Annotated in this window: 38 protein-coding genes; 14 read left to right on the top strand and 24 right to left on the bottom strand. The window is 33.0% G+C overall.

Features of this window, described 5'->3' with window-relative positions:
* Together AB671_RS22780 and AB671_RS13120 are read right to left on the bottom strand one after the other, a co-directional pair.
* On the bottom strand, positions 1 to 226 hold a 226-nt coding region (locus AB671_RS22780), incomplete at its 3' end, for a hypothetical protein (protein WP_228391041.1).
* A 4-nt stretch (positions 227 to 230) separates the two neighbouring features.
* Positions 231 to 1355, bottom strand: a complete 1125-nt coding sequence (locus AB671_RS13120; RefSeq protein ID WP_066679646.1) for a DegT/DnrJ/EryC1/StrS family aminotransferase — start codon at positions 1353 to 1355, stop codon at positions 231 to 233.
* A 156-nt stretch (positions 1356 to 1511) separates the two neighbouring features.
* Here AB671_RS13120 and AB671_RS13115 point away from each other — a divergent pair, with 156 nt between their 5' ends.
* Positions 1512 to 3113, top strand: coding sequence for a S8 family serine peptidase (locus tag AB671_RS13115; RefSeq protein ID WP_066679645.1), 1602 nt, complete (start codon positions 1512 to 1514; stop codon positions 3111 to 3113).
* A 5-nt stretch (positions 3114 to 3118) separates the two neighbouring features.
* Here AB671_RS13115 and AB671_RS22005 read toward each other — a convergent pair whose 3' ends face one another.
* The 4 genes from AB671_RS22005 to AB671_RS13095 all read right to left on the bottom strand — a co-directional run bounded on the left by AB671_RS22005 (position 3119) and on the right by AB671_RS13095 (position 7282).
* Positions 3119 to 4765, bottom strand: a complete 1647-nt coding sequence (locus AB671_RS22005; protein WP_082987308.1) for an alpha/beta fold hydrolase — start codon at positions 4763 to 4765, stop codon at positions 3119 to 3121.
* A gap of 126 nt (positions 4766 to 4891) precedes the next feature.
* A complete protein-coding gene (locus tag AB671_RS13105) occupies positions 4892 to 6022 on the bottom strand; it encodes a hypothetical protein (protein WP_066679644.1) in 1131 nt (376 codons plus the stop codon).
* Between the two features lie 38 nt (positions 6023 to 6060).
* On the bottom strand, positions 6061 to 6525 hold the full coding sequence (locus tag AB671_RS13100; protein WP_066679643.1) for a DUF1761 domain-containing protein: 465 nt from the start codon (positions 6523 to 6525) through the stop codon (positions 6061 to 6063).
* 130 nt (positions 6526 to 6655) lie between these two features.
* Entirely contained in the window at positions 6656 to 7282 is a 627-nt protein-coding gene (locus tag AB671_RS13095) for a hypothetical protein (RefSeq protein WP_066679642.1), read from the bottom strand.
* A 68-nt stretch (positions 7283 to 7350) separates the two neighbouring features.
* On the opposite strand from AB671_RS13095, the gene AB671_RS13090 reads away from it, so the two are divergent.
* Positions 7351 to 9249, top strand: coding sequence for an ABC-F family ATP-binding cassette domain-containing protein (locus AB671_RS13090; protein ID WP_066679641.1), 1899 nt, complete (start codon positions 7351 to 7353; stop codon positions 9247 to 9249).
* Positions 9250 to 9522: 273 nt separating this feature from the next.
* On the opposite strand, the gene AB671_RS13085 is transcribed toward AB671_RS13090, so the two are convergent.
* Positions 9523 to 10578, bottom strand: a complete 1056-nt coding sequence (locus AB671_RS13085; RefSeq protein ID WP_066679667.1) for a Gfo/Idh/MocA family oxidoreductase — start codon at positions 10576 to 10578, stop codon at positions 9523 to 9525.
* Between the two features lie 159 nt (positions 10579 to 10737).
* Here AB671_RS13085 and AB671_RS13080 point away from each other — a divergent pair, with 159 nt between their 5' ends.
* Positions 10738 to 12948 carry a TonB-dependent siderophore receptor gene (locus tag AB671_RS13080; RefSeq protein WP_066679640.1) on the top strand — a complete coding sequence of 737 codons (2211 nt, stop codon included), beginning with the start codon at positions 10738 to 10740 and terminating at the stop codon, positions 12946 to 12948.
* A 321-nt stretch (positions 12949 to 13269) separates the two neighbouring features.
* Entirely contained in the window at positions 13270 to 13860 is a 591-nt protein-coding gene (locus AB671_RS13075; RefSeq protein WP_066679639.1) for a hypothetical protein, read from the top strand.
* 105 nt (positions 13861 to 13965) lie between these two features.
* Here AB671_RS13075 and AB671_RS13070 read toward each other — a convergent pair whose 3' ends face one another.
* Positions 13966 to 14601 carry a peroxiredoxin gene (locus AB671_RS13070; RefSeq protein WP_066679638.1) on the bottom strand — a complete coding sequence of 212 codons (636 nt, stop codon included), beginning with the start codon at positions 14599 to 14601 and terminating at the stop codon, positions 13966 to 13968.
* A gap of 93 nt (positions 14602 to 14694) precedes the next feature.
* On the opposite strand from AB671_RS13070, the gene AB671_RS13065 reads away from it, so the two are divergent.
* Positions 14695 to 15582 carry a mechanosensitive ion channel family protein gene (locus AB671_RS13065; protein ID WP_066679637.1) on the top strand — a complete coding sequence of 296 codons (888 nt, stop codon included), beginning with the start codon at positions 14695 to 14697 and terminating at the stop codon, positions 15580 to 15582.
* 69 nt (positions 15583 to 15651) lie between these two features.
* Here the strand turns inward: AB671_RS13065 and AB671_RS13060 are convergent, their stop codons facing one another.
* Positions 15652 to 18186, bottom strand: coding sequence for a phosphoenolpyruvate carboxylase (locus AB671_RS13060; protein ID WP_066679636.1), 2535 nt, complete (start codon positions 18184 to 18186; stop codon positions 15652 to 15654).
* A gap of 124 nt (positions 18187 to 18310) precedes the next feature.
* Here AB671_RS13060 and AB671_RS13055 point away from each other — a divergent pair, with 124 nt between their 5' ends.
* From AB671_RS13055 to AB671_RS13020, 8 genes are all read left to right on the top strand, one after another.
* Positions 18311 to 18760, top strand: coding sequence for an SLATT domain-containing protein (locus AB671_RS13055; protein WP_066679635.1), 450 nt, complete (start codon positions 18311 to 18313; stop codon positions 18758 to 18760).
* A gap of 172 nt (positions 18761 to 18932) precedes the next feature.
* A complete protein-coding gene (locus AB671_RS13050; protein ID WP_066679634.1) occupies positions 18933 to 19337 on the top strand; it encodes a hypothetical protein in 405 nt (134 codons plus the stop codon).
* Between the two features lie 189 nt (positions 19338 to 19526).
* On the top strand, positions 19527 to 19940 hold the full coding sequence (locus tag AB671_RS13045; RefSeq protein WP_066679633.1) for a hypothetical protein: 414 nt from the start codon (positions 19527 to 19529) through the stop codon (positions 19938 to 19940).
* A 4-nt stretch (positions 19941 to 19944) separates the two neighbouring features.
* Positions 19945 to 20199: a hypothetical protein gene (locus tag AB671_RS13040; RefSeq protein ID WP_066679632.1), complete on the top strand. Its 255-nt coding sequence runs from the start codon at positions 19945 to 19947 to the stop codon at positions 20197 to 20199.
* A gap of 242 nt (positions 20200 to 20441) precedes the next feature.
* A complete protein-coding gene (locus AB671_RS13035; protein ID WP_066679631.1) occupies positions 20442 to 21605 on the top strand; it encodes an iron-containing alcohol dehydrogenase in 1164 nt (387 codons plus the stop codon).
* A gap of 216 nt (positions 21606 to 21821) precedes the next feature.
* A complete protein-coding gene (locus AB671_RS13030; protein ID WP_066679630.1) occupies positions 21822 to 22280 on the top strand; it encodes a lipocalin family protein in 459 nt (152 codons plus the stop codon).
* A 78-nt stretch (positions 22281 to 22358) separates the two neighbouring features.
* Positions 22359 to 23015, top strand: coding sequence for a GDSL-type esterase/lipase family protein (locus AB671_RS13025; RefSeq protein ID WP_066679629.1), 657 nt, complete (start codon positions 22359 to 22361; stop codon positions 23013 to 23015).
* 134 nt (positions 23016 to 23149) lie between these two features.
* Complete coding sequence (locus tag AB671_RS13020) at positions 23150 to 23614, top strand: lipocalin family protein (RefSeq protein ID WP_066679628.1); 465 nt, start codon at positions 23150 to 23152, stop codon at positions 23612 to 23614.
* Between the two features lie 87 nt (positions 23615 to 23701).
* On the opposite strand, the gene AB671_RS13015 is transcribed toward AB671_RS13020, so the two are convergent.
* The 5 genes from AB671_RS13015 to pheA form a co-directional block, all read right to left on the bottom strand.
* Positions 23702 to 25054, bottom strand: a complete 1353-nt coding sequence (locus AB671_RS13015) for a DEAD/DEAH box helicase (protein WP_066679627.1) — start codon at positions 25052 to 25054, stop codon at positions 23702 to 23704.
* A gap of 273 nt (positions 25055 to 25327) precedes the next feature.
* Positions 25328 to 26971, bottom strand: a complete 1644-nt coding sequence (locus tag AB671_RS13005; RefSeq protein ID WP_066679625.1) for an ABC1 kinase family protein — start codon at positions 26969 to 26971, stop codon at positions 25328 to 25330.
* Between the two features lie 69 nt (positions 26972 to 27040).
* A complete protein-coding gene (locus AB671_RS13000) occupies positions 27041 to 27388 on the bottom strand; it encodes a hypothetical protein (RefSeq protein ID WP_066679624.1) in 348 nt (115 codons plus the stop codon).
* Between the two features lie 6 nt (positions 27389 to 27394).
* Positions 27395 to 28096, bottom strand: coding sequence for a hypothetical protein (locus AB671_RS12995; protein WP_066679623.1), 702 nt, complete (start codon positions 28094 to 28096; stop codon positions 27395 to 27397).
* Between the two features lie 222 nt (positions 28097 to 28318).
* The gene (pheA, locus tag AB671_RS12990) at positions 28319 to 29155 is read right to left on the bottom strand and encodes a prephenate dehydratase (RefSeq protein ID WP_066679622.1); all 837 of its coding nucleotides are present in this window, start codon (positions 29153 to 29155) and stop codon (positions 28319 to 28321) included.
* A 224-nt stretch (positions 29156 to 29379) separates the two neighbouring features.
* Between pheA and AB671_RS12985 the strand changes: the two genes are divergently transcribed.
* Positions 29380 to 30249: a DMT family transporter gene (locus AB671_RS12985; protein WP_066679621.1), complete on the top strand. Its 870-nt coding sequence runs from the start codon at positions 29380 to 29382 to the stop codon at positions 30247 to 30249.
* A gap of 76 nt (positions 30250 to 30325) precedes the next feature.
* Here AB671_RS12985 and guaA read toward each other — a convergent pair whose 3' ends face one another.
* The 10 genes from guaA to AB671_RS12935 all read right to left on the bottom strand — a co-directional run bounded on the left by guaA (position 30326) and on the right by AB671_RS12935 (position 41406).
* Positions 30326 to 31855, bottom strand: coding sequence for a glutamine-hydrolyzing GMP synthase (guaA, locus tag AB671_RS12980; protein WP_066679620.1), 1530 nt, complete (start codon positions 31853 to 31855; stop codon positions 30326 to 30328).
* 157 nt (positions 31856 to 32012) lie between these two features.
* Positions 32013 to 33251, bottom strand: coding sequence for a phosphoribosylamine--glycine ligase (gene purD, locus AB671_RS12975; protein ID WP_066679619.1), 1239 nt, complete (start codon positions 33249 to 33251; stop codon positions 32013 to 32015).
* Positions 33252 to 33339: 88 nt separating this feature from the next.
* Positions 33340 to 34854 (bottom strand): bifunctional phosphoribosylaminoimidazolecarboxamide formyltransferase/IMP cyclohydrolase, encoded by a 1515-nt coding sequence (gene purH / locus AB671_RS12970; protein ID WP_066679618.1) that lies wholly within the window; start codon positions 34852 to 34854, stop codon positions 33340 to 33342.
* A 264-nt stretch (positions 34855 to 35118) separates the two neighbouring features.
* On the bottom strand, positions 35119 to 35691 hold the full coding sequence (gene purN / locus AB671_RS12965; protein ID WP_066679666.1) for a phosphoribosylglycinamide formyltransferase: 573 nt from the start codon (positions 35689 to 35691) through the stop codon (positions 35119 to 35121).
* A 149-nt stretch (positions 35692 to 35840) separates the two neighbouring features.
* Complete coding sequence (gene purM / locus AB671_RS12960; RefSeq protein WP_066679617.1) at positions 35841 to 36833, bottom strand: phosphoribosylformylglycinamidine cyclo-ligase; 993 nt, start codon at positions 36831 to 36833, stop codon at positions 35841 to 35843.
* Positions 36834 to 37112: 279 nt separating this feature from the next.
* A complete protein-coding gene (locus AB671_RS12955) occupies positions 37113 to 37664 on the bottom strand; it encodes an NADPH-dependent FMN reductase (protein WP_066679616.1) in 552 nt (183 codons plus the stop codon).
* A gap of 133 nt (positions 37665 to 37797) precedes the next feature.
* Positions 37798 to 38526, bottom strand: coding sequence for a pirin family protein (locus AB671_RS12950; protein WP_066679615.1), 729 nt, complete (start codon positions 38524 to 38526; stop codon positions 37798 to 37800).
* Positions 38527 to 38794: 268 nt separating this feature from the next.
* Entirely contained in the window at positions 38795 to 39325 is a 531-nt protein-coding gene (locus tag AB671_RS12945) for a nuclear transport factor 2 family protein (protein WP_082987307.1), read from the bottom strand.
* Positions 39326 to 39342: 17 nt separating this feature from the next.
* Entirely contained in the window at positions 39343 to 40392 is a 1050-nt protein-coding gene (locus AB671_RS12940) for a succinylglutamate desuccinylase/aspartoacylase family protein (RefSeq protein WP_066679614.1), read from the bottom strand.
* Positions 40393 to 40410: 18 nt separating this feature from the next.
* Positions 40411 to 41406 (bottom strand): bile acid:sodium symporter, encoded by a 996-nt coding sequence (locus tag AB671_RS12935; RefSeq protein ID WP_066679613.1) that lies wholly within the window; start codon positions 41404 to 41406, stop codon positions 40411 to 40413.
* Positions 41407 to 41625 lie beyond the last annotated feature (219 nt).

The raw sequence follows: 41625 nt of genomic DNA, 5'->3' as shown, positions 1-41625 counted from the left end.
TTGATTCTTTAAAAATATTTATAAATGTCACTATTAATAATATAAATACAATAAAATTAAGAAAATATGCAAAAGATCTGAATTTTATATATTTTTCAGCTAATCTGTAACCTCTAAGTAAAATATTGATAGCAAATACACTATAGTAAATAATCCAGCCAAGAAGAAAAACTATTGTAAAAAAATATGCAAACTTATTTTTTAATATTCTTTCGTCGTGAAGCATATTTTTAATTCATAAATTCCAAAACAGCATCCGTAATATACTTCAACTGCTCTTCATCCAATTCTGTGTGCATCGGAAGAGAAATTACCTGATCCAAAAGCTTATCTGTATTTACAAAATCAGCATCATTGCTTTCCTGATAATAGGCTTTTTGTTTTCTTAAAGCAACAGGATAATAAATCATCGCCGGAATTTCCTTTTCAGTAAGGAATTTTTGTAATTCGTTACGTTTTCCGTTTAAAATTCTCAAAGTATACTGATGAAAAACGTGAGTTGAATTTTCAGACCTTTTCGGAGTTAAGATATTTTCATTTCCTGTAAAAGCTTCGTCATAGTAATCAGCCGCTTTTCTTCTTGCATCGTTGTAAGAATCAAGATTTGGGAGTTTTTTTCTCAAGATCGCAGCCTGAATACTGTCTAATCTTGAGTTTACTCCTACTTCGTCATGGTAATATCTTTCGTACATTCCATGGTTTACAATTCCTCTTAAACGGTGAGCAAGTTCATCATTATTCGTAAAAATTGCTCCACCATCGCCATAACAACCTAAATTTTTAGATGGAAAAAAAGAAGTCGTTCCAACGGTAGACATTGTTCCTGCGTGTCTTACGCTTCCGTCTGAAAAAGTATATTGAGCACCGATTGCCTGTGCATTGTCTTCGATAACAAATAGATTGTGTTCTTCAGCAATTTTTAAGATCTCCTCCATATTAGCACATTGTCCGAAAATATGAACCGGAATAATTGCTTTTGTTTTTGGAGTAATTGCTTTTTTAATCGCTTCTGTAGAGATGGTAAAAGTATCGTAATCTACATCTACTAACACAGATTTTAATTTTAATAAATGAATCACTTCAACCGTGGCAGCAAAAGTAAAATCAGCAGTGATCACTTCGTCTCCTTCATGTAAATCTAAGCCCATCAAAGCAATCTGTAATGCATCTGTTCCGTTGGCACAAGGAATTACATGTTTTACATCAAGGTAAGTTTCCATTTCGTTCTGGAAAGATTTCACTTCAGGTCCATTGATAAAAGCAGCAGAATCCATCACATTTAAAACCGCATTGTCTACATCATTTTTAATTTTGTAATACTGACTTTGCAAGTCAACCATCTGTATCTTTTTCATACGTAAATTTTATTTTTAAGTTTTATTCAATCGTTTTACTCTTTAAATTCATTTTTATAAAACGATTTTTAAACGAATATTTTCGTAAAAATAAGGATTTTAAAGTGCTATCAAAAATTTTATTGATTTTGTTTTATCTTTATACAAAATTATTAGATGAAAAAATTTTTACTGTTTTGTTTTTTAACAGGTTACTCTACAACATTTGCTCAGACTGAGCTTGTTTTTGTTTATTTTACGGGTAAACCCAACAAAGCTGCATTTTATGCCAATCCACTTTCAGAGCTTAGTCAAAAGTCGCTTAATAGGCGTACTGCTTTAGGAATTGCACTCAATGATCAGGATGCTCCAATCGAACAAAGCTACATTCAAAACTTACAAAATTTAGGATTTACCATCACCGATTATTCAAAATGGCTGAACGGTGTTGCTGTAAATGTTAATCAGGCACAAGCAAATATCATCAAAGCACAGCCTTTTGTGCAATCTGTAGAAAGTTTTGCTAAAAATTCTTCTTTAGTTTTAAAAACTCAAAACACCAATAAATGGTCAGATTTTGAATCGACTCAGAAAAACCAAACTGTATTCGATTATGGTTCTGGTTCCGCGCAAATCGATCAGATCAATTTAAGACCACTCCATCTTGCCGGATTTACCGGAACTGGAGTGACAATCGCTGTTATTGATTCCGGATTTCCGACCGTAAATACTGGTTCGGCATTTTCCAGATTATGGACCAATAACAAAATAAAAGGCGGTTATGATTTTGTTTCAAAAGGTACGGACATCTATAATCCTTCGCTAAATGGCCACGGAACGGTAGTTTTAGGAGCAATTGGTGGTTATATTGCTGATACTTTTGTGGGTTCTGCTCCCGATGCAGATTTTTATCTTTACCGCAGTGAAAATGCAGCAGTGGAAGTTCCTGAAGAAGAATTATATTGGATTGAAGCTGCAGAAGAAGCCGACAGAAAGGGCGTTGATATTATCACAACCTCTTTAGGCTACAATAATTTTGATGACCCAAAATACAGCTACACTTACAATGATATGAACGGTACAAAATCTTTCATTGGAAGAGCGAGTGAAATTGCGGTCAACAAAGGAATCTTTGTTTTAATTGCAGCAGGAAACTCAGGTGAAGTTCCTTGGCATTATATCACAACTCCGGCAGACAATGTTAAAGTTTTCAGTATTGGTTCGGTAGATGCAGCAGGAAACGCTTCTGCATTTTCATCTTACGGCCCCAACTCTTTAGGAATGATAAAACCGGATGCGAGTACGAGAGGAAGTTCTTCTACTACGGTTGATAATAATACGACTATTTCGGTTTCAGGAACATCCATTGCGACTCCGATTGCTGCTGGTGGAGTTGCTTGTTTAATTCAAGCTTTTCCGGGAATGAACAGAGATATGATGCGAACAAATTTAAGACAAACTGCCTCATTATTTCCTGCACATAATGACCAAATAGGTTATGGAATTCTGAATTTCGGAAGTTTTTATAATTCCACGTTAAATACCTCAGAACTGGTTAAAAAGAACACAATCGCAATCTTCCCAAATCCCGTAAAAAACATTTTGAATATTGCGACCGAAGCGCAAATTATTTCAACTGAAGTTTATGATAATCTGGGAAGAATGATTTTAAAATCTGCTCAAAGATCTATCAAAGTAGAAGATTTTGCAAAAGGAACTTATTATTTAAAAATTCAAACCAAGGATAAAGTTTATTATGAAAAGTTTTTGAAACAATAATCAGATTATTGTTTCAAAAACTCTAAAATATCCTGATTAAGCTGATCTGCATTTTCAAAAGGAATCATGTGAGTGGCATCTTTATAGATTTTCAGTTCTGAGTTGGGCATTTGTTTAGCCAAAAACTCGGTGTGAGCTTGTGTGATAACATCTTTTTCGCCTGCAATCACCAATACCTTATTCTGAATTTTATTTAATTGTTTCTCGCTGATATTTGGTTCTTTCAACATTAGTTTCAACAGTCTTCTTTCATTCAGTTTTTCAGGATTATTTTGTAATTGTAAAACTTTATATTTAATATTAAAATTATTGAGTAATTCCTGATCTACGCCCTCGGGAAAAGCATTTGCGCCTATTGTGATTAATCGATTTAAATTTTGAGGATATTTTAAAGCAAATTCCAATCCTGTATTTCCGCCATCACTCCATCCTGCAATATTGATCTTTTGTAATCCCAAATAATCAGCCAAGGCTTTTACATCTTCTGCAAAGATTTTGTAATTAAGATCGTTTTTAGTTTTATCAATGCTTTTTCCCTGCCCTCTTGTATCCATCACAATCACTTTATATTGTTTTGAAAGCACAGGGATCTGCTGGTAAAAATCTTTTATGCTTCCTGAATTTCCGTGAAGTAGAAACAGAGGCTCACCTTCCCCGTAAACTTCATAATATAGATCTGCATTTTTAAGATTCAACATTTTTCCAACTTCCTGATTTTTCCCGTAAACACTTTCTTCCGCTGCAGCTTGATAACTGCTTACGTCCGGAAAAAGATAAGCAACACCAGCATCGTTAATTTCGTCCTGCTGATTTTCGTTTTTAGCATTTTTATCCACTTTTACATCAATATTTATAGCCGGAGCGGCAATGGTCATTTTCTTCCATTCGTCATAAAATTTTCTTATATATCCTGTTCTGAAAAGCGCAGCACTGATATTTACCCTACCTTCAAACTCTTTTAAAAACTGAATTCCAACGAAAAATTTACCTTGAACCCAAATATTTTTATCATTTACATCTAAAGTAAAAGTTCCATCAACGATTTTATCTTTCGTTAATTCCACCGTAATCTCTTCATCTAATATGCTTTCATTGGGTAAGCCATTCTTTTCATTATAGATTGTATACCGCATAATTACAGGTCGGTCAGCAGTGATACTCGCAATATTAAGATTGATATTCTTGATTTTAGATTTTTTATTCGTCTTAAACTCCAATGCTGTTTCTCCTAAAAAATCTTCTTTTCGGAATGCCGGATTTACCGAATACATCACACTTTTAGTCTTCGTATTCACTCCCCAATTTTTATCGACTAATTTTTTAGTTTTTAAAACAACCTCCTGAATATTTTTCACTTTTTCTTTCATATAGATCTTCTGTTGATCTTGCTTCACAAAATTGGCAACAGTTTCAGTAAATGGTTCATATCCCGCAACTTCGACTTTAATTTTATTGGACGTGTTTGCTTTAGAAAGGTCAATCGTAAAATTCCCGTTTTCATCAGTAATGACCCCAATATTTTCTTTATCTACACCAATTTTAGCATAAGAAACCGGTTGATTTTCATTTTTAGAAATTACAGTTCCCGAGATGGTTTGTGAATAATAAAAACCTGCGGTAAAAAGAAATAACGTAAAGTTGAGCTTTTTCATGATAATAATTTTGAAGCAAAAATCTCAAATTCGCCTATCAATCACTCACAAGATCTTATTAAATTTGAGCTTTGTTTAGTTAAAAATAATATAAATAATCACATTAAAGTGAACAGAATTCTTAATTTATTTAAAAGGTTTTCTCTGAATCCACTCTACTTTTGGATTTAATGATGTGAAAATCTTTTTCATAAAAGAATTAATCGCTTTGTTGTTATGTTTAATTAAACCAAAAATCTCTACAGGTTCGGCGCCAATTGTTGATTTTATTTCGAGCGCTGTTCTGCCAAAAACAATTCGTTTAAACTGATTTGAAATTCCAAATTCGGTCATATCAAAAAGCATATTCAGGTAGATTTGTTTTTCTTTCTGAATCGCTTTATCATAGCCTAAAAAATACGTATCAATATCGTTGTTATTAAGAATTAAAGTATAAAAGCCAATCAGCTTATCATTCATAAAATATCCGAAGACCTTGAAATTCTCTTTCAGATTATGTTTCATACTTTCAAAATGATTTTCTGTGAGAAAAAAGGTATTAAAAGCCGCGTTTTCTGCAACATTTTGATACAGAATATTCATTTCATTCTGATACTTTTTGATCGACTGAATATCTAATTCTAATTTTTGAATTCCATCATTTTTTTTCTTTGCAGATCTCAATCTTGTTCGATATTTTTTAGATAGATCATTGCTGTAATCTTCAAAACAAATCCAATCCGGTTTTATATTTAAGATCATATTGGGCTGAACTGAAAATCTGTAAAATGATTTAAATTTTTCTGTTTTAAAGTTTTTTAAAAACAATTTCTGATAATCTTTATAAATAATCAATGATGTTTTTCCTAATATTGCTTGAATATTTTGTGAAGCTTCATTCAACAAAGTAATCGCTTTTTCAGTTGGAATTTTTGAAGTATCGAAATAAAAACCGTTTTGACCGGTCAACATATTATTTCCCAAGATCATCACATCTTTACTCAACTGTCTGGTCAGAAAATTTCTTATGCTGCACAAAACCTCCCCTTTCTGAAAACTTTTATGCTCAATAAAACTTAAGTATTGAAATAATGCGCCACCAATCAAATTTTCATCAGAAAAAAAACCGACAAAACAATATTTCATGTTGAGTGGTTTAGATTCTTCCAAAACACGAAAATATTCTTCAGACAACATGATATTTTGCTGCCCGATGACGATATCCCAATTAATTGGAAGCTCAATAGTTGAATTAAAAATTTTAAAAGTATAAGACATAAAAAAGGCCACAAATGTAGCCTTGAAATTTATATTAATTATTTTTGAGTCACCCAATTGAATCCGTCTGTTGCGTACCATCCACAGATAATTCCGCCCATTAAAGTAATGGTAATCGTCCAGAATCCGGTGTTGATAAAAACATATTTCCAAGATTTTCTTTCAAACATTGCATTGATGGCAATTAAAGGAAAAACAAAGAAAATTCCTGTCATAAAAGAATGCAAAGCGCCGTGACCAAATGAGCGGTACGCTTTACCGTAATCATGCATAAAAGCAGTGTAAGAAGGTTTTGCTAAAGTTTCGTCACCACCAATCATTCCCAAAGCTCCAAATTGATGAATCGTTACAAACTGAAGAAACATTCCGATTAAAAAAGATAAGATAATCGACAAGATAAAGACGACGCCCATGTTGGCGCCTTTCATTTTCTCTTCAGTCAATCCACATTCTCTCATCCATGCTTTCCCGAAAAGTTTAGGGTTATACCAAATAAATCCCATCACCAAAGGAATCGTGCGGCAAGAAGTATTGCCAGAAAGTTAATTTGTATCATAGTTTTTAGATATAGTTTAGTTTCTCAAATCTACATTAAAAATGATTACAAAAAGCTTAGGATCAAAAATATCCAGTCTATGGAAAAAGACGTTGGATAAGCTTAAAACTTTCAGAAATTCTTTCAGGATTCGCTATATAATAATAAAGAGCATAAGGAATACCCGGTAAAATCTCTAAAATTATCGCAAATAAAGGAAGCAGTAAATAAAGAAATACAGGAAATTTTCTTTTCATCGAAAACTTTTTAATTATTGCATTCCAAATGATTTTTATTCTGTCTTTATCATTCCATAAAATTAAAAAACATAAAATAAAGTAATATGCAAAACGCCTTGCAAAAGCCTGTCCCATTCCTTCATTCATAAAACTTACATCCATTAAAACAATATTTGCGGCAATGGGAATGAAAAATACAACCCCCAAGATCGCAGTAGATTCAAATAATAATAAAATCCCAGTAATAATTTGGAGTATTCCGACCGTTGTTTTTAAAGGTTCGTGGTCAAATAAAAACCACATGACTTTAAACAAAGGCAAATCTTTCAATGGAACGAGCAAATCATTGGAAGAAACGCCAAACTGACCATCTACAAGTTTACTATAGCCATAATTTATAAAAGTAAAAGCCAGTAAAAATCTTGCTGTTAAAATAAAATAATCCCAATATCTTTTTTTAGGAATCAAACGTAATTTGGCAATCATATTTTTAAGGTTTAATTTTCGTATTTTTGCGGCTCAATCGAAATTTCAAATAAAACTTTCACTCTATAATGAATTACGTTTCAGTCGAAAATCTTACCAAATCATATGGCATCAAAACTTTGTTTAAAAATGTCTCATTTCACGTTAATGAAGGTGACAAAATTGCCATAGTTGCCAAAAACGGCAGCGGAAAATCTACCCTTCTTAAAATTTTGATGGGAAAAGAGATTGCAGACAGCGGTTCTGTAGTCATTAATAAAGATATTCAGGTGGTTTTGTTTGATCAGGAAATCGATTTTGAGTCTGATCTTACCATTGAAGAGTTTATGATGACTTTAGATTCTGCGCCTATTTTAGCTTTAAAAAAATACCATCATGCTTTGCTTTCGGGTAATCCTGATGAAATGGAAACAGCACTTGCTGAAATGGAAATTCACAAAGCATGGGATTTGGAAAATGAAATGAGCCAAATTCTTTCTCAGTTGAAAATTACAGATTTAACAGCCAAAATGGGAATGCTTTCGGGTGGACAAATCAAGCGTGTTGCTTTGGCAAAACTTTTAACAGAAACCAGAGCAGAGCACCGTCACACTCTTTTGATTATGGATGAGCCCACCAACCACCTTGATGTAGAAATGGTAGAATGGCTTGAAAATTATTTGAACAAAGCAAAAATCACTTTAATTCTTGTTACGCACGACCGTTATTTCCTTGATGCGGTTTGTGGGATTATCTGGGAAATGGAAGATCAGAATATGTACTTCCATAATGGTTCGTATGCGACTTATCTTGAAAATAAAATGATTCGTGAGGATAATATGAACGCAACCATCGATAAAGCACAAAACCTTTATAGAAAGGAATTGGAATGGATGCGAAGACAGCCAAAAGCAAGAACTACAAAATCAAAATCAAGGCAAGATGACTTTTACGAAACCGAAAAAGTAGCTAAAACTGATACTCGAAAAGAATCTTTGGAACTTGATTTTGAAATGAAAAGATTGGGTAATAAAATCCTAGAACTTAAAGATATTTCTAAAAGTTATGGCGATAAATTATTACTGAAAGATTTCAGTTATTCTTTCCAAAGAGGAGAAAAAGTAGGAATTGTAGGAAAAAACGGAGCCGGAAAATCTACTTTATTGAATATTATTCAAGGTTTTGAACCAAAAGACTCGGGAGAAATTGAAACGGGAGAAACCATTAAGTTCGGCTATTTTTCTCAAAAAGGACTTCAATATAAAGAAGAAGAAAGAGTAATTGATTTCATCAAAGAGATTTCTGAAAACTTCCCTTTAGCTAATGGAAGAACGATTACAGCGTCGCAGTTTTTGAGATTATTCTTATTTGATGATCAAACGCAGTATTCACCGATTTCTAAACTTTCGGGAGGTGAAAAAAGAAGATTGCATTTGATGTATATTCTATATCAAAATCCTAACTTTTTGATCTTTGATGAGCCTACGAATGATCTTGACCTTCCTACTTTGACGGTTTTGGAAAACTTCCTTTTAAATTTCCAAGGCAGTTTAATCATCGTTTCTCACGACAGATATTTTATGGATCGTATTGTTGATCATATTTTAGCGTTTGAAGGGGAAGGAAAAATCAAAGATTTCATCGGAAACTTTTCTGAGTACAGAGAAAATAAAAAACTTGAGGACGGAAGCCAGAAGAACGAAGATAAAAAAGCAAAAACTGTAGCTGAAAAGGTGGTTGAAAAACCAGTTGTTACAGATGTTCCGAAAGCTCAAGCTCCAAAAAAGAAGCTTTCTTTCAAAGAACAGCGTGAGCTGGAAACCATTGAAAAAGAAATTCCGGAATTTGAAGGTAAAAGAGCCACAATTTTGGAACAACTGAATAATGAAACTGATTACGAAAAAATATCAAAACTTTCTGCAGAACTGGAAAGTCTTGCCGAAAAGTTGGAAAACCACGAGATGAGATGGCTTGAGCTTCAGGACTAAATAAAACTAAAAAAAATAGCTGTTCAGTGATTGAACAGCTATTTTTTTTATGATTTAACAAATTACTTTTTTTTAATCAGTGTAAAAATACTGTAAAAAAGAAATGCGGTTCCCACAATAAGAAACCCATATTTTAGATATATATTATCTTGGACTAAAGTCATTGCAATCCCTACAAACAACAAACCGATAACGGTAAAACTTGAACTTCTTTTTTGCATAATTTACTTTATAAATAGGTGTGTTACTGGCTAAATTTGTTACAAAGATCTATTATAATTCAACCACTTTTCCTTTTTTAGAACTTTCAAGAGCGGCTTTAATAATTTTCATATTTTGAACGACTTCATTTCCTAAAGACGGCAAAGCATATCCAAAAACAATATGTTCGTAGATTTGCTGATAATAATTCATGTAATTTCCGAATTCACTTGAAGTTAAAATTCTTTCAGTTTCTGAATTTTCATTTAAATAAGTAAGAATTCCATCAGATTCTTTCAAAGGCTGCATCCACTCTTTTCCATACGTTGGAATCGCTCCCGCAACCAATTCATTTTCCTGATTATCGGTACGTTCTTGTAAGAAACTTCCTTTATCCCCATGAATTTTATAGGCATAATGGTCTTCTTTGGTAAAAACAGAAGATTTTAATCTCACACGCAAATCATTTTTGTAATACAAAAGAATTTCAAAATAATCATTAGCATATGCTTCTCCTTTCATGGAAAAAATATCCGCAAAAACTCTTTCTGGAAAACCAAAAAATTGAGTTGCCTGATCTACTAAATGCGAACCTAGGTCGTGCACAGATCCGGAACCGTTTTGTTCAGGGTTCTCTTTATGTTCTTTTCCGCTCGGCTCTGTTCTGAATCTGTCAAAACGAATCTCAACTTCTCTTACATTTCCCAATTTTCCTTCCGCTAAAACTTTTTGCACCTGAAGGTAATCTCGGTCGAATCTTCTATTTTGATAAACACTTAAAAAAAGATTTCTGTTTTCAGCTAAATTCACCAATTCTTCAGCTTCTGAAACCGTAACGGTAAATGGTTTTTCTACGATAACATTTTTTCCGGCTTCCAAAGCCATTTTTACATATTCAAAATGAGTCTGAACCGGAGTATTCACCACAACCACCTCGATATCTGCATTTTTCAGCATCTCCTCTACCGAACGGTAAATTTCTGCATTGGGATATTTTTCTTTAGAATCTTCTTTTGACCTTTCAACTATAGCAGACATAAAAAAACCGTGATGTTCTTTTAAAAACGGAGCGTGAAAAACTTTACCACTCATTCCGAAGGCGCAAAGACCTACTTTTACCAATTGCATAGATTTATTTTTAACAAAGATATTTAAAATTAAAAACATCAGATTTGGGAAAATAATTCACAAAAAAATAATATGATAAAAATCAGAAAATAATTTTTAATTATTCTAAACAAGAATCCTACATTTGCGCATTATTTAAAACCTCTCTAAATAATCTAAATGAAAAAACAAATTATCTCTTTAAGCTTACTGGTTATTTCTATTACAGTTAGTGCGCAACTAAAAAATACAGAAGCAGATACGATCAGGATCGGAACCATCGAAGATGTGAATATCCGTAAGACAGGAAACCCTAATAAGGCAACTCCAATGTCTACAAAATCGAACCTTACCGTAATGGAAACTCCGCAACCTATTGCTATTATTACTCATGCTATTATTGAGCAACAACAAGCAAAACAGCTTAGTGATGTGTTACAGAACGTGAACGGAATGTATATTACATCATCGAGAGGAAATTCTCAGGATAGTTTTGGAGGCCGTGGTTTCGCATTAGGTAATGACAACATTTTTAAGAACGGAAGCAGAGTTAACAGTGGTGTTTTCCCGGAAGTAAGCGGATTGGAGAGAGTTGAGGTTTTAAAAGGAGCCAATGCAATGCTTTATGGAAATACTGCTGCAGGAGGCGTTATCAACATGATTACTAAAAAACCCAGGTTTGATTTTGGTGGAAGCGTTGGTTTAAACGCAGGAAGCTGGAATTCTTACAAACCTACTGTTGATATTTATGGTCCGCTAACAAAAAATATTGCATTCAGAGTAAACGGAGCTTATGAATATGCTGAAAGTTTTAGAGATGTGGTACAGTCGGAGAAATACTATTTCAACCCTTCATTCTTATTTAATTTAAGCCCAAAATCTCAATTAATCGTTGAGGCTGATTATCTTAAAAATGATTTCACTCCGGATTTTGGAATTGGAGGTATCACGGCTAACGACGGTAGTTATTCTTTAAATACTAACACTGATAGAAGTACTTTTTTTGGTACTAAATGGCAATATCAAAATATAGAACAGGTTTCTACAAACGTTACTTTTAATCATCAAATAAATGATAAATGGTCGCTAAATGCTACTACATCATATCAAAACTACACTAAAGATTACTTCTCAACAGAAAGAGTAGCGTGGACGTATGCAAAAACAAGTCCTACAAGACTTTCTTGGACGGTTCCTTACATCAAAACAAATGGTGAACAAAATTACGGTTCTGCACAAGTAAACTTAAATGGTGAATTTAATACAGGAAGTATTGGTCACAAAGTATTAATTGGTGCTGATGCAGATTACGGACAAACAGATGCTTATACTTATACTTTAACCAATTCTCCGTCTAAAGTTGTTTATTTAGATGACCCTTCAACTTGGGACAGCACAGATCTTGCAATGCCAGATTCTAAACTTAATATTAATAATAGAACAAGAACAAGAAGAGTTGGAGTTTATGCACAAGATTTTATTAGTTTAACAAAAGAATTTAAAGTAATTGCTGGTTTACGTTGGTCTTATATTGAAAATATGGCAACAATCAAGACCGATTTCAATACGGGCATCAAAACCTTAACCCCTAATTCATCATCATCAGATCAAGCTTTATCTCCAAAACTTGGTTTAGTGTATATGCCAAATGATAATTTATCTGTTTTTGCAACATATACCAATTCATTCTCTACAAATACTGGAAGAGATATTAACGAAAATGCCCTAAATCCAACTACAATAGACCAATATGAAGTTGGCATGAAGAAAAACCTCTTTGGAAATGCATTATCTTTCAATGTTTCATTATACCAAATATTATATAATAAATATTATGGAACTGCGCAGTTCGATAGAAATGGAGTTGCCAATAACGATACCACTATTAAAGAATATATCGGTAAAATGAGCAGTAGAGGTTTTGAAGTAGATATTACAGGAAATCCTACAAAATATTTATCAATTATTGGAGGTTTCTCTTATAATCATTCGGTTTATAAAGACACTCCAGATTTGCCCTCTTCATACGTGGAAGATCAGAGATTGGTAAGAACTCCTGCTACTACAGCAAATTTATCTGTTTTTTATAAATTTAGTGAAAAACTTCAAGGTCTAAAAGTAGGCGCAGGTGTTTACTATGTAGGAAGTAGATTTGCTGGCTGGAACGATACAAAAGCTACATTAGCATCAAGAAATAATGTAACAAGAATGTTTGAAGTAGATCCTTTTACTACGGCATCATTTAGCGTAGGTTATGATTGGAAAAAATTCTCAATACAAGGAAAACTTAATAATATTTTTGATACTAAAAGTTACAATGTCCACGAAAATTATTCTGTAAACCCTATTACCCCAAGAAATTTTTATTTTACGCTTACATACAAGCTTTAATAATATAATCATTTACTATATAAAGTGGAAGTTACAGTTTTGTAGCTTCCACTTTTTTATTTTAAATAAAATTGCTGAAAACTCCTCTTACAAAGCATTTCCTTTATTTTATTAAATCTCCTGCAACAATTTTTAATAACAAATCAAGTACTTTGTATTATTCTATTCTTAATTAAAAATTCCAAATTACTGCCAATTTTACCTCAATTTTATTGTTAAAAAAAAATTAAAAAATAAAAAAAAAGTCTCTACTATTAACTTATTGGCACATTAATTGAATTTTACGTTTTATCAAAGTAATAAACATTAAATAATAAAAATATGAAAAAGTTAATTTTTACAGGAATTTTAGCTATCGCAGGTTTAGCTACAACTGCAAACGCACAAATCCAAAAAGGTAATTGGATGGTAGGAAGTAGTTTACTTTCAAGTAACTTCGGATTAAATACAAATGCAGGATACAATATTTCAATACAACCTAGAGCGGCGTACTTTGTAAAAGATAATGTTGCGGTTGGTGGTTATGTTACTTTAGGAACTTCTAAATTAACCAAAGATTCTGGGACAAAATTCACATACGCAGTAGGTGGTTTAGGGCGTTATTACCTTTCTCCAGGAGAACAAGGTGTTGACAATTTATTAAATCACGGAAGATGGTTTTTTGAAGGTAATGTTGGTGTGGGAGGACAAAATACGAAAGGTGGGACTAATACCACAGGTTTAGATTTCGGTGTTGGTCCTGGTTATTCTTACTTTATTACGCCAAACATAGGTGTTGAGGGATTGGTTAAGTACAATGGTATAACTGGATTTGGTAATGAAGGACTAACTTCTAACATTACATTTAATGTTGGTTTCAGTATTTACTTACCGACTTCAAAAGCTAAATCTATAGTAAACGATGTAAAATAATAAAAAACACAGTTTTATCATAACAAACGAAAGCGGCTTGGAAATTTCCAAGCCGCTTTCTTCAAATTAAAACTAAACTATATATAATAAATAAAAAATCTAAGCCTATTTATTTGGTTGAGGGGTGTATCGTAAATATGGTTTTATTTCGGTTACCCCTTTAGGGAAAATATTTTTTGCATCTTCCGTAGAAATTGATGGTGGAATGATCACATCATCGCCGTCATTCCAGTTAACAGGCGTTGCAATTTTATGAGAATCTACCAATTGAAGCGAATCTAAAACTCTGTTGATCTCATTAAAATTTCTTCCTGTAGAAGCTGGGTATGTAATAATCAATCTCACTTTTTTTTCTGGGTCAATAATCAAAAGAGAACGAACTGTTGCCGTTACTGAAGCATTCGGATGAATAAAATCATATTGCTCAGAAACTTTTCTGTCTTTGTCTGCGATAATCGGAAACCTTACTTCGGTATTTTGAGTTTCATTAATATCATCAATCCATTTTTTGTGATCTTCTACTCCATCTATACTTAAGGCAATCACTTTTGTATTTTTTTTCTCAAAATCGGTCTGCAGTTTTGAAGTAAAACCTAATTCTGTCGTACAAACCGGAGTAAAATCTGCAGGATGCGAAAACAAAATTCCCCAAGAATTTCCTAGGTATTCATAAAAATCAATATTCCCTAATGATGAGTCTGCCTGAAAGTTGGGTGCTGTATCTCCTAGTTTGATCGACATAATATTTCGTTTTATTAGTCTACAAATTTAATAGACTTTTTGTAACTGGCAAAATTTTTGCTTAAAAAATATTTTAAAATTTAAAAGATTATTATGGAATATGGCTTAAGCTACGTAGATACTGTGTATAACGTTTTAGAAAATTGGTATATCGCATTTGCGCAACTCACCCCAAAACTCGTTGTGGGAATCTTAGTATTTTTATTTTTTCTTTTTAGCAGTAAATATCTAAGTAAGCTTGCCGTAAAAATCATGCACAAGGTTTTTCCTCAAAGTAAAAATGAAGGATCTGTAATTACGATCATCGGTATTTTTAGATTTATTATCATGATGATGGGGTCCTTTATTGCTCTTGAAATCATGGGATTCAGTGGCTTTTTATGGAAATTCATCGGTAGTTTAGGAGTTGCCGGGGTAATTGCCGGGGTTGCTTTAAAAGATTTGGTTTCAAGTATATTCTCAGGAATGCTGATTGGGATTGATAAAGCCTTCAAAGTAGGAGATTATATCACGATAGGAAATCACTCAGGAACCGTACAGGACATTGGTTTTCTAACCACAAAAATGATTACAGACGACGGAAAAAAGGCATATATTCCGAATCAGGTAATTTTTAATGCTCCATTTTATAATATCACAGCATCACCACAGAGAAGAATTATTTTAGATTTTGAAATTCCTGCCGATGAAGATGTAAGCAAAGCACAGCAAGGTATTTTGGATGTTATAAAAAATTTAGGGAATATAGATCGACTCGAAACTGCTGAGGTCAATTTCACCAGCTTAAAACAGGGTATTTTTAATCTTCAGGCAAAATTCTGGATTGTATCAGGATCCAATATGGTGCATATAAAAAGTGAAGCGTTAGAAAAAATAAAAAAGCGTCTGGATTCAGATAATATTCCTTTAGTAACACCAACCAGTATAAGCTTAGTTAATCAGGTAAATGAACAAACGAATTCTTCTGACAAATTAGGTTAACAAAAAAAAGAGACTGCTTTTATGACAGTCTCTTTTTAGTTTATAGATATATTTAAATTTAAAAATTCTTTAAGCCGAATTTCTACTCGCATTAATATTTCCAAACAGAGAACGTGTTACCAATTTTTCATAGGCATCTTTATTGCCTTCCCCTTTTTGAAGTTTCATTAAAGCATATTGCTGAATGCTCAATAATGGAAGTACAATTCTTTCTCTGATTTTCACCGATTTTCTTGATAATGGATCTTCTTGCTGCAGCTGTTTAAACCCTGTCAATTCGAGCATAATATTTTTTGAAAGATTGTATTCAGAAAATAGAACATTCCAGAATTCTCCAAATTTCGGGTTGTTTTTAATGTAATAAGTCAAAGGAAAATAAGATTTGTTCATACTCATCATCGAGTTTAAAACTAAAGTTTTAAAGAAGTCTGAACCTCTGTACAACTCGATTACTTCTTCAAACCTACCCTGCTCTTTCATTTGTTGCATCGCGAAACCAAAACCGAAAAACCCGGGAACATTCTGCTTCAACTGAGACCAAGATCCCACAAAAGGAATTGCTCTTAAATCTTCAAATTTCAATTCACTGCCACCACCACGTTTTGAAGGACGACTTCCGATATTGGTTTTCCCATAATATTCTAAAGTACTCATTTCCTGCAAATACGGAACAAACATCGGATGTGCCTTTAGGTCTGAATATTTTTGATAACTGATGTCTGCTAGTTCTATAATTAACGCTCTTTCTTTTTCCGTTAAATCTTTTTTAGAATTTTTGAAAACATCATTCTCAACACCAGCCGTTAAAAGCTGTTCAAAATTATATTTTGCCTGTTCTTTATTACCAAAAATACTTGTAATTGTCTGTCCCTGAATCGTTAATTCAATTTTATTATTGGCAATTGTTTTGCCTTGTGATGCGTAGAAATCATGGGTTTTTCCACCACCTCTTGCAGGAGGTCCGCCTCTACCGTCGAAGAAGATTACTTTAATTCCATTCTCTTCAGAAAGTTTGGTCAAAACTTCTTTGGCTTTATAGATTTCCCAGTTTGCCTTCAGATAACCACCATCTTTTGTTCCGTCTGAAAAACCAAGCATAATGGTTTGTTGGTTTCCTCTTCTTTCCAAATGTTTCTGATAGACAGGATTCTGATATAGCTCTCTCATTACATTTTCAGCGTTGGCAAGACCTTCCATCGTTTCGAAAAGCGGAACAATATCCATATTGATATCATCATCCTTGTAGCCGGAAATTTTGAAAAATGCATATACATTCATCACATCTTTCACTGCATCAGAATTTGAAATAATGTATCGATTCATCCCTCTGGAGCCGTTCAGTTCCTGAATTTCTGAAATTTGAGAAACCGTTAACAAAGTATCTTTTACAATATCCTCAAATTCATCGGCATTCACTTTATCTGAGATTTCAATTAATTTATTGAATTTTTCATCATTGCTCGCTTCAATATTTCCAAAAACCTTAGCAAAAACCTCATTAATAACCTGCTGATGAATTCTGCTGTCTTGTCTCACATCCAACGTCGCAAAATGAGTTCCGAAGATTTTTACACGGTCTTTGAAATTCACTAAAACGTCAAGGAATAAAGAATTATGTTGCTCAACCAAGATCTTTTCAGCTTCTTCTAATCTTTTAATAATATCTTCTGCAGTGATTTTTTCATTTCTAAAAATAGCAGAATACAATTCGTTGCTCAGTTTTGTCAGCACATCAGAAACTCCACGGAAGCTTAACCTTCTTCGTACAGATTTAAGATTATTATAATACGCTTTTAAAATCGCTGAATGCAGTTCTTCTGCCACTCTTTTCGTTACATCTGCGGTCACAAAAGGATTTCCATCACGGTCACCTCCCGGCCAGAAGCCTAGCTGAATAAGGTCTTCATGTAAATGAAAATGCTCGCTTCCAAATGTCGATTTTATTTTTGTGAAAAGTTCTCCAATCGTGTCATAATACACATATCTCAGGTAATAAATGATGCTTAACGCTTCATCAATGGGAGTTGGTTTTTCTTTATTGACAAAAGGAGTTTTTCCCAACTGCTGCAGCAACATATCAATATTGGTAATAGAATCTGTCGTAATTGCATTTCTAAGATCATGAAGAATTCTCTGCACAGAATTCGGATAAAACTGCGTAGGGTGAGCCGTAAACACAATTTTCACGGCAAAATCCTTCAGTTTTTCACGAATTTTTTCCAGTTTATGATCTTGCAATGAGCGTTCATACATATTGGTTACCGTTCCGTTGTCACTTTCGGAGTGGATGTTCGGAAAAGCAGCATCTTCAATACTGTCAAACAAAACAACCTGTCTTTCAATGTATTGTATGATTTTAAAAAGCAATTCAGTCTTCTGCTCTTCAGTTTGTAGATCAGTGTGATTTTTAAAAAACTCTTCAACGATTTCTTCAGGTGTTTTTCCGGCTTCATAGCCCACTTTGCTTTCTTCACAAAGAAACGGAAGCAACATCCCAATATTCGTCATTTTATCATAAGGCAAGCTCATAAATAATGAATTGTAGATCTGAAACTTATTTTCAACGATCTGCCTAAATTTTTCTGCGCGTTGGTCGTGTATCATATAACAAATGTAATCGATTTAAACTTGAATTCAAATGGTGTTTGATTTAAAAATAATTTAAATTTAAAATATTTAATATACTTTTTTTGAATTAATTATATAATTTTAATTAAAACTATTTACCATGAAAGACGACGCAATAAATGACCCTTTTTATCTACAAATTCAAAAGGAGATCAACAGAATTGAAAACAAAGCTGATAATTATATTCGATTGTTTTATTTTATCAGAATTACTCAAATTATTTTTGCCGGAATAATTACAGTTCTAGCAGGAATGTCTGAAATTGACAACTCTATAAAGACTTCAACTATTTTAATATTAGGTGCTTTAACTACTGCAATCACAGCATTTGACACCTTATTTCAGGTTGACAATAAGAAAAATACTTATAAGCTTGTTCTCTTTGAGCTTAGAGCTATTAGAGCCGAAATTGTTTATGAATTCATGAAGACTGAAAAAATTGATGATGCATTTAAAGAAGCTTTTTTTACGAAATATCAAAAGGCTACTTCTTACGCCCGAGACCTGATCAGTGCAGATATTGATAAAGCAAAGGAGATAAAAAAATAAAACTTTACTACATTTCTTTCAATTTATCAAGAATTATTTTTTTTGATTTTTATCTCATATCCGTTTAATTTTTATCTCAGTATAAAATTCTTTCCTGACAAAATTTATAAGAATTTTAAATACAAAAGTTTAAATGATTAATTTTACTTTTCCATTAATTAATCTATCTCTCATGAAAAAAATATTCATGTTTCTTATTATTGGCTTTCTTTTCACAGCTTGTGGCGAAGAATGCTACAATGCTCCACAGCCGATTGTTTTTGAATTCATCAATTCAGATAATGAAAACTTGATTACGAACGGGACACTTACTAATTATTCAATTCAAGATGAAAATAACGCAAATCTTCAACTTACTAAGACCGATGATAATAAAGTCATTTTAGAAAATGTGGGCGCTTATAATGGAACCAAAAACTACAAGTTTTATTCTAATGTAAATGTTTTCGATTTTTCAATATTGTCATCAGAATTTAAAGGAGGTTGCGATGGGTTTCAAATCAATAAATTAACGTTTACTGGGGTTGGTATTGATGTAAAAGATGAAAAAGGATATTATAAAATTGTATTGAATTAATGATTATTACAGATTTATAATGAGTAAAAATTTTCACAAAAGATAAGACACAAATAATGAAATAAAGATTAAATTGAACTAAAAATTAGTACTTTAAAGCATGTTTTTTTTCAACTTAAAGGGAATTTTAATTAATAATTCCCTTATTTTTTTGTAGATTCGTGAGATTCAAATATTAAAACAATAAATGTGTTCAAAAAATTTCTGCTATTACTCTGCTTTTCGTTAATTCTAATTTCTTGTAAAAAAGACTGTTATACAAATCCCGAAAAAGTTGTTTTTGAGTTTGTAAATTCTGCCGGAGAAAATTTAATTCAGAATGGAAGTCTTACCACATACAGCATTATGAGAAAAACCGGACAAGATAGTTATACAAGTGTAGAACTCGCACCAACAGACGACCACAAAGTTATTTTGAAAAATGTTGGGGCATTTAACGGAATTCAGGAATACAGATTTACTGCAGGATCAAATATTTTCTTTTTTTCCATTACATCATCAAACGTGACAACAGATTGTGATGGTTATCAAATTGATAAAATTGATTTTGAAGATATTTCAGCAACAAAAGAAAACGGATATTATAGAATTGTATTAGACTAAAGCGATGAAAGCAAATAAATTATCTGAACTGAGTATAGAAGAATTAGAATCGAAGAAAAAAACGATTTTAAGTGCTACCATTGGATTAGGAATTGTGATGATTCTTGCCTGTTGTGCTCTTTTTTATTTTGCTATAAGCTCTAAAAACTTTGCATTGATTGCAGTTGCCATTGGAGGTTCATTAACATTCGTACCGAGTTTGATTAGTATCAGTCAAATAAATTCCGAAATAAAATCCAGAAGATCTAAATATTTATAATTTCATCATATCGGAAAATTTGATGAATTAAAGAATGCTTTTGCTTTGTTAGGACCAATCAACAATAAATTTGGGGTTATCTTTTTAAGCGGAAAATAAATTATTTCAGTGACTTACAGTTTAGATGAAATAAAAGAAAAATTGCAATCGTTTTAATAAAATACAGTTATACAAATTTTAAAACTTTCTTAACTCAGATTTCATATTTCTATGCTTACATTTGATGTAAAATAATTAGAACAATGCTTAATTTCGAGTTTAAAAATCCTACAAAAATACTTTTCGGAAAAGGTGAAATTGCAAAAATTTCAAATGAAATTCCTAAAGATGCTAAAATCTTAATGATTTACGGTGGCGGAAGCATTAAGAAAAATGGTGTTTACGATCAGGTAAAAGAAGCTTTAAAAGATCATGATTTAGAGGAATTTGGTGGAGTACCTGCCAATCCGGAATATGAAGTTTTAGTTAGTGCTTTAAATTTCATTAAAGACAACAAGATCAATTATCTTCTTGCTGTTGGTGGAGGATCAGTGATTGATGGCGTTAAATTTCTTTCTGCAGCTGCCAATTACGATGGTGAACCTTGGGAAATTCTTAAAAAACCAGTTCGTACTTTTGAAGGAGAAGGAATGCCTTTCGGAACGATTTTAACGTTACCGGCTACAGGATCTGAAATGAATTCCGGATATGTGATCTCAAGAAGAGAAACCAACGAAAAATTGTCTTCAGGAGGACCTGGATTGTTTCCACAATTTTCAGTTTTAGATCCGGAAGTCATCAGATCGATTCCTAAAAATCAGATCGCAAACGGAATTGCTGATGCTTATACTCATGTTTTAGAACAATATATGACAGCTCCGTCTTCTGCTAATCTTCAGGAAAGAATTGCAGAAAGTATTTTGATAAGTCTTCAGAATGCCGCTCCAAAAGTGATGTCTGAGGAATTTGATTATGATGCTGCAGGAAACTTTATGTGGTGTTGTACGATGGCTTTAAATGGTTTAATCCAAAAAGGAGTGATCACCGATTGGGCTGTGCATGCAATGGGACATGAATTAACCGCTTATTATGGAATTGATCATGCAAGAACTTTAGCTGTAGTTGCACCTTCGCACTATCGTTATAATTTTGAAGCAAAAAAAGGAAAACTGGCACAATACGCAGAGCGAGTTTGGGGAATTACAGAAGGAAGCATCGAAGAAAAAGCTGAAAAAGCAATTGTAAAATTGGAAGAGTTTTTCCACAGTCTTCAAATTCAGACTAAACTATCAGATTATACCCAGGATTTTGCAGGAACCGCAGAAAGAGTGGAAAAAGCATTTACTGAAAGAAATTGGCTGGGGCTGGGTGAAAATAAAAATTTAACGCCTCAGGATGCTTTCAAAATCGTTGAGATGAGCTATTAGAATCAGGAAATAGGTCTTAGGATTTAGGTAAGGAAATAGCATGATATATTTTTCAGAAAATGAGAAATTATGATACTTCAGAGACTTTCTAAAACCTAAATCCTAAAACCTGCTACCTAGATTATATTTTCTACAAACATTTGTTTAAAAAACCTTAATTTCATTATAGATATTACAAATTTATTTATATTTTAGCATATTCTTAAATTTGTGAAAATGAAAAAACACTTACTCTTATTTGCCTTTTCTGCATTAGCATTGACATCTTGTGAAGATGATAACGTTCAGGGTTATGAAATGGACATGCTGAAAGGCGAATGGAAAACTGTAACAACTGAAATAATATCAGGAAAAGATAACACCACTGTATTGAAAGCAGCCACTCCTACAGGTTGTGATATCAAAAGTACTACAGAATTCAGAACTGATTATTATACTTCTTATACTAGTTTTTCAGGAGTTGGTGCAGACTGTACCAGTCAAAAAACAGAAGGAACCTATACCTACTCCAATGAGGATAAACTATTGGTTACTAAATATAATAATGACAGCGAAAATCCATACAAAGTTATTATTTTAAGCAATACCGAGCTTAAGCTGATGCAGATGTTTGGTAATGTTGATTACAATGGTGATATGGTTATAGATTACACTTATACGACTTATAAAAGATAAGGCAATAATATAAGATATAGGCTCCCGTTTTTTACGGGAGTTTTTTTTATATTTACTTTCATAAAAAATTTAGAAACAATGAAGAAGATTTTTTCAGTAGTACTGCTACTGACTTTCGCCCTGATTTTCGCTCAGGAAAAACAGCCAATGTACTGGCAAGATATTCAGAATTTTAAAAAACTTGATCAGGAAAATCCTCCGCCAAAAAATTCTATTCTTTTAGTAGGCAGCTCATCATTCACAAAATGGCAGGATGTTGCAGACTATTTTCCTGGTAAAACAATTATCAACAGAGGCTTCGGAGGATCAAGATTAACAGATTTAAACTATTTTTCTGAAGATTTATTGTCGCCTTATCAACCTAAGCAAATCATTATTTATTGTGGAGAAAATGACTTTGCTGATGATGCCACCTTAAAAGCTGATGTTGTAGTTGACCGATACAAAACGTTCTACAAGAAAATACGTGAGAAATTCCCGAATATTCAGGTTGATTATATTTCAACAAAATACTCTCCGAGCCGCGAAAACCTATGGCCTCAAATGAAAGAAGCCAACAAAAAAATTGCAAAGTTTATGAAAAAAGAAAAAAATGCTGATTTTATAGACATTACCAAAGTTATGAATGATGCTAACGGAAATATAAGAAAAGACCTTTTTCTTGAAGATATGCTTCACATTACACCCGAAGGCTACAGGCTTTGGACCAACGTGATGAATCCTTATATGAAATAAGATTATTTATTAAATACATTCGATTATTCGAAAAACAAGAGCGATTTCATTTGAAATCGCTTTTTTTAATTATTTCATTGTCAGTGTTTTAAAAAAGCATAGATTTGTAAAAATACAACACAAACAAAACACCGATGAAAAAAAAATTTTTACTTGCATTTGCCACAATGCTTCTATTTTCTTCTTGTGGGAACGATGACAACGACAATAATCAAAATGCTATAAAACCTATCGTAGGAAATTGGAAAATGAGTAGAACAATGATGATTTCAGGTTCTAACAATGCCATTCTACAATCAAATCCCGTTACGAGTTGCGAAGCTTTAAACAGTTTTGAATTCGGGCAAAATCAAAGTTTCAGCATAAAATATTATACTAAAAATAATATTGAATGTATTGCTGATGGATTCGATACTGGAACGTATCAATATAGTGAAAATTCAAAAATGCTGACCTTTACCTACTCAGATTCTGTGGTAAAATCTGTTGTAGTCTATTCGCTCAATAGTACTGAAATAATGACAGTTGATCATATTGAAGATTACAATAATGATGGTGTAAATGATACCTCAGTGATTGTATTTAGAAAGCAACAATAAAAAATGTAGTTGGTTTCAAAATCAAATTCTACAGAAAGCAATATCAACATTAAATAAAAAATGCGCCTCGCTTGAGACGCATTTTTTTTATTTCTTTCTTTTAGACTTAGAAATTGCTTTCTGTTGTGATCTATTCGCTCCGAATTTCTTGGGCGTTTTTCTTTTGGAAGGTCCACCCCAGTTTTCTTTTTTATTCTTATCTTTTTTCTCATGGAAAGCTCCTCCACCGTCAAAAAGTTTTGCATGAGCTGGATTTTTCATGACAATCTGATCTTCTTCAGATGCAATTTTCTTAGGATTGATTTTCACCTCTTCAGGGAAGTCGATGTAGGCCAATTCTTTATCCATTAGCAACTCAATATCTAAAGCCCAATCATCTTCTTTTTTCGTTACGAAAGTGACCGCTTTACCGTCTTTATCTGCTCTACCCGTTCTACCGATTCTGTGAATATACTGTTCCGGAACTTCAGGAGTTTCAAAATTTACAACATGGGTAATGTCTGAAATGTCAAGACCTCTCGCCATAACGTCAGTAGTGATCAATCCTCTGATTTCTTCATTTTCAAAGCGTTTCATCGCTTTTAGTCTGTAGTTTTGAGATTTATTGGAGTGAATTACATCAAAGTCTTCTGGGAAAAGCTCATTAATTTGGGTGAAAAGTAAATCTGCATGCTTTTTATTGTTCGCAAAAATCAATACTTTAGACATATCTTCATTGCTTTTCAGCAAATGCTCCAATAAATTGATCTTTGTGTTGAAGTTTTCAACTTTATAAGCAGTTTGCTCGATTTTTTCAAGCGGAGTTCCAGATCTTGCCAATGAAATTTCGATAGGTCCAGCAAAATATTCATCCAACATATCATCAACAGCTTCAGTCATCGTTGCTGAGAAAAGAATATTCTGTCTTTTCTCACGCATCATCTCGAAGATATGCGTTAACTGTGGTCTGAAACCTAAATTCAGCATTTCATCAAACTCATCAATGATCAATTTCTGAACCTCTTTTAATGAAATTGCATTATCAATAGACAAATCCATGATTCTACCCGGAGTTCCTACCAAAATATCGCAACCATCGTTGAACAATAGTTTCTGCGTATTGATATTTTTCCCACCATAAATTCCAATTACTCTTGCAGTAAGATTTTCTGTCAGTTTTTCTACGATTTCTGTTACCTGAACCACCAATTCTCTTGTAGGAACCAAAACAACCACAGTAGGATTTCCATTTTTATTATATTTCCAAGTTTTTAAAACCGGTAATAAATAAGCTAACGTTTTTCCTGTTCCCGTTTGTGCAATTCCCATCACATCTCTTCCCGAAAGAATCGGACCGATACTTTTTTCCTGAATTGGAGTGGGCTCAAATAAATTTAAATCTGCTAAAACATCAAGAACTTTAACCGGAAGGTCAAAGTCTGCAAAAGTGAGTTTTTCCATTTTGCAAAGATAGGTAATTAATTTTTGTCTTTTTAGGCTAAAAGATAGATGTTAGAATCAGAAATTTTTATCCCACAGATTTCACGGATTTACACAGATAATCATCTTATAAATCCATGGTAAAAGGTAAGTTTTGGGAACATTTATTTCTTCAATTAATTTTCTCCACGAATGCACTAATATTTATTTTTAAAATCTTAGCAAATAATTCGTGTATTCGTGGCAATTTTTATTTTCAAACATTTATGAAAATCTGTGCCACCTGTGGGAATCTTATTTTCTTGAAATTCTCAATAAAAGAATAATAGCAAGTAAAACTGAAAAACAAAATCCTAAAATTGCAACCCATGACATTTCACCAATTCGAGGTCCTGATTCTGAAACAAAGACAATAGCTGTTGCAATAATATTAGCTCCCAAAATCATCGTGAGCATCAGATTGACAATACTCGATTTTATTAACTGATTCGTTTTTTCAATATTTTTTATTTCACTTGAAATCGTAAAACTGTTATCATCTAATTTCTGCAATACAGATCGTAGCTCTTTAGGAATTTCATCTACATTATCAGTGAAGGTCATCACCTTTTCTATTCCCGTTTTCAGAAGTTTTTTGGGACTTATCTTCTTTGTAAATATTTTTTTTGTGTAGGGATGCAGACTTTTTACAATATCCAGATCAGGATTGATGGTTCTTCCAACTCCTTCTATCAAACCAATCCCTTTAAATAAAAGATAAAAATAATCAGGCATATACAACCTGTTATCTTTCAAAACATCTTTCATTTTGTTGATGATAATATGCGGATCAATATCTTTCAAAGAAGTACTATGAACGAAATTCAATACTTCTTCAACATCATTTTCAAATCTTCTTTCATCAGGAATTTCATAACTCACCGCCATTTTTTTCAGGTGACGAACAATTTTATGAGAATTTTTAGCAACAAAAGCTACAATTAAACTTTCCAAAATCTCTTTATCATTCGGCTGAATTTTTCCAACGGCACCGAAGTCAATGAAAACAACTTTTCCATCTTTCTTTACTAAAATATTTCCTGCGTGTGGATCTGCGTGGAAAAATCCGTAATCTAAAATTTGTGAAACAAAAAGCCTTAAACCAACCTCAGAAACAACAACAGGATCAATATTATGTCTCAATAATTCGTCCTTATCAGTGACTTTAATTCCGTCGATAAATTCCATGCACAAAACATTGTTGTTGGAAAATTCATCGTAGACTTTAGGAACGTAAGTTTCTTTATTACCTTTAAAATTCAGAGCGAACTGTTGGATATTATTTCTTTCATTCACCAAAGAGACTTCTTCCAATAAAGATTTTTCAAAAGTGGAAATCGCCTGTTTCAGATTGAGTTTAGAACCGATTTCAGAATACGTGGAAATCAGTTTTACCAAATCTTTTATCAATAATAAATCATCTTCAATAACCGATAAAACGTCCGGTTTTTTAATTTTTAAGATTACTTCTTCACCAGAAGTTAAAGTCGCTTTGTAAACCTGAGCAATCGAAGCGGTTGCCAAAGGCTTTGCAATAATTTCCGCGAAATATTCTTTGGGAATAATATTAAATTCATTTTCAAGAATTTCCTCTACCTTCATTTCCACTACTTCTACCCTGTCCTGAAGCTTTTGAAGCTCCTGGATCAGTTCTGGTGGAAGCAGATCTTCACGATTGCTAAAAGTTTGCCCAAGTTTCACAAAAGTCGGACCCAGCTCTTCCAAAGCAAGACGAATTCTTTCGTAAACCGTTCCTTTAGAAATGACTTCATCAGATTGTGCAAAATTCTCTTCTGGTTTTTTGCCCATTCTTGCGATCATATCTTTGAATCCGTATTTGCTTAAAACGGAAATAAGTTTTGCTGATCTTTTGAGTTTTCGTTGCTGCTTGTCAAACATATTGTAGTGAAAAAAAATATTCTCCTAAGGTATTCAAAAAATGTTCCTTATAAAAAATACTAATAAAAATTATTCTGTAAATCTAGATTTATAAATTCTATTTATAAATGGGAATGTAGGATTGAATTCGACTGTAAGTTCTTCCCCTATGAGAAAATTTTCATTATCACTTTCGTTCTTGTATTCTTTTCCTTGATATTCAAAACTATAAGAGTATACAAAGTCTCCGGTTAAATGTGATCTCCTCATTCCATTTTTTTCATCAATAATTTTTGCAATTACTTTTTCTGTCTTAAATAGATTCAAAATTGGTTTATAAATCACCAATTCTTTTAGAAAGAATAAAAAAACTAAGACTAACACTACTATTTTAAAAACTAAATACTTATCATTCTTTATAGCATTATTTTTCTTCATATTTATTTAAATCACCTTAAAAACCGTCAATAACAAAATTAAAGTCTGCCATACTAAAATAAGATAGAAAAATAGTCGACTTGGTTCTGAAATATCTTTAAGCTTATCGATAATTTTATTTTTTAAGATTTCGGTAAAGCTTACATTTTCATCTTTAAAATCTATTTCGTCAAGTTCAACTTTTTTGAAACCATAAATAATGATTTTTTTGAACCATTTATTTTCTTTAGAATCTCTTATTTCCTGTAAAATTTTTAGCTGAAGCTTGGCTTTATCTGTTCCCTTTTGAAATAATTGAGGCTGATTGGCTTTTACTTTATTTAAAACCCTGTCAATCATCGGGAAAAGTATTTGTTCGCCTTTATCAGCAATCAATCTGTTGATCGTGCGAGCTATCACATATTTATTTCCTAATGTGAAAAGCAAAAATGGAGCTCCAAAAGCAGTTAGAATAGTTAATCCAAAAGAAATTGGTCTTGCTGCAAACAATACTAAAATGGTAGCTTGCCCATTAGTATGAACCGGTCCTCCTCCATTATTAAAAGTTTGAGCAATAATTAAAATGATTGTAATGATGCATAAAATAGCAATAGAAATTTGCCCGATAAGATTGATTTTGAGGAAGCTCAATGTCGCACGGCTTATAAGTTTGGCAACATATTTAAATTCATCATTAATACTGTTTTTAGATTTTAATTTATCTATCATCTGTGAAAATTTTGGAAATGTAAATTACAGAAATTTTAGCAATTATTGTTTATCTAAATTTCAGTAAGCCATTATTTTCATTTATTCAGATTCAAAATATATCAATTTTAAGCAAAATAGTTTCAAATTACACTTAATTATTCCAATTTGACAGACAAATTTATTTCACCAAAATATTAAGTTGTAAGCTTAAATAGCATCCAAATTAAGGATTTAAAAAATCTATTCTTCAAAAACATATTCATTATAATGTCCTAAAAATTTCACATTAGAGCCTAATGAAATAATTTCGTCGATTGCATTCTGGGACAGAACATTGTGCCATTCACTTGCTACATTGATGAAGAAAAAATAATTTCCCAAACCGGTTTTTAGTGTTCTGCTTTCGATTTTAGAAAGATTCATTTTTCTCCAGGCAAAAACAGAAAGTACCTGATGAAGACCTCCTGCATGGTCTTCGGGAAGTGTAATGATTAGAGAAGTTTTTTCTGAAGTTCTGGGTAAAGGAATATTCAAAGCAGATTTCGTTTTTGAAATCACAATAAACTTGGTATGATTCTGTTCAAAATCCTGAATATTTTCATGAATAATTTTTAAACCATACAATTTTGCAGAATATCGGTTGGCAATTGCTGCCCATTTTTCATGAGGATTTTCGGAAACCAGCTTTGCTGAAGCCGCTGTAGAACTGAAATCCTGCGACGGAATATCTTTAAAATTTTCGTATCTGAAATGAAAAGTCTGCGCCAAAGCTTGAGGATGAGAAATGACTTTCTCAAAAGTTTCGTTATCGGGATGAATCATCAAATGATGCGCAATCGGCATCACCAATTCGGTTTCGATAAAAACTTCAAAATCATAGAGATAATCGAGGGTCATCGAAACTGTTCCTTCAATAGAGTTTTCTAATGGAACAACGGCTTTATCTACTTCATTATTTTTCACCGCATTAAAGCAATCTAAAATACTCGACTGAGGAACTAATTCTTCACTCGGGAAAATCTGAGACGCCGCCAATTGCGTGAAACTGGCTTGTGGACCGAGGTATGCTATTTTCATAAGACAAATGTAAAAAATATTGAGCAAGTCATTTTAACTCTCACAAATTTTATTGTTATATTTGCTCATTATTTAAAATTCATGAACAGAAAAAGCTGTCTTCCTCCTCCTACGCCTTAATAAATACTTATTTTGAAGCACATTCGTTACCAAATTTCTTTGGTACTATTTTTTTGTGCTTTCATCACATTCAATTTATTTATTAACAGGCAAAGACCTTTTTCATGAAAAAATCATATCTAATACTGCACATTGCAGTTCTTTTGGCTGGATTCACAGGTGTATTCGGTAAACTCATCACCCTTAGCGAAATTCCGTTGGTTTGGTACCGGGTTTTATTTTCGGCTATATTTTTATTTTTAAGTTTAAAAATTTTCAAAATTGAAAAACTAAAGTCTTCGAAAGAAGCTTTTAACATTGGAAAGATTGGGCTTCTCATTACCATTCACTGGATATTTTTTTATGCGAGTATAAAATATTCCAACATTTCAATCGGCGTTGTATGTTATTGTCTGACCAGTTTTTTCACTGCGATATTTGAACCCTTAATCAATAAAACAAAGTATAAATTTGTTCAGCTTTTCCTTAGTGCGCTTACTTTATTTGGAATTAGTCTGATTTTTCATTTTGATGCATCGTATCAAATAGGAATTATTCTGGGTGTAATATCTTCAGCATTTGCAGCATTGTACACTATTTATAATGAAAGATTGGTTCAGAAATATGACAGTCAGGTCATCAATTATTATCAGATGTTGAGCGGAACTTTAGGATTAACTGCATTATTGCCTTTTTATTATTACTTCTTTCCAAATGAGCAATTTATCCCCAATTTGAAAGACACTTTTTATCTAATATTATTGGCTTTATTTTGTACAGCTGGCTTGTATGTACTTTTTGCTGAATCGCTTAAAAAACTTTCAGCTTTTACAGTGAATTTAAGTTTTAATTTAGAACCTATTTATGCAATTATTATCGCTTTTATATTTTTTGATGAAGGACGAGAAGTAAATACTTCATTTTATTTCGGATTGGCTTTTGTGATACTATCTGTGATATTACAATCTATTATTTCAAGGAAGAAAAAGAAATAATTCAAAATTATTTAAAATAAAACAAAAAATCCTACCTAAAATAAGGCAGGATTTATATTTAAAACTCAAGTCAAGATTATTCCCACTCGATTGTTGCAGGCGGTTTGCTTGAAATATCGTAAGCTACTCTGTTGATCCCTCTTACTTCGTTGATGATTCTGCTTGAAACAGTATCTAAGAACTCGTAAGGAAGTCTGCTCCACGTTGCCGTCATAAAGTCGATTGTGTTGGCTGAACGAACAACCGCAGTGTATTCATAAGTTCTTTCGTCACCCATTACTCCAACAGATTTTACAGGAAGAAGTACCACGAAAGCCTGAGAAACTTTCTCATACAAATCGTTTTTGTACAATTCTTCGATGAAAATATCATCTGCTTCCTGAAGGATTTTCACTTTTTCAGCATCTACAGCACCCAAAATTCTGATTCCTAAACCAGGACCAGGGAAAGGATGTCTGTGTACCAAATGATGAGGAATACCCAATTCTTCACCTACTTTTCTTACTTCGTCTTTGAACAATTCTCTTAAAGGCTCCAATAATTCAAACTCCATATCTTCTGGAAGTCCGCCAACGTTGTGGTGAGATTTGATTACTGCAGAAGGACCGTTTACAGACTGACTTTCGATAACATCAGGATAAATTGTTCCCTGAGCTAAAAATTTAGCACCTTCAATTTTATGAGATTCTTCGTCGAAAACATGAATAAACTCGTTCCCGATGATTTTTCTTTTAGCTTCAGGATCATCAACTCCGGCTAATTTAGATAAGAATCTTTCTTTAGCATCAACAAGTTTGATATTCATATGAAAATGCTCACCGTAATTCTGCATTACTTTTACATCTTCATCTTTTCTCAATAATCCTGTATCAACGAAGATACAAGTCAATTGATCACCGATTGCTTTGTGAATTAACACTGCAGCAACAGAAGAATCTACTCCACCAGAAAGACCAAGAATCACTTTCTGATCACCTACTCTTTCTTTAATTTCTGCAACTGTTTTTTCGATATAGTTGGTCAATTTCCAGTTTTTCTCAGCATTACAGATTGGAAAAACGAAATTTTCTAACATTTTCCCACCTTCTTCTGTGTGAGAAACTTCCGGGTGGAACTGTACGCAATAGATTTTTTTCTCTTCATTTGAAATTGAAGCGATCACCCCCGATTTTGCATTTAATTCAAAACCTGCAGGCAATTCTCCCACTTCGTCAAAGTGGCTCATCCAAACAATAGAATTGTTGGTTACCCCTTTTAATAGAGAAGATTCTTTTACGATCTCTAAATGTGCTTTTCCATATTCTCCTTTTTCTCCTTTGTGTACTTTTCCACCTAAAAGATGTGCTGTAAGCTGCATTCCGTAGCAAATTCCCAAAACAGGAATTCCTTGCTCGTACAATTCTTTTTCAACCAAATGAGCGTTTTCTGCATTTACAGAACTTGGCCCACCAGAAAGGATAATTCCTGCCGGTTGCTTTTCTAAAATTGTTTCTAATGGTGTATTGAAAGGCAGAATTTCAGAGTAAACACCCATCTCACGGATTCTTCTTCCGATAAGCTGGTTGTACTGAGATCCGAAATCTAATATGATAATACCGTTGTTCATTTTTATAATTGATTTGTTTTTAAATGATATCAGATCTAAGATATCAGACAACAGACTTTTTAGTCTGCACTCTCCAATCTTGTATCTGACATCTAAATTCTAACTGCTTTACAAAAAAAGACTTGGAATAGTTCCAAATCTTTTTTCGTGATTTATTTTAAAACTTTCCGATGTCTTCTCTGTAGAAGCCGTAGTCGAAATGTACGTGACTTGCATCTTCGTACACTTTTTTACGAGCATCTTCGTAAGTTGCTCCAGTTGCAACGATATTTAAAACTCTACCGCCGTTAGAAACTACTTTATCTCCTTTTTTGATGGCACCTGCGTATAAAAGCTGACTGTGTCTCACTTTTTCTTCACCAGTGATTTCAAAACCTATTTCCATATTTCTAGGATAACCACCAGAACACATTACCAGACAAACTGCTTTTTCGTCTTTAAATTTAAGTTTGATCTCTTTACCGTCCATACAGTCGTTGATTACATCAAGAAGATTATTCTCCATCAACGCCATCAAAACCTGAGTTTCAGGATCACCAAATCTCATGTTGTATTCTAATAAGTAAGTTCCGTTCTTGGTAATCATCAATCCGAAGAAAATCATTCCTTTGAAAGTGAAACCTTCAGCTTTAAGACCTTTTACGGTAGGATTCAAAATATTATTTTCGAAATCTACGTAATGTACTTCAGTAAATTCCGGGCTTGGAGCCACTGATCCCATTCCTCCTGTATTAGGACCTGTATCGCCGTTTCCTACTTTTTTGTAATCTTTAGCAGCAATACATGGGTATATTTTTTCACCATTTGAGAATGCAATAATTGACGCTTCAAAACCTACTAAATATTCTTCGATAACCAAACGGATTCCTGCATCGCCATAGATTCTTCTGATCATGAAATCGTGAATCGTAGCTTCTGCTTCTTCCAAAGTTTCGCAGATCACAACTCCTTTTCCACCAGCAAGTCCGCTAGCTTTGATTACTAAAGGATATTCCTGATTCTGAACATATTCTTTAGCTTCAGGATAAGAATCAAACACTACTGCTTTAGCCGTTTTGATATCATAGGTCTGCATAAACTTCTTAGAGAAAGCCTTACTTCCTTCAAGACTTGCCACTTTTTGATTAGGACCAAAAACTTTAAGATTATGTTTCTTAAATTCATCCTTCAAACCAGCTACCAGAGGAGCTTCAGGACCTACAATAGTAAGATCTATCTGCTCTTTAATTGCAAAATCTCTAAGTTCCTTAATCTCTGATAAATGAACATTTTTTCCTATCGCATCGGTAGTTGCATTTCCGTTGGCGAAAAACATATGACTCACTCTAGAATCTTTCTGAAGTTTTGCTGCCAAAGCAGATTCTCTTCCACCTTCACCTATGATTAATATTCTCATACTTTATTTATTATCTAGTCTATTTTACAAATATATAATTTTGAATGCTATAAATACAATCTCAAATTATTTTTTAATTCTATTTTAATTAATGGAAAAAATGTCTAATTCCAGTAAACATCATCGGAATTTTATGCTCATTGGCTGCTTCGATGCTGTCTTGGTCTTTTACACTTCCACCCGGCTGAATAATTGCCGTAATACCTTCCTGAGCGCAGAAATCTACCACGTCACGGAAAGGGAAAAACGCATCAGAAGCTAAAACTAAATCTCCTGTGAATTTCTCTTTTGCTCTTTCAATTGCTTGTTGAGTTGCCCAAATTCTGTTAACTTGTCCGCCTCCGATTCCGAAAGCCTGGATTCCGTTAGAAACTACAATTGCATTAGATTTCACATATTTTACGACTCTCTGAGAGAACAATAATGCTTTTTTCTGTTCTTCGGTAGGCTGTGTTTCAGTAACCACTTTAATATCATCAGAGAAAATACTGTCGTTGTCCTGAACCAAAATTCCACCGTCAACCTTTACCCAAGTTTGTTTGTCTGAAACAGGGTTTACAATCTTTATAATTCTTAAATTTTTCTTTTTTCTTAAAACTTCCAAAGCTTCATCATCAAAATCCGGAGCCATTACAATCTCAAGGAATGTTTTGTTTAATTCTTCAGCTGTTGCAGCGTCGATTTTGTAGTTCATTGCAACAATTCCGCCAAAGATAGAAACAGGATCACACTCGAAAGTTTTTGCATAAGTTTCTAAAGCCGAAGTTCCGATGGCAACTCCGCAAGGTGTAGAATGCTTCACGGCACAACAAGCCATTTCTTCTTTAAATTCTGTAACAACTTTCCAGCAAAGATCCATATCACGAAGATTATTGAAAGACAATTCTTTACCTCCTAATTGCTCGAAATCTTTCATTGCTCCATTTTCGAAAGTAGAAGCATAATATGCTGCAGTTTGATGAGGGTTTTCACCATATCTAAGGTCAGCTACTTTTTTGTAAGAAGCGCTTAAATAAGTTGGATATTCTTCATCTAAAAGCATTCTTGAAATTGCTGCATCATAAGCTGAAGTCAAATTGAATACTTTTCCTGCTAATCTTTTACGAGTTTCGACAAGTGTATCACCATTCTCCTCCATTTCGACTTTCACTTTCGCATAATCTTCAACGTCAGTAAGTACCGTTACAGAATCGAAATTTTTAGCAGCTGAACGAAGCATTGAAGGCCCTCCAATATCAATAAATTCTACCTTTTCGTGAAGAGGAATATCTTTGTTCACATTTTCAAAGAAAGGGTAAAGATTTACGATCACCATATCAATTAAACCGATATTGTGCTCCTGAACGGTTTTCATGTGCTCTTCATTAGCACGAACTGCCAATAAACCACCGTGAACTTTTGGGTGTAAAGTTTTCACTCTTCCATCCAACATTTCAGGAAAATCGGTTACTTCATCAATCTGAATTGGATTTAAACCAGCCTCTTTCAAATGTTTGAAGGTCCCGCCTGTAGAAATCAATTCATAATTTTGGGATTCCAAAAACTGTGCGAATTCTGTTAATCCGCTTTTGTCAGAAACACTGATCAAAACTCTCTTGCTCATAGATTTTTAATTTTTTGTAAGTAAAAATCGCAATTGCTGCGATTTTTACTCATTTTTACTTTGCCCTTTCGGGACTTTTCACTTTTTACTTTTTACAGTTATTTCAAACTGTAGACCGGTTCTTTCACCTCCGATCTTACTTTTACTTAGATCTTTCACTTTTCGAAATATTTTTTAATCAATCTAAGGGTGTCTTTTATTTAATATAACAATGTATCAGTTTAGCAATGTAACAATTCTTTTAATTAGTAAATTGTTAGATTATTAGATTGATACATTATTCAATACTTTATTTATCGCTATTGGAAAAATTTCATATTCAATCAAATGAACTTTTTCTGCAACAGTTTCAGGAGTATCGTTTTCTGTAACTTCAAATGATTTTTGAAGAATAGCTTCTCCTTCGTCGATTCCTGGAGTTACAAAATGTACGGTTGCTCCGCTTTCTTTTTCTTTAGCTTCAATCACCGCATTGTGAACATGATGTCCCCACATTCCTTTTCCACCAAATTTTGGAAGCAAAGCAGGATGAATATTGATTATTTTCCCAACCCAATTTTCACAAAACTCTGGTTTTAGAATTGATAAAAATCCTGCCAATACGATTAAATCTGTATTTTCGGGAATGATTTTACTCAATTCACTGCTGAAGTTTTTTCCTCTCGGAATCAGAACGTTTTCTATGTTATGATTTTTTGCTCTTTCCAGTCCAAAACATTCTCTGTCGGCAACTACCAAAGATACTTTTGCATTCTGGATCTCTCCATTATCAATGGTATCAATAATTCTCTGAAGATTGCTTCCTGAACCTGAAACTAAAATGACTATATTTTTCATTTTTATTTTGTGAGCCTTGTCAAGGTTTGAAACCTTGACAAGGCTTTCTATATTATTAACTAGCCCCGATTGCAGCGACATCCTTTTTCTCAATGGCTTTAAAAAAAAGCGTTGGCGAAAAAGATATAGCGGAAAGCGGGATCAAGCTCCTAAAATTTTAAATCTATTTTTTCAGATCCTTCTGTAATCTCTCCGATTTCGTAAGCATCATCAAGAAGGTGTAAAACTTTCTCAGCATGTTCTGCATCGACAACGATAATCATTCCAACCCCCATATTAAAGGTTCCGAACATTTCTTCATGAGCTACTCCACCTCTTTTTTCCAACTCAACCATAATACTTGGAATTTGGATCTTTGAAGCATCAATTGAAGCACACAAACCATCACCAATAATTCTTGGGATATTTTCGTACAAACCACCGCCTGTAATGTGAGCGATACCTGCAACTTTTACTTCTTCGATTACCTTGTGAATATCTTTATAATACAATCTTGTAGGAACCAAAAGTGTCTCATACAAAGGTTTTCCTTCGAATTCTTCGTTAAAATCCGGGAACACTTTTCTTACCAAAGAAAATCCGTTTGAATGGAAACCTGAACTTGGCAAAGCAATGATTTTATCACCCGTTTTAATCTTTGAACCGTCAATGATTTGGTCTTTTTCAACAATTCCTACGCAGAATCCTGCAACGTCATAATCTCCAGGCTTGTACATCCCCGGCATTTCAGCAGTTTCACCACCGATAAGCGCACAGTTGTTGTCTTTACAAGCTTCTACCATTCCTAAAACGATTTCTGCAGCAATCTCGGAATCTAATTTTCCGCAAGCTAAATAATCAAGGAAAAACAATGGTTTTGCACCGTGACAAAGGATGTCGTTTGCACACATTGCGAAACAATCAACCCCGATAGAATCATACTTTTTTGAATCTAAAGCTACTTTCAGCTTCGTTCCTACTCCATCAGTTCCTGAAACCAAAACAGGATTTTTGTATCCTCCGATTTCGTAGAAAGCTCCAAAACTTCCCAAATGGTTCAAAACATTGGAATTGTGAGTTTCACCCACCGCTTTTTTGATCTTGTCAACGGTTTTGTAACCTTCTTCTTTGTCTACTCCTGCAGATTTGTACGTGTTGCTCATGTTTTTATTTAGATTTTTTAGATATCAGATATCAGATTTCAGACTTAATAAATCTTGCATCTCACATCTTATATCTTTATGTCTTTTTAATATACTTTTTATTCAAATTTAGAAAATAAAAAAGCCGACAATCTTGGTAGATTATCGGCCGTTATTTTATGTCAGAATTTCAGAGTCCACAGTTTTCCCTTTTTTGGAAGAACATTCTTTAAAAGTGGTCTGAATTTTCATTACTTTTTCTTTTTGCAAAGATATTAATTTTATGTTAATATTCAAATGCTATTTTTCTAAGATTATTTCAACAGCAGAAATCTTTGCTATTTTTTCTTTTAACTCACTGTTTTTCTCTGCATTAGAAATCACATTTGCTTCTTTATCAAAGTTATCATTAAAAAATGGAAGCGTAAAAGTATCAATAATATTTCCTCCATGTAATGGAAAACGCTTTTCTGCAGCTTCCAAAACTCCCAAGCCACCTCTTCCACCAGGAGCTGTAGCCATTAATAACATTGGTTTCTCATTCCAAACAGCTCTTTGCTTGATTCTTGAAGTCCAGTCAAAAACATTTTTAAATGCTGTAGAATACGTTCCATTGTGCTCTGATAAAGAAACCAAAAGCATATCTGCAGCATCTATTTTTTCGGCAAAGTTTTTTGCTTCCTGCGGAACTCCACTTTCCACTTCACGCTGATGTTTGTAGATTGGCATTTCGAAGTCGTTCATATCAACGATTTCTACTTCTGCACTTTCGATTAGTGAAGCTGCGTAAGAAACTAATAATTTATTAATTGATGTTTCGGAATTACTTCCTGCTACTGCTAAGATTTTCATTGTATATTTAAATTTGTCTAAGTTTTAATGTATTATTGTTGAAGTAGTACTTAAACCACCCCGTCAAAAATTCTTTCGAATTTTCGCCACCCCTCCAAAGGAGGGGAATTTTTATTCGGCAAAAATATTTTAATTATTTTAAATAAGACGGTAATTCCATTGGAACTTCCATTAAAAGGATTTCTGTATCTTCTGTTGCTTCGATGTTGAAACTTTGGGTATCCCAGATTCCTAAGCCGTCTCTTTCACCTAAAACTCTATCGCCTACTTTTGCACTTCCTTTTAAAACAAAAGCGTAAACACCATTTCCTTTTTTATTGACCATATAGTTTTTACCATTTCCTTTGGTAAATTTAGCCAAATTAAACCATGCATCCTGATGAATCCAAACTCCAGCATCGTTTTTATTAGGAGATAAAATCTGTTGAAACCCATTATCTTTTGCTCCGTTTGTAATGCTTATTTGGTCATATCTTGGCTCTACTCCAACTTCTCTTGGGAAGACCCAGATCTGTAAGAATTTTACAGCTTCATCTTTATTTTTGTTGTATTCGCTGTGTTGAACTCCCGTTCCTGCGCTCATTACCTGGATTTCTCCTTTTTTGATCACTGCAGTGGTTCCCATAGAATCTTTGTGTTCTAAATCACCTTCCAAAGGAATAGAAATAATTTCCATGTCTTTGTGAGGATGTGTTCCGAAACCCATTCCCTGAGAAACGGTATCATCATTCAAAACTCTTAAAACTCCAAAATGGGTTCTTTCAGGATTTTGATATCCTGCAAAACTGAATGTGTGATAAGAATTTAACCAACCATGATTGGCGTGACCTCTGGAATCTGCTTTGTGATAAACTGTTTTCATATCTTTATTATTTATTTGTTATCTAATTATTATAATTGCTTTTAATTATGATACAAATGTACAGCTTGCAGATTCCGGAATTGTTGACGTAGGATAAGAAAGGATTTTATGTTGTGAATGATGATTTTTGAATTGTGAATTGTCAATTTTCTTCGAAGTGAATTTTAATCATAAGTTTTGGCTAAAGCCATTTTTACATACCTATTAAAAAAGCGGACTAAAGTCCGCTCCTATTGATGAAATTATTGAGTTTATATCGTCAAATAATTTATTTTTTATTGTTTTTCAGTTCCGTTAAAATATCGTCTTCCATTGCAGATTTTTCAGCAACCACTTTATCGACAAGATCATTTGGAATGGTCATAGAAAGTACATATTGTTTAACTTTCCAGGCTCCGTTTATTTTTTCTACAACTCCGGAACCTCGGCAGATTTTCATTTGAGTATCCAGCAATTCGTCAAACCAAGCCAATTTTCCGTCTTTGCTGAAATAGATATTTCTTTTAACGGAAGTGAAATTCCATGTTTTTTTCTTGTCGAAATGCGGTTTTGCCCAAGTTTTAAATTCTTGCTTATTCCAGATTTCTGTTGCGTCGGTTCCGATAAATGTAGATTCATCAGCAAAAAAACTGAAGTATTTTTCAAATTCTGCATTGGCTGCAGCAACATTGAAATCATCAAGCATTTTTGAGATTTCAGTTCTTTCTTTTTCAAATTTCGCATCTTTAGATTGGGCCGAAAAGCCTGAAAAAGCAAATAGGAAGATTGCTAGAGCAAAGAAAAGTTTTGTTTTTTTCATTATAATAGATTTATATTTTATTCATTATATCCGATACAAAAAAGAGTTTCGCCTTTATTTACTGGCGGAGTTCCTACTTTGTACAAAATAATTCCGGTGGTTTGCGAAACGATATCATGTTTTTTGGTTCCAAATTCGTCGGTAATATAGCCTAAAATCTGATTCTTTTTTACTTTATCTCCACTTTTCAGTTCACTATAAAAGATTCCGTTTTCAGGAACTCTTATATAATCTTGTTGGTTTAAAAGAACGATTGATTTTTGATTGACCTTTTTTGATTTTCTCGTCGCATAATTTCCAGAATTTTCAAGCATGTTGTAAACCGCAGTTTTGATCAAATCAACATTGTCTTTCTGTACTGTTCCCAGTTTTCCGGCTTCAATACTCAAAGCTGTAATTCCCTGCTGTGTAGCTTCTTTGAAAGCATATTTCGCAGGTTCATTCGCAGTTAAAGTGTAAGGATAAGAAACAATATATTGAATTCCTGATCTCACCGATAATTCATGAGCTTTTTTGGTGTTTTCAGGCATATCTTTTCTGTCGTAATAGCAAATAAAAGGCAATAAATCTTCATTAGCATCACCACCATGAATATCTAAAAAAATTGTTGAATTAGGAATAATTTCTTTCGTGATCAAGTGTGCAATCTGCTCGGTTGGACTTCCGCTTTTTAAACCCGGAAAAGCTGTATTTAAATTTTTGCCATCCAATGGATTTACAAAAGGAGTTCTTTTTTGAAAAGATTCAACATTTGCGATTGGAATAATAATTAAACTTCCATTTATATTTTCGGGTTTTATTTCGTTTAATAATTCCTGAACAGCAATAATTGGTGGATATTCGTAGCCATGAATTCCTGCGACAATCGTGAAAATCGGACCTTTTTCTTTTCCTTTAATAATCGTAACCGGTAAATAAGTTTCTTTTAAATCACTTTTAACAGAAAATACCGTGTCTTTTCTGAAAGAGCCATTTTGTTTTAAAATTTCCTTTACTGATTGAGATTTCAACATTGTAAAAGAAGCAAAAGCTGATAATACAACCGTTTTGGAGATTAATTTTATCATTTTTAAATATCATTAAATTTAAGATGCTGTAATTTCCATTCGTTTTGCAATTTTATTCGCCAACCAACTTACGTAGAACAATTGAAAACTGTGATAAACCATTACAGGAAGCAAAAATAAAACTTTTTGCTCATCCGGAATTCCTAAAACAAGAAGAAACAAACTTCCGTGAACCAAAGATTTTTTTGATCCGCAAAAAGTAGCAGTGATAATTTCTTTAGGTTTAAAATTCATTTTCTCAGCTAGAATTTTAAGAATATAATATACTGAAAAAAACAGAAAAACCACACTCAACGCTAAAATTACAAACACCAGTGAAGGAACTGAAGCAAAAATATTTTCAATAAATGCACTCGAAAAACTTTCATACACGATCAATAAAATAATCAGTCGGTCAAATTCTGCAATGATACTTGAATATTTTGTCACCCACTTTTTGAAAACAGGATTCAGCAAAATCCCTAAAATAATCGGAAGTAAAACTTTTAATAATAACTGTTCGATAATTTCAATTTGATCTCCACCTTCTCCATTTGAAGTCAGGAAAAAACTCATCAAAAGCGGAGTCATCACAATCCCGATAATTCCTGAAATGGATGCATTAAAAATCGCTGAAGTGACATTTCCTTTTGCAATAGAAACCATCACAACCGATGAAGAAACGGTTGATGGCAAACTTGCGAGAAAAAATAAGGAAAGCCAAATGTTGTAATATTGAGAATCTTTTACGAATGGATATAAAATTAAGACCAGTAAAGGAAAAATAATAAAAGTGCCTGACTGGATCAGCAAGTGTAATTTCCAATTGGAAACATCTTTTACGACTTCTTTCAGATTTAATTTTAAACCATATAAAAGAAAAATCCCAGCAATTCCCCAATCGATAAATCCTGAAAGATCAAAATACTGGTTGTAAGATCCTTTAAAGGGAATTAGTTTCGCCATTAAAACCATAGCAACCAATAAAAAAAGAAAAGTATTTTGCTTGGTGAAAATTTTAGTAATCAGCTTCATTCAATATCATTTAAAATAAAAGTTTGAGTACATAACAAAAAACTTAACCGCAAAAGAATCAAAAGAAATGATTGAAAAAAAAGAAGTTCAAAAGTACTCAAAATCTAAAATTCGCATTTATAGTTTGTTTTGCTAGCTTTTGAATAACTTATTTACTCGTAAAATCTTTTGTCACTTTTGTGGTTAAAAAATATCATGTACAAAAATAAAAGTCCTTAA

The sequence above is a fragment of the Chryseobacterium sp. BGARF1 genome, assembly GCF_001677955.1.
GTDB lineage: Bacteria > Bacteroidota > Bacteroidia > Flavobacteriales > Weeksellaceae > Chryseobacterium.
This window is presented reverse-complemented; position numbering and strand designations above follow the sequence as displayed.

What these genes read in the sequence shown, in the direction of transcription:
- AB671_RS13020 (WP_066679628.1), top strand. Translation starts at nt 23,150, where the DNA reads ATGAAAAAAAAATTTTTACTTGCATTTGCCACAATGCTTCTATTTTCT.
- AB671_RS13085 (WP_066679667.1), bottom strand. Translation starts at nt 10,578, where the DNA reads ATGCAATTGGTAAAAGTAGGTCTTTGCGCCTTCGGAATGAGTGGTAAA.
- AB671_RS13090 (WP_066679641.1), top strand. Translation starts at nt 7,351, where the DNA reads ATGAATTACGTTTCAGTCGAAAATCTTACCAAATCATATGGCATCAAA.
- AB671_RS13025 (WP_066679629.1), top strand. Translation starts at nt 22,359, where the DNA reads ATGAAGAAGATTTTTTCAGTAGTACTGCTACTGACTTTCGCCCTGATT.
- AB671_RS13055 (WP_066679635.1), top strand. Translation starts at nt 18,311, where the DNA reads ATGAAAGACGACGCAATAAATGACCCTTTTTATCTACAAATTCAAAAG.
- AB671_RS13040 (WP_066679632.1), top strand. Translation starts at nt 19,945, where the DNA reads ATGAAAGCAAATAAATTATCTGAACTGAGTATAGAAGAATTAGAATCG.
- AB671_RS13105 (WP_066679644.1), bottom strand. Translation starts at nt 6,022, where the DNA reads ATGTCTTATACTTTTAAAATTTTTAATTCAACTATTGAGCTTCCAATT.
- AB671_RS13030 (WP_066679630.1), top strand. Translation starts at nt 21,822, where the DNA reads ATGAAAAAACACTTACTCTTATTTGCCTTTTCTGCATTAGCATTGACA.
- AB671_RS12985 (WP_066679621.1), top strand. Translation starts at nt 29,380, where the DNA reads ATGAAAAAATCATATCTAATACTGCACATTGCAGTTCTTTTGGCTGGA.
- AB671_RS13060 (WP_066679636.1), bottom strand. Translation starts at nt 18,186, where the DNA reads ATGATACACGACCAACGCGCAGAAAAATTTAGGCAGATCGTTGAAAAT.
- guaA (WP_066679620.1), bottom strand. Translation starts at nt 31,855, where the DNA reads ATGAACAACGGTATTATCATATTAGATTTCGGATCTCAGTACAACCAG.
- AB671_RS12945 (WP_082987307.1), bottom strand. Translation starts at nt 39,325, where the DNA reads ATGAAAAAAACAAAACTTTTCTTTGCTCTAGCAATCTTCCTATTTGCT.
- purM (WP_066679617.1), bottom strand. Translation starts at nt 36,833, where the DNA reads ATGAGCAACACGTACAAATCTGCAGGAGTAGACAAAGAAGAAGGTTAC.
- purN (WP_066679666.1), bottom strand. Translation starts at nt 35,691, where the DNA reads ATGAAAAATATAGTCATTTTAGTTTCAGGTTCAGGAAGCAATCTTCAG.
- AB671_RS13050 (WP_066679634.1), top strand. Translation starts at nt 18,933, where the DNA reads ATGAAAAAAATATTCATGTTTCTTATTATTGGCTTTCTTTTCACAGCT.
- AB671_RS13100 (WP_066679643.1), bottom strand. Translation starts at nt 6,525, where the DNA reads ATGGGATTTATTTGGTATAACCCTAAACTTTTCGGGAAAGCATGGATG.
- AB671_RS12940 (WP_066679614.1), bottom strand. Translation starts at nt 40,392, where the DNA reads ATGATAAAATTAATCTCCAAAACGGTTGTATTATCAGCTTTTGCTTCT.
- AB671_RS13075 (WP_066679639.1), top strand. Translation starts at nt 13,270, where the DNA reads ATGAAAAAGTTAATTTTTACAGGAATTTTAGCTATCGCAGGTTTAGCT.
- AB671_RS13000 (WP_066679624.1), bottom strand. Translation starts at nt 27,388, where the DNA reads ATGAAGAAAAATAATGCTATAAAGAATGATAAGTATTTAGTTTTTAAA.
- AB671_RS22005 (WP_082987308.1), bottom strand. Translation starts at nt 4,765, where the DNA reads ATGAAAAAGCTCAACTTTACGTTATTTCTTTTTACCGCAGGTTTTTAT.
- AB671_RS13080 (WP_066679640.1), top strand. Translation starts at nt 10,738, where the DNA reads ATGAAAAAACAAATTATCTCTTTAAGCTTACTGGTTATTTCTATTACA.
- AB671_RS13065 (WP_066679637.1), top strand. Translation starts at nt 14,695, where the DNA reads ATGGAATATGGCTTAAGCTACGTAGATACTGTGTATAACGTTTTAGAA.
- AB671_RS13095 (WP_066679642.1), bottom strand. Translation starts at nt 7,282, where the DNA reads ATGATTGCCAAATTACGTTTGATTCCTAAAAAAAGATATTGGGATTAT.
- pheA (WP_066679622.1), bottom strand. Translation starts at nt 29,155, where the DNA reads ATGAAAATAGCATACCTCGGTCCACAAGCCAGTTTCACGCAATTGGCG.
- AB671_RS12995 (WP_066679623.1), bottom strand. Translation starts at nt 28,096, where the DNA reads ATGATAGATAAATTAAAATCTAAAAACAGTATTAATGATGAATTTAAA.
- AB671_RS13115 (WP_066679645.1), top strand. Translation starts at nt 1,512, where the DNA reads ATGAAAAAATTTTTACTGTTTTGTTTTTTAACAGGTTACTCTACAACA.
- purD (WP_066679619.1), bottom strand. Translation starts at nt 33,251, where the DNA reads ATGAGAATATTAATCATAGGTGAAGGTGGAAGAGAATCTGCTTTGGCA.
- AB671_RS12955 (WP_066679616.1), bottom strand. Translation starts at nt 37,664, where the DNA reads ATGAAAATCTTAGCAGTAGCAGGAAGTAATTCCGAAACATCAATTAAT.
- AB671_RS13005 (WP_066679625.1), bottom strand. Translation starts at nt 26,971, where the DNA reads ATGTTTGACAAGCAGCAACGAAAACTCAAAAGATCAGCAAAACTTATT.
- AB671_RS13120 (WP_066679646.1), bottom strand. Translation starts at nt 1,355, where the DNA reads ATGAAAAAGATACAGATGGTTGACTTGCAAAGTCAGTATTACAAAATT.
- AB671_RS13035 (WP_066679631.1), top strand. Translation starts at nt 20,442, where the DNA reads ATGCTTAATTTCGAGTTTAAAAATCCTACAAAAATACTTTTCGGAAAA.
- AB671_RS12935 (WP_066679613.1), bottom strand. Translation starts at nt 41,406, where the DNA reads ATGAAGCTGATTACTAAAATTTTCACCAAGCAAAATACTTTTCTTTTT.
- AB671_RS13070 (WP_066679638.1), bottom strand. Translation starts at nt 14,601, where the DNA reads ATGTCGATCAAACTAGGAGATACAGCACCCAACTTTCAGGCAGACTCA.
- purH (WP_066679618.1), bottom strand. Translation starts at nt 34,854, where the DNA reads ATGAGCAAGAGAGTTTTGATCAGTGTTTCTGACAAAAGCGGATTAACA.
- AB671_RS13015 (WP_066679627.1), bottom strand. Translation starts at nt 25,054, where the DNA reads ATGGAAAAACTCACTTTTGCAGACTTTGACCTTCCGGTTAAAGTTCTT.
- AB671_RS12950 (WP_066679615.1), bottom strand. Translation starts at nt 38,526, where the DNA reads ATGAAAACAGTTTATCACAAAGCAGATTCCAGAGGTCACGCCAATCAT.